Here is a 55,714-nt window from a genome sequence, read left to right as displayed (position 1 = left end):
ACGGTCGCCGCGCCGATCCCAGAACTGGCACCGGTCACTACTGCACGTCGCGCATCCATCGTTCCAAAGTAGTGTGAAAACGATGAGCTCTCCGTCACCCAGCACCGCGCACCGACGACGGGTGCCGTTCTGGGACAACGCCCGCTTCGCCGCGGTGACCCTCGTGGTGATCGGTCACGGCATCCAGCGACTCACCTACGAGTCCGACAACGCGCTGACCGCCTACCTGTTCATCTACGCGTTCCACATGCCGGCGTTCGCCATGATCAGCGGCTACTTCTCGAAGGCCACGCCTCCGGGGAGCCGGCAGATGAAGAAGGTGCTCACCGACATCCTGCTGCCCTACTTCGTGATGGAGGCGATCTGGACCCTCGTGCAGTTCCTCGTCGAAGGCAAGCGCGAGTTCAACCCGACCAACCCGAGCTGGACTCTGTGGTTCCTGCTCGCGCTTGGCATCTTCCGGCTGATCCTGCCGTACCTGGCGATCGTGCGGTGGCCGTTGCTCTTCGCGATCATCACCTCGGTGTCGGTCGGCTACTTCGACAACGTGGACTCGACGTTCTCGCTCTCTCGAGCTATCGGCATCCTGCCGTTCTTCGTGCTCGGCTGGAAGATGCGCACGTGGGGCCTGGTGGATCGGTGGCGCGCCGCCGAACGCGTCACGTGGTGGGTGCGCGGCCTCTCCATCGTCGTGCTCGGCGGCTGGCTGGCGGTCGTCGCCTCGAACATCCGCCTGTTTCGCGAGATCGACCTGCGCTTCTGGTTCTTCTACGACGACTCCTACCGCGGCCTCGGGGAGGACCAGTGGTGGGCGGGGCTCGTGCGCCTCGGACTCATCGCGTTGGCGGTGCTGCTGAGCGCGGCCTTCTTCGCGCTCATCCCGCGCTCGGCGACCTGGTACACGACCTTCGGCCAGGCGACCATGTACGTGTACCTGCTGCACAGCTTCGTGCTCTATCCGATCCGCGAGACGGGCGTGCTCGCCGACGAGCACTCCTCGGCGCTGTGGCTGGTGAGCATGATCCTCGCCGGCATCGCCATCTCGATCGCTCTGTCCAGCCCGCTCGTGCGGCGAGTGTTCCGGCCCCTGGTCGAGCCGAAACCGCGCTGGCTGTTCCGCGAGGTGGATGACGCGCCCGCAGCGCCCGGCGGACCTTCGCGCACCGACCCCACCGGTTCGCGCCGCGACCGGGACCAGCCGCGTCAGTGAGTGCGCACGCGCTTGGGCAGCACGAAGACCAACGCCGCCGCAACCAGGGCGAGGATCGCGCTCACCAGCATCGCGACCGTGGCCGCTGGGCCGAAGTGCTCGGCGAGCACCATGGCCGAGATCGCCTCACCCGCGGCCTCGGGGCTGGAGTAGAGGCCGTCCGCGAGTGCGGTACCGACCCTCGCCGAGATCTCGTCCGCGACTGCGGATAGGTTTGCGACGCCGAAGAGCACGCTCGAGACCACCGCGATGCCGATCGCGCTGCCGATGCGCTGCATCGTGCCGATGACCCCGCTCGCGGCCCCCGCCTCCGAGCCGTCGACGGTGGCGACGATGAACCGCGTGTTCGGAGCGATGAACAGGCCGTTGCCGAAACCGGCGACCGCCAGCGGTGCGATGAGCATCCAGCCCGTGAGCTCCGCTGCGGGAACCACCGAGAGGATGCCCCACACCGCCCCCAGACCGGCGGTGAGCAACGACGAGCCGAGCACGAGCACACCGCGACCGAGACGCTGCGTGAGCCGATCGCTCTGCGAGGCTCCCACGATGTTCGCGATCGCGAACGGAATCGTGACCAGGCCCGACTCCAACGCGGTGTGGCCGAGGCCCGCCTGCCACAGCAGCGAGATCGTGAAGAAGATGCTGGTGAATGCCGCGAAGTACACGAGCGCGAGCACCGTTCCGCCGGTGAACGCCGGCCGCGCGAACAGGTGCGGCGGCACCAGCGGTGACCCTCCGCGCGCGGCCACCCGGCGCTCCCAGAGTGCGAAGAGCACGAGCAGCACGCCGCCGCCCGCCAGTGACAGGGAGGTCCACAGCGGCCATCCCTCGCCCTGACCCTGGATCAACGGCACGAGGAGCGCGACGAGCGAGCCCGTGAGCAGGGCCAGTCCGACGAGGTCCGACGAGACCTTGTCGCCCGCCGCGAGCCTGGGCAGCACGAGCATGGCCGCCACGACCCCGATGAGCCCGATCGGCAGGTTGACGAAGAAGATCGTTCGCCAACCGTGCTCGTTGCCGAACACCTCGATCAACACCCCGCCGACGATCGGCCCGAGCGCCGAGGAGACGCCGAGCACCGCGCCGAGGATAGCGAAGGCCTTGCCGCGCTTGGCCGGAGCGAACAACAACTGGATGAACGCGGTCACCGGCGGGAAGAAGATGCCCCCGCCGAGTCCCTGCAGCACGCGGGCGACGATCAGGTGCGTCGCGTCCTGCGCGAGACCCGCATACAGGCTCGCCCCGGTGAACATGGCCAGGCCCGCGATGAACACCCACTTGTGGCCGAAACGATCGCCGAACCGCCCGGCGGGGATCAGCACGAGACCGAACGCGAGCGCGTAGCCGGAGATCATCCACGCGAGCGTCGCCTCGTCGGCATGGATGCTGTCGCGGATCGTCGGCAGCGCCACGTTGACGATCGTGGTGTCCAGCAGCGACATGAACAGGCCGACGAGCAGCACCGCGAGGCTGGCCCATGCCCGCCGCGGGGTCACGCCGGCCGGCGGCGTCCAGGCCGGAGTGGCCGTCGTCGGGGTCTGGTCGTCAGTCATCGGATGCAGCCTTTCGCGCCGTTTCGTCGGCGATGATCTCGGGCAGCGCCGCGAGCAGTTCTTCATGGAAGGCGACCTCGGCGCGGAGGCGGTGGATGCCGTGACGGATCACGCGCGCCTCGGTCAGGGTGAGGAAGTGCGCGATGCGCGTCTGACGCAACTCCTCGGTCTCGATCCGCGCGCGAAACTCGGCCAGGCGCGCCTCGACGATACCGATCAGGTCGTCGAGGTTCTCCGGCCCGAGTCTGGCCATCGCGAGGTCGAAGGGGTCGGGGCGGTGCACGATGGTCTCGAGCGCCTCGACCCGGATGGCGGACAGCGACAGCCGCCCGGCCTCGCTGATCGCGTACACCTGTCGCTCCGGGTAGTGCCCCTCGCGCTCGAGCCGCACCGCGTCGATCAGCCCTTCGGCGGCGAGACGCTTGATCGCACCGTAGATCGCGCCGGGAGAGACATCCGCCCAGTCGTCGATGTGCTCCTCGTCCGCCAGCAGGCGCAGCGCGTGGCCGTGCATGGGCCCGCGTTCGGCGAGCGAGCCGAGGATGAAGAGTCGAATGGATGACACGAAACTAGTCTTGCACGACTACTCGCGCGTTGTCGATGCGTTACGCCCCGTGTCGGGACTCGTTGACCGGTCTCCGACCCGAGCCTAGGCTCGCTCACCAGCGGGACCCGGCATCCCGACCGAGGCTTTGAACCACTCAGATATGAAGGAGCAGCACCCATGAGCGACTGGAAGTTCGAGACCAAGCAGGTGCACTCCGGTGCCCAGCCCGACCCGACCACGAATGCGCGTGCGACGCCGATCTACAAGACGACGTCCTACGTGTTCAACAGCACCCAGCACGCGCAGAACCTGTTCGCGCTGGCCGAGTTCGGCAACATCTACACCCGCCTGATGAACCCCACGACCGACGTCGTGGAGCAGCGGGTGGCCGCGCTCGAGGGCGGCACCGCGGCGCTGGCCGTGGCATCCGGATCGTCGGCCATCACCTACGCGGTGCTCAACATCGCGGGCGCCGGCGACCACATCGTCTCGAGCTCGTCGATCTACGGCGGCACCTACAACCTCTTCAAGTACACCCTCGCCAAGCTCGGCATCGAGGTGACCTTCGTCGAGAACCAGGACGACGAGGCAGAGTGGGCCGCCGCGGTGCGCCCGAACACGAAGCTGTTCTTCGCCGAGACGATCGGCAACCCGAAGATCAACATTCTCGACATCGAGAAGGTCGCCGAGGTCGCGCACAAGAACGACCTGCCGCTCATCGTGGACAACACGATCGCGACGCCGTACCTCATCCGCCCCTTCGAGTTCGGCGCCGACATCGTCGTGCACTCGGCCACCAAGTTCCTCGGTGGCCACGGCACGGTCATCGCCGGTGTCATCGTCGATGGCGGCAAGTTCGCCTGGTCGCAGCACGTCGACAAGTTCCCCGGACTCACCGAGCCCGACCCGAGCTACCACGGCGCGAGCTACACGGGCGTGCTGGGCGATGGCATCGCCTACGTCATCAAGGCTCGCGTCACGCTGCTGCGAGACACCGGAGCCGCCCTCTCCCCCGACAGCTCCTTCGCGCTCATCCAGGGCATCGAGACCCTCAGCCTGCGCATCGAGCGCCACGTGCAGAACGCCCAAGAGATCGCGGAGTGGCTCGAGAACCACGACGATGTCGCCTCGGTGAACTACGCGGGCCTGCCCTCGAGCCCGTGGTACGCGGCGGCCAACAAGTACGCCCCCAAGGGCGTCGGCGCGGTGCTGTCGTTCGAGCTCAAGGGTGGTGTGGATGCCGGCCGCGCCCTGGTCGAGAACGTCACGCTGTTCAGCCACCTGGCCAACATCGGCGACGTGCGCAGCCTCATCATCCACCCGGCGTCCACCACGCACTCCCAGCTCACGCCCGAGCAGCAGCTCACCACGGGCGTCACCCCGGGCCTCGTGCGCCTCTCGGTGGGCATCGAGAACATCGACGACCTCAAGGCCGACCTCCAAGCGGGCTTCGAGGCGGCGCGGAAGGCGGGCGCCGCTTCGGCGAGCGCGTAACCCGCACCACGGGGGCCCGGCGCACGTAACAGTCGCGCCGGGCCTTCGCCTTTCCGCGATACTTGAGCGACATGGACTGGCAGACACCCGAGGACACCGTGCCCTCGGCCTTCATCACGGAGGCCAACGCGCGCTCCGTCGCGGGCAAGCCCCCGGCGACGGGCGCCTGGCGCGAGGGCGACCCGGTCGGCGACCGCCAGTTCGCCTCCCTCGGGGCCATGACCCTGGAGCGCGGCGGCGAGCTGCCCGCGGTGCGCGTGGCCTACGAGACCGCCGGCACGCTGAATCCGGCTCGCGACAATGCCGTGCTGATCGTGCACGCACTCACCGGTGACAGTCACATCGTCGGAGAGCAGGGGCCGGGGCATCCCACGGCGGGCTGGTGGAACGACATCGTCGGCCCCGGCAAGGCGGTCGATACCGATCGCTGGTTCGTGGTCACGCCGAACATGCTCGGCGGTTGCCAGGGCACGACCGGACCCGCCTCCCACGCGCCGGACGGCGCCGAGTGGGGCCCGCGATTCCCCTTCGTCACGATCCGCGATCAGGTGGCCGTGCAGCTCGCGCTCACGGACCACCTCGGCATCGAGCGCTGGGCCGCCGTGATCGGCGGGTCGATGGGCGGCATGCAGTCCCTCGAGTGGGCGGTCAGCCATCCCGAACGCCTGGAGCGCGTCGCGGTGCTCGCGGCGCCCGCCTTCTGCAACGCGGACTCGATCGCGCTGAACTCCCTGCAGGCCGAGGCGGTGCGCATGGACCCCGCATTCGCGGACGGCGCCTACTACGATGCCGCCGAGGGCGAGGGGCCGCACCGCGGGCTCGCGCTCGCGCGACGCATGGCCCTGCACAGCTACCGGTCGCCGACCGAGCTCAACGACCGGTTCGAACGCAGCTGGCAGAGCGGGGTGAGTCCGCTCGGCGGCGGCGGACGCTACGCGGTCGAGAGCTACCTCGACTTCCACGGGAACAAGTTCACGCGGCGCTTCGACGCCAACAGCTACCTCACCCTCATCGGCGCGATGAGTTCGCACGACGTCGGCCGTGGACGCGGCGGCACCGCGCAGGCGCTCTCCCGGGCGACCGCTCGAGCACTCGTGCTCGGCATCGACAGCGACCGCCTCTACCCCGTCGAGGAGCAGCGCCGCATCGCCGCGCACCTGCCCGGCAACCTCGATGGCGACGAGCCCCACGTCATCTCCTCGCCCTTCGGTCACGACGGGTTCCTCATCGAGGACCGCGCCGTCGGCGAACAGCTCAGGCGGCTGCTGGAGAGCTGACGAAGAGGCGACACGAACTCGCCTCTTTGTCCCCCGGTGCGCCACCCCGCTTTCGGGGGTGCGTTGTGACAGCATGGCGACACCATGGACCTCATCGCCAAGGAGCGCGACCGCCTCCTCCAGCGCACGGCGCGGGTCTATGGGCTCAGTTTCACCATCGTGTCGCTGCTCTGCCTCAGCATCCCCGGCTCGGTGGATCTCGGAGTGCTCCTGGCCTGCCTGCCGCTCTACGCGCTCGTCGCTGTCGCCCAGGTGCGCCTGGGGTCCAGCCGGTCGCTCGCCTGGGTTGCCGTCGTGCTCGTCGCCGGGCTCGCGCTCGTGCTGATCGCGTCCCTGGCCGGATCGGGCCCCGGCTCGTCCGGGGTCTCCGCGATCGCCCAGATCGCCTCGGCGTCGATGGCCTCGGTGGCGATCGTGCTGACCACGACGGGACCGCGCCGCGCACTGCTCGCGGTCGCATTCGTGGTCACCGGGGTCGCAACCACGCTCGCCCTCGCACCTCACCAGCTGCCGATGCGCACGATCGCGCTGCTCGTGCTCGGCTGGGTGCTGTCGGCCATCATCGGATTCTGGCTCAGCGCGAGCGTGCCCCTCGCGGCACGGCGCATCGCGAGCATCGGCCGCGCCCACCGCGCCGAGCGGCAGGCCTCGGAGACGGAAGCACAGCGCCGGCAGGGCGCCCGGCTCCTGCATGACACCGTGCTGGCCACCCTGACCCTGCTCGCGCACTCGGGTGTGGGCGTCGCCCCCGAGGCGCTGCGACAGCAGGCGGCCGACGATGCGCGGCTGCTGCGGCAGCTGCGGCTCGGCGCGACGCCCACCCCGCAGTCGTCGGGCGACTACAACCTCGGCGGGGTCGAGGAGACCGTGCTCGGCACGACGCTCGAATCCGTCAAGCAGCGATTCGGCCGCATGGGTCTCGAGGTGAGCTGGCACGGCACCGGGCAGGTGCTGTTGCCGAGCGAGGTGCTCGACGCGTTTCTGCTGGCGCTGGCGGAGTGCCTGGAGAACGTGCGGCGGCACTCCGGCGTCACCGAGGCCCACGTGACCATCACCGACGACGACACCACGGTGCGCGCGATGATCACCGACTCCGGCGTGGGGTTCGCGCTCGACGACGTCGACTCCGCACGCCTCGGCTTCAAGGAGTCCGTCGTGGGGCGGCTCAAGGAGGTCGGCGGCAAGGCCCGCCTGTTCTCCTCCCCCGGATCCGGCACCACCGTCGTGCTGGAGGTGCCCCGATGAGCTACGCGCCCCCCGAGGAGAACACCCTCGGCGTCATCCTCGGCCGGGGCAAGCGGCGGGAGGCGGATGCGACGCGCCGCGTCATCCGTGCCGCGACGCCGCGCCGTGCGAGCCTCGGCACCTCGTTCATCGGGATCGGGGCCGCCGTCGTCGTGGCGCTGCGTTCGATCTACGGCTTCGTCTGGTTCGTGAGCCTGTGGGGCGACTACCCCGATCCGTTGCCGGCACTGGCGGCCTGGACCGTGCTCATCGTGGTGCTCGTCGCGACCTTCGTGACCTCCCGACTCGCCGGCGATCAGCTGCCCGACTGGATGTTCGCGGTCTTCATGGCCGGGCTGGCGGCCGCCGTCGCGCTCGACCTTGTCGCGATCTGGCCGCTCCACGACGTCGGCCGCTCTGCGACCGCCGCGGTGACCGCCGGAATGGCGCTACTGCTGATCGTGACGCTGCGGCGCGCGCGGGACATCCTGATCGCCGTCGCGGTGCTGGGGGTCGTGCTCGGCACCGCGATGGTGTTGAACTCGAGCCTCGCGCCCGAAGACCTCGGCCCGCAGATCACAACCCTCGCCTTCGCCGTGTTGCCCGGCGTGATCGGCGTCGTGGCCGTGCGCGGCTTCCGCAGGCTGGTGCAGGTGGAACTCGATCGCGTGCTCGTGCAGAGCACCGTCTCGGCGCCGCGGTTCGCGGTCGGCATGATGGCCTCCGAGGAGCTTGCTCGGCTCGACCTCGCCGCCGAAGAGCTTCTGGAGTCGGTGGCCACCGGCAAGACGGCGCTTCCGCTCGACCCGAAGACGGCATCCAAGGCCGCGTCGCTTGCGACCGAACTGCGGCTGCACCTCATCGAGGGACGCCGCGAGACCTGGCTGTACCACGCGATCACGGAATCGGACTTCCTCGGCAAATCGGTGACGCTCACCGACAAGTCGAGCCTGGCCGGGCTGCTCGATCCGCAGCAGCGCGACGGTCTGCTCTCCACCGCATGGCTGCTGGTGAGCGACCCCGCCAAGAGCAGCACGAACCGCAGCGTGCAGATCTCCATCGGCCCCGCCACCGACTCCGTGCAGACGACTGAGGGACACAAGGTGACCGTGCCGATCGTGTTGACGACCACCGGCGTGCCGCGCAACCGCGTCGACCCGGCCACGTGGGAGGCCATCCGACGGGTCGGGCAGTACTCTGACTCCACCCAGCACTCGAGTCTGCGGGTCGAGATCCAGTGCCTCGTCGACAATCCGGCGGACCAATGATCCGCCCCGAACAAGGGAATGACACCGTGAACGACAGCACCGACCGCATCCGCCTCGCCCTCGTCGACGATCATCGGATGTTGCTGGGCGCGCTCACCGAATGGATCCGCAACGCCGCGGGCGACATCAACATGGTCGCGGCGGTGCCGACCTGGCCCGAGCTCATCACGCATCCCGAGTTCCCCGTCGACGTCGTGCTGCTCGACCTCGACCTCAAGGACAACATCCCCGTCTCGCTGAAGATCAACACACTCAAGACCACGGGGGTGAAGGTCGTGCTCATGAGCACGTATTCCGAGCCCAACCTCGTGCGCGAGGCCCTGGCCGCCGGGGCGCTCGGCTACCTCGTCAAGAGCGAGGATGCCGGCATGATCGTCGAGGCGATCCGCGCGGCCGCGAAGGGCGAGTCCTTCGTCTCCGCCGAGCTGGACCTCGCGCTCAACGCCGAGGAGGTCGGCGGCGCCCCGAAGCTCAGCGCGCAGGAGCGCCGCGTGATGGCGCTCTACGGCGGCGGCGAGCCGGTGAAGGCCGTCGCGTTCCAGTTGTCGATCTCGGAGGAGACGGCGAAGAGCTACCTCAAGCGCATCCGCGAGAAGTACCGCGTCGCCGGGTTCGATGTCGGCACCAAGGTGGCGCTACGCAAGCGGGCGATCGAGGACGGCATCCTGATCGAGTCGGACCTGCCGCGCGGCCTGTGACCCGCGCCGTGACAGCGCGGCGCTGACCACCGCGAGCAGCACACCGGGCACGCACAGCGCGAGCCCGACCCAGGTGGGCGAGAGGTAGCCGAAGCCGGCCGCGATCACGACACCACCGAGGTAGGCACCGAGGCTGTTGCCGATGTTGAGCGAGGAATGGTTGATCGCCGCGGCGAGCGTCTGACTGTCGCCGGCGACATCCATCAGCCGGGTCTGGATCGCGGGCGAGAGCGCGGACGCCGAACCGCCGACGAGGAAGAGGAAGACGAACACCGCGACCGGATTGGATGCCGTGAGCCCGAGCCCCGCGAGCGAGACCGCGAACGCGGCGAAGCAGACGAAGAGTGTGCCCATGACGTGCCGATCGGCACCGCGCCCACCGACGAAGTTGCCGATGGTCATACCGAGCCCGAGCGCGAGCAGTCCGAGCGGCACGAACGACGCGCTGAGCCCGGTGACGTTCGTCACGAGGGGTGCGACGTAGGTGTACACCGCGAAGAAGCCGCCGAACCCGACCGCCCCGATGAGCAGTGCGAGCCAGACCTGCGGTCGCCCGAGCGCGGCCAGCTCCCGTCGCATGGTCGCGGCGGGATCCCCCGCCTGCAGCGGGACGACGAGCACGACCGCGAGGAAGGCCAACGCGAACACGCCCGCGACCGCGAGGTACGCGACGCGCCAGCCCGCCTGCTGACCGAGGAACGTGATCACCGGCACACCGACCACGTTCGCGATGGTGAGGCCGGACAGCACCAGCGCCACACCCTGGCCGCGCTTGCCCGGACCCATCAGCGTGGCGGCCACGAGCGCCGCGATGCCGAAGTAGGCGCCATGCGGCAGCGCCGCGACGAAGCGCGCGAGCAGCACCGTCTCGAAGGTCGGGGCGATCGCCGAGACGATCGTGCCGAGCGTGAACACGGTCAGGCACGCCAGCAGCAGCTGCTTACGCGGGAAGCGCGCAGCGAGCGCGGCGATGGTGGGCGCCCCAACCACCACACCGAGGGCATAGGCGGAGATCAGCCAGCCCGCCTGGGCGTTGGCCTGCTCATGCGACACCGACCAGGTGTCGGGCAGCAGGTCCGCGGCGAGGTTCGGCAGCAGACCCATCGCGACGAACTCGGTCAACCCGATTCCGAACCCGCCGAGTGCGAGCGCGAGCAGGGCGAGCCGGGTGCGAGACGGGGTGAGGGTGTTCATGGGTGCCGATCGTGCGAGGGTTCTCCGCTCACCGTCGAGCACGCATCATCCTACGTCGGCGTCGTCGCCCATCTCGCCGAGTGCGCGCTCCAGCCGTTCGACCTTGCCGGTCAGCTCGCCGCTGTGCCCGGGGCGGATGTCGGCCTTGAGCACGAGCGAGACGCGCGTGCCGTAGGCCCCCACCGCCTCGGTCGCGCGGCGGATCACGTCGAAGACCTCGTCCCACTCCCCCTCGATGGTGGTGAACATCGCGTCGGTGCGGTTCGGCAGACCGGACTCGCGCACGATGCGCACGGCCGCGGCGACGGCGTCGTGCACCGAGTCGGATCCGTCAGCACCGCCGGAGGGGGCGACCGAGAAGGCGACGAGCATGCTCAGAGCCTGTCACGGTCCCGGGCGAAGGGCCAGACCCCGGGCAGCCATTCGTCTTCGACCTCGGTGGCATAGCGCGGCGCGGTCACGATCGCGTAGACGGCCCAGCCCAGCAGCACGAACTCCAACAGGTTGCGCACCGTCAGCACCGCCACGAGCAGCGGCTGCAGTGACAGCAGCGCCGTGTAGAGATAGGGGTAGATCGTCTGCGTGAGCGCGGCGATGGCCAGTGAGATCATGGCTGGCGTGCGGAAGCTGCGACCGGTGCCCGCGGCGTGCGCGACGAGTCCGAGCAGCACCGGCGCCGCGATCCAGCCGATGAACTGGGGCGAGCCGACCTTGTTGAAGGCGATGAGGCTCACGGTGAGGGCGAGCGCCAGGGGTGGCAGCAGATCCGCGGCGGATGCTCCGGCCCGCAGTGCACGCACGCCGAGCGCCACGACGCCCAGCGTCGCGATCGCGAGCACCGGAGTCATCCACGCGATCGCCACGTCCGCCCCCGGACCGGTCACCGCGAAGGAGAGGATCGAACGGTCGTAGCTGACCGCCGCTCCGGGCACGCCGGCGAGCGCCATCCACATCCAGATCGTCGCGATCGGCGACTCCGGCTGCAGCCCGCGACCGGTCTGCTGCGTCACGAAGCTCAGCACGTTACCGCCCGCTCCGATGAGCAGTGCAATCAGCAGCACCGCGGCGGTGACGACGAGCACGGCGGCGAGCACGCGCAGCCGCTCCCGCAGGGCGACGACCGCCGCGGCGATGAGGGCGGCCGGCCACACCTTGATCCAGGTCGCGATCGCCAGCAGCACGCCGGCCACTCCGGGGCGGGTCGCCAGCAGCAGCACCGCCACGATGGCGACCGCGACGCTGATGGAATCGATCCGAGCGAGCGCGATCGGCCCGAGCAGCACGAGGAAGCCCACCCACCACCAGCCGGCCACGACGCGATCCCGGGAGCGCCCCCAGCCGGTGAGCACCCCGAACGCGATCGCGTTCAACAGCATCACCATCGTCAGCCAGGTGCTCGCATAGAGGTCGGGCCCGAACGCCGATGCGGCCAGCATCGGCACGAGCGCGACGATCGGATATACCCAGACGCTGTCGATGCCGACCCAGAAGTTGGCGACCAGCGCCTGGTCGATCCAGAACTTGTAGACCAGCGTGACGTCGCCCATCGGCAGGCCGGGTGCGTAGAAGTTCAGCAGCCCCAGCCACAGGTGCGCGGCGACGAATGCCGCCCACAGCAGGAAGGGATTGCGAGCCAGTGCCGCAGCCCGTTCCATGAAGACAGCGTAGCGGGGTAACACTTCGCCACGGTTTCGCGCCGCCGTGCCGGGCGCGGGATGATGGTGACACCACAGCGAACTCCGAAGGAGACACCCATGACCGGTTCCAGGTTCCGCCGCACCCTCGCCGCCGCCGCAGCAGCGGGGCTCGCGATCACCCTCGCCGCCTGCACCCCCACCGCCACCACTTCCGAGTACGTGACCGACGGCAAGCTCACGATCGGCACCGGCGAGCCGGCATACTACCCCTGGGTGATCGACGACGCGCCCGAGACGGGTGAGGGCTTCGAGGCCGCCATCGCGTACGCGGTCGCCGAGGAGCTCGGCTTCGCCGCCGAGGACGTCGTCTGGGTGCGCACCGGCTTCGAGGAGGCCATCGCGCCCGGGGCCAAGGACTTCGACTTCAACCTGCAGCAGTTCACGATCACCGACGACCGCGCCAAGGCGGTGGACTTCAGCTCGCCGTACTACGAGACCACGCAGGCGGTGATCACGACCGCGGGCTCGGCCGCAGCCGAGGCGACGTCGATCGCCGAACTCAAAGACCTGCTGATCGGTGCCGCCTCCGGCACGACCAGCCTGGTGGCGATCGAGGAGCAGATCGCGCCCACGGCCGGCGCGCAGGTCTTCAACACGAACGACGATGCCAAGCTGGCCCTCGAGAACGGCCAGGTCGACGCGATCGTCGTCGACCTGCCGACCGCCTTCTACCTCACCGGCGTGGAGCTCACCGACGGCATCATCGTCGGGCAGCTGCCCGAGCTCACCGCCGGCGGCGACGCCTTCGGGCTCGTGCTCGCCAAGGACAGCCCGCTCACGGCCCGTGTGACGGCCGCCGTGGACGCGCTGCGCGAGAGCGGCCGACTCCAGGAGATCGCCGACGAGTGGCTCGCCGAGGCGGCGAACGCGCCGGTACTCAAGTAACGTCTGAGCGTGACCAACCCGAAGGCCCGGCACCCGAGCGCGATCGAGCTCGAGCGCCGGGCCTTCCGGCGTCGGCAGGGGCTTCGCTCGGTGCTCATCAGCGTGGTGAGCACACTGGTGCTCGCGACGGCCGCCTGGCTCACCATCATCAACACGCCCGGCTGGGCCAGGGTGCAGCAGACGTTCTTCGATCCGGGCGTGTTCATCGCATCCCTGCCCCGGGTCTGGGACGGGTTCCTGCTGAACCTGCGCGTGCTCGCGGTCTCGGTCGTCGGGGTGCTCGTGGTGTCGCTCGTGCTCTCGGCGATCCGCACCCTGCGCGGCCCCGTGTTCTTCCCGCTGCGCGCGCTCGCGGCCGGCTACACCGACCTGTTCCGCGGGCTGCCGCTGATCATCGTGCTCTATCTCGTCGGGTTCGGGATACCCGGGCTGCTGGGCAACGCTGGCCCGCGCATCCCCGCGGAGGTGCTCGGCACCATCGCGCTCGTGCTCACCTATTCGGCGTACGTGTCCGAGGTGTTCCGCGCGGGCATCGAGGCGGTACATCCCTCGCAGCGGCTCGCGGCCCGCTCGCTCGGACTCGGCCACGGCACCACGATGCGGCTGATCGTGCTGCCGCAGGCGGTGCGCAAGGTCACACCCGCGCTCATGAACGACTTCGTCGCGATGCAGAAGGACGTTGGCCTCATCTCGGTGCTGGGCGCCGTCGATGCCGTGCGCGCGGCCCAGATCGAGACGGCGCAGGCGTTCAACTTCACCCCCTACGTCGTCGCCGGGGTGCTGTTCGTGCTGCTGGCGCTGCCGCTCATCCGGCTCACCGACTGGTATTCGGCGCGGTTGCGGGCGCGGGAACAGGTCGGGGCGATCGTATGAGCGAGGTGCTGCGCCTGGAGGGCGTGTTCAAGTCGTTCGGGGATCGCGAGGTGCTGCGCGGCATCGACCTGACGGTGCAGGCGCACGAGGTCGTCGCGCTGATCGGAGCGAGCGGTTCGGGCAAGTCGACGCTGCTGCGCACCATCAATCTGCTCGAGCCCATCGACGACGGTCGGGTCTGGCTCGTGGGCCGCGACATCAGCGACCCGCGCATCAGGCCGGATGCCGTGCGCGCCCGCATCGGCGTCGTGTTCCAGCACTACAACCTCTTCCCGCACCTCAGCGTGCTCGACAACGTCACGCTCGCCTCGCGCCACGTGCTGCGCATCGACCGGAGCACCGCCGAGGCCCGTGGTCGGGAGCTGCTGCAGCGCATCGGTCTCGCCGAGCACGCGCGCTCGCACCCCGACCGGCTCTCCGGCGGTCAGCAGCAGCGCGCAGCGATCGTGCGCGCGATCGCGACGAATCCGGAGCTGCTGCTGCTCGACGAGATCACGAGCGCGCTCGACCCCGAGCTCGTGGGCGACGTGCTCGCACTCGTGCGCGAGCTCAAGGGCGACGGCACCACGATCGTGATGGCGACGCACGAGATGGGCTTCGCCCGCGAGGTGGCCGATCGAGTGGTGTTCCTCGACGGGGGCGTGATCGTGGAGCAGGGCACGGCGGAACAGGTGCTCGAGCATCCGCGCGAGCCGCGCACCCGCGAGTTCCTCAGTCGCGTGCTCTGAGCAGTCCCGCGATCGTCTCGGGCACCGCGGCGCACAGGTCGAGCACGGTGAGCGGTCCGCCACCGCTGGCCCGCTGCGCGGCGAGGCCGTGGATGAGCGCCGCGCTCGCCGCGACCCGCGCCAACTGCGCAGGGTCGGCGGCGATCGCGTCGGCGTTCGTCGCCACGAGCGCACCGAGGATACCGCCGAGCGCATCCCCAGCCCCCGCCGTCGCCAGCCAGGTGGGCGCGGATCGCACCGAGTAGAGCACGCCCGGCCCCGCGACATATGTGGTGTTGCCCTTCAGCAGCACCGTGACCCCGAGGTCATCGGCGGCGATGCGCGCCCACTCGGCGGGCTCGGCGAGCACGTCGGCGACATCCGCCTTGAGCACCCGCGCCAGTTCGCGAGCATGCGGGGTGAGCACGACCGGGGCACGGGCGTGGTCGTAGAGGTCCAGACCGCCGCCGTCGAGCACGCTCGGCAGCCCCTCGGCGAGCGCCTCGAGCATCGCCGCCGGGTCGCGGTCCACCGGATCCATGCCCGAGCCGAGCAGCCAGGCCTGCACACGACCGCGGGTCGCCACCGCCTCCGGTCGGCGCTGCAGCACGAGATCCGTCGCGCGCTCCGGACCGAGGTAGCGCACCATGCCGACACCGGTGCGCAGGGCGGCCTCCACGCCGAGCACGGCGGCTCCGGGGTAGAGGTCGGATCCGGTGACGACGCCGAGCACGCCGCGGCGGTACTTGTCATCGTCGACGGCGGGGACGCGGATGACGGCGGCCGCGGCATCCGCGGTCCACTCGGTCGGGGTGGCCATGCTGCCCACGATAGTTTGGAGTGTGGCCATCAGCATCCCCGATCGTGTCGTCGTCTTCGATTACGGGGAGGTGATCTCGCGATCACCGAGCGAGGCGGACCGCGCGGCGCTGCTGGCGATCGCCGGCGCACCGAGCGAACCGTTCTGGGCCAGCTACTGGCGTCACCGCGACGGCCTGGACCGGGGCACCACGAGCGTCGTCGACTACTGGTCGCTCGTCGCCGGCGATCTCGGAGTGACCTGGCGGGCCGCGACGGTGCACGCGCTGTGGATCGCGGACTTCCGCAGCTGGTGGAGCCTGGAGCCCGGAACACTGGATCTCATCGAGGAGCTGCACGAGGGCGGCACCCGCATCGCCGTGCTCTCGAACGCGGGCTTCGACTTCGCCGGGCCGTTCCGCTTCTCGCCGATGGCGCGCTTCTTCGAGCGGTTCTTCGTCAGCGCCGAGATGGACGCGATCAAGCCGGACCCGGCGATCTACCGCGAGGTCGCGGACGAGCTCGGCATCGAGCCGACCCGGATGGTGTTCATCGACAATAAGTCCGTGAACACCGCCGCCGCGGCCGCGATCGGCATCACCACCCACCATTTCACGGGTGTGGAAGGTCTCGACGCCTTCCTGCGTTCGCTCTCGGTATGAGCAGACTCTTCGACCCACTCGTCATCCGATCCGTCGAGATCCGCAACCGCGTGTGGGCTGCGCCGATGTGCCAGTACTCGGTCGAGCGCGAGGACGGCGTGCCCGTCGACTGGCACCTGGTGAACCTCGGCGGGTTCGCCCGTGGCGGCGCGGGTCTGGTGCTCACGGAGGCGACCGCGGTGAGCCCGGAGGGCCGCATCTCGCCCCAGGACACCGGCATCTGGAACGACGAGCAGCGGGATGCCTGGGCCAGGATCGTCGCGTTCATCCGCTCGCAGGGCGCCGTACCCGCCATCCAGCTCGCGCACGCCGGACGCAAGGCATCCACCTTCCGCCCCTGGGCCGCGCAGCGGGGCACGGTGCCGCCGGAGCTCGGCGGATGGCAGCCCGTCGCACCCTCGGCGATCGCGTTCGAGGGCTACGCGCAACCCCGCGCGCTCGAGACCGCCGAGCTCGCCGGGGTGGTCGAGGCGTTCGTGGCCGCCGCCCTGCGCGCCATCGCAGGAGGCTTCGAGGTGCTCGAGATCCACGCCGCCCACGGGTACCTTCTGCACGAGTTCCTGTCGCCGCTGTCGAACCGACGTACCGACGCCTACGGCGGTTCGCTCGAGAACCGGGCGAGACTGCTGCTGGAGATCGTGCGCGCGGTACGCGCCGAGGTGGGTGAGGCCGTGCCGCTCTTCGTGCGGTTCTCTGCGACCGACTGGGCCGACGACGGCTGGGACGAGACGCAGACCGCGATCGTCGCCGGTTGGGCGGCCGAGGCCGGTGCCGACTTCTTCGACATCTCGGCCGGGGGTCTGGTCGCGCACCAGCGCATCACGGTCGGCCCCGGGTACCAGGTGCCGTTGACGGAGCACATCCGCGCGGCGGCGGAGGTGCAGGCGAGCGCGGTGGGGCTCATCACCGAGGCGAGGCAGGCGGCCGAGATCGTCGACAGCGGCCGAGCGGACGCCGTGCTGCTCGCCCGAGAGCTGCTGCGCGATCCGAACTTCGCCCTGCGGGCCGCCGGCGAGCTCGGCGTGGACGTGGACTACTGGCCGCCGCAGTACCTGCGAGCGCGACCCCGCTAACGACGTCGCGTCGCGTCCTGCACCTCGCCGACGAGCTCCTCGATGATGTCCTCGAGGAAGATCACGCCGCGCGTGGCTCCGACCTCGTCGAACGCCCGCGCCACGTGCACGCCGGAGCGGCGCATCGTCGCGAGGGCGTCTTCGAGGTCCGTGCCGCGGTAGATCGAGATCAGCTGCCGGATGCGCTTGGGGGGCACCGGTTCGGCGAACTCGTCCTGATCCAGGTCGATCACGTCCTTGAGGTGCAGGTACCCGGTCGGCTCCCCCGCCTCGTCGACGAGGATGTACCGGCTGAACCCGCGCTGGGCGACCGCGCGCTCCACGTCCGCCGGCGTCGCATCCTCGGGCAGCGTGACGAGCGACTCCATCGGCAGGGCGATGTCCTGCACCTTCTTCGAGGTGAACTCGAACGCCGCACTCAGGGTGCCGCCGACATCCGTCAGCACGCCCTCACGGGTGGACTGCGCGACGATGGTGGCGACCTCGTCGAGCGTGAAGACGCTGTTGGCCTCGCTCTTGGGCTCGACCCGGAACAGCCGCAGCACCGCGTTGGCGATGCCGTTGAGCACCACGATGATCGGACGGAACACCGTCGCGACAGCCACGAGCGGGGTCGCGAGCAGCAGCACGGCGCGATCGGGCAGCGAGAACGACAGGTTCTTCGGCACCATCTCGCCGAGCACGACGTGCAGGAACGACACGATCAGCAAGGCGATCACGAACGCGATCGTCGAGACGATCTCCTCGGACCACCCGGTGAGCTTGAGCGGCACCTCGAGCAGGTGGTGGATGGCGGGTTCGGAGACGTTCAGGATCAGCAGCGAGCACACCGTGATGCCGAGCTGACACGCGGCGAGCATGAGCGTGGCGTGCTCCATCGCCCAGAGGGCTGTGCGCGCGGCACGCGAACCGGCCTCGGCGCGCGGCTCGATCTGCGAACGCCGCGCGGAGATGACGGCGAACTCGGCGCCGACGAAGAAGGCGTTGATCGCCAGCAGCACGAACAACCAGACGATGCCCCACCAGTCCATCAGGCGTCACCGCCTTCCGCGGACGCCTCGGGGCGTGGGGTGTAGCGCACCCGGTCGATGCGACGACCGTCGAGACGCTCGATGCGGAACACGCCGTGCTCGGCGACCAGCTCGTCGCCGACGGCGGGCAGCCTGCCGAGCTCGCTCATGATCCAGCCGGCCACGGTCTCGTACGGCCCCTCCTCCGGAACGGCGACGCCGGTGCGCTCCAGCAGTTCGTCAGGACGCAGGATGCCGGGGAACGTGAACCAGTCCCTGGATCGCACGACGTCGGCCTTGCGGCGATCGTGCTCGTCGGAGACCTCGCCGACGAGCTCTTCGACGAGGTCTTCGAGGGTCGCGACCCCCGCGGTGCCGCCGTACTCGTCCACCACCACTGCCATCTGGTATCCGCGGCCGCGGAGCTCGGCGAGCAGGGTGTCGAGCTTCATGGTCTCAGGCACGCGCAGGGCATCCGACTGCAGGGCAGAGACCGGGACCTCGGCTCGCTTCTCGTGCGGCACGGCCACCGCCTGCTTGACGTGCACGAGACCCACCACGTCGTCGATGCCGTCGTCGATCACCGGGAAGCGCGAGAGGCCGGTGCGGCGGGCGAGGTCAATGACGTCCTGTGCAACATCGAGACGACCGACCGTCGCCAGGCTCGGACGCGGCGTCATGACGTCTTGCGCGGTGTGGTCGGAGAAGGCCAGGGTGCGCGCCAGCAGCGTCGCGGTGTCCGACTCGAGCGCGCCCTCGCTCGCCGAGCGCCGCACCAGCGAGGTGAGTTCCTCCGCTGTGCGCGCGCCCGAGAGCTCCTCCTTCGGTTCGATGCCGAACAGTCGCAGGATGCCGTTGGCCGAGTTGTTCAGGAGCGCGACCGCGGGCCGGAACACCGCCGTGAACGCCACCTGGAACGGAATCACCACCTTGCCGACCGCACGCGGGATCGACAGCGCGAGGTTCTTGGGCACGAGTTCGCCGACGATCATCGACAGCAGCGTGGCCAGCGTGACCGCGACGATCGTCGCGATCACCGAGGCGACGGCACCGGAGACGCCGATCGCGGTGAACAGGGGCGCGAGCCAGACGCTCAGGGCAGGCTCGAGCGTGTACCCGGTGAGCAGGGTGGTCAGCGTGATGCCGAGCTGGGCGCTGGAGAGGTGCGTCGACGTGCGCTTGAGCGCACCGATCACGACACCGAGATGCCGCTCGCCGCGCGCCTGCCTGGCCTCGAGCTCGGAGCGGTCGAGATTGACGAGCGCGAACTCGCTGGCGACGAAGAAGCCCGTGCCGATGGTCAGCACGACCCCGACCGCGAGCATGATCCACTCATACATCGCGGCCACCACGGGCAGGGCGTCTACTGGGAGGGTCGTCCATCGTTGGCCCGAGTCTAGTGGCAGAACCTCACCACGAGACCGGCAGCGCCTTGCCTTCCTCGTACCCCGCGGCCGATTGGATGCCGACCAGCGCCCGGTCGTGGAACTCGGCGAGGTCCGTGGCCCCCGCGTAGCTCAGCGAACTGCGCACGCCGGAGGTGATCATGTCGAGCAGGTCCTCCAGCGAGGGTCGCAGCGGGTCGAGATAGATCCGCGAGCTCGAGATGCCCTCCGCGAAGAGGGTCTTGCGCGCGAGCTCGTAGGCGTCGAGCCGGTCGAAGCGCTCCTTCACGGCCTTCGTCGAGGCCATGCCCCAGCTCTCCTTGTACGCGCGGCCCGTCTCGTCGAGCGCGAGCGTGCCCGGCGCCTCGATGGTTCCCGCGAACCACGACCCGATCATCACGGATGCCGCACCCGCCGCGAGGGCGAGCGCGACGTCTCTCGGATAGCGCACCCCGCCATCCGCCCAGACGTGGGCGCCGAGACCCCGCGCGGTCTCTGCGGTCTCGAGCACCGCCGAGAACTGCGGACGGCCGACCGCCGTCATCATGCGCGTCGTGCACATCGCACCGGGCCCGACCCCGACCTTCACGATCGTGGCGCCCGCGCCGACGAGGTCGCGGACGGCTTCGGCGGTCACCACGTTGCCCGCGACGATCGGCACGCCGAGGTCGAGAGCGGCGACGGCGGCGATCGCCCGCACCATGCCGTCCTGATGTCCGTGGGCGGTGTCGATCACGAGCACGTCGGCGCCGGCCTCCACGATCGCGCGCGCCTTGGTCGCGACATCGCCGTTGATGCCGATCGCGGCGGCCACGATCAGCCGGCCCTGCGCGTCGACGGCGGGCTGGTAGAGCGTCGAGCGCAGGGCGCTCGTGCGGCTCAGGGTGCCGATGACCTTGCCGTCGCGCAGCACGGGCGCGAACTGCAGATCGGCGGCCACCATGAGGTCGAATGCGGCACGGGGGCCGTCGACGTCGTCGGCCTCGATCGCGGCGAGCCGCCCGCCGAGCAGGTCGCCGAGCGGAGCATCCCGCAGCGCCGTGCCGAGGCGGTCGGCCTCGATCACGCCGAGCAGCGCGCCGTGCTCGTCGTTGACCACGATGCCGTGGCCGGCGATCGCCGGCAGCAGCGCGAGCGCGTCCCGCACGGTCGCGGACGGCGGGAGCTCGACGGCCGCGTCGAAGGCGACGGGTTGGGCCTTCACCCACCGGATCGCTGCATCCAGGTCTTGCGGGTGCATGTCCTGCGGCAGCACGCCGAGCCCGCCCCGGCGAGCGAGCGTCGCGGCCAGCCGGGGACCGGTCACCGAGTTCATGTTCGCCGACACGATCGGGATGCTCGCCCCGGTGCCGTCCTGCGGTGCGAGCGACACGTCCAACCGGCTGGTGACCGCGGATCGCGACGGCACGAGAAAGACGTCGGAGTAGGTCAGGTCGTGCGTGGGGGCGGTCTCATAGAATCGCATGAATTTAACGCTATCTTCCCGGCCGCAGACGAGCATCCAACTGGGATACCGATTAAGCTTGACGGCGGCGTAACTCCAGGCCCGGGCCGTATCGGACCGGCGTCGCAAACCAGAACTGAAAGTGGGCGGTCGGCTGTGTCGAGCCAAGTGACCGGAATCGCGCCCGAGGGCGATTCGTCGGGCGAGTTCGGAGCCAATGAGTGGCTCGTTGACGAGATGTACGAGCGGTACCTCCAGGACAAGAACTCGGTAGACGAGTCCTGGTGGCCGACGCTCGAGCACTATCAGCGCACCGAGGGAGCACTCCCCGCGGCGCCGGCGGGCGACGACGCCACCGGCGGCGGTGAGCCGCAGATTCCCGAGGTGATCGCCGCGGCTCCCGAGACGGTCGCGGAACCGGCCCCCGCGCCGAGCGGCAGCACCCCGATCGCCAAGACCACCTCTGTGCAGGCCAAGCCGCAGCCGATCCCCGCGGAGGCCCCGGCGACGACGCCGATCGCGGCCGCGGCGGATGCGCCGGTCGCCGAGCCCGAGAACGAGGTGGCGGTGCTCAAGGGCGCCGCCAAGTCCCTCGCCGCCAACATGGATGCCTCGCTCGCCGTGCCCACCGCGACGAGTGTGCGCACCGTGCCGGCGAAGCTCATGATCGACAACCGCATCGTGATCAACAACCACCTGAAGCGGGCGCGGGGTGGCAAGGTCTCGTTCACCCACCTCATCGCGTGGGCGATCGTGCAGACGCTCAAGGAGTTCCCGAGCCAGAACGTCTACTACGACGAGATCGACGGCAAGCCCTCCGTGGTCACGCCGGCGCACATCAATCTCGGCATCGCGATCGACATCCCCAAGCCGGACGGCACGCGCGCCCTCGTGGTGCCGGGCATCAAGCGCTGCGACACGATGGGCTTCGCGGAATTCCTCGTCGCCTACGAAGACGTGGTCGCCCGCGGTCGTGCGAACAAGCTCACCGCCGCCGACTACGCCGGCAACACCATCTCGCTGACCAACCCCGGCGGCATCGGCACCGTGCACTCCGTGCCGCGCCTCATGAAGGGCGCCGGCACCATCGTCGGCGCCGGCGCGCTCGAGTACCCCGCCGAGTTCCAGGGCGCGAGCCCGAAGACCCTCGCCGATCTCGCGATCGGCAAGACGATCACCCTCACGAGCACGTACGACCACCGCGTCATCCAGGGCGCGGGCTCGGGCGAGTTCCTCAAGAAGGTGCACGAGCTGCTCATCGGCGAGCGCCACTTCTACGAGGACATCTTCGCGGCTCTGCGCATCCCGTACGACCCGATCCACTGGGCCGCCGACATCAGCGTCGACCTCGCCGACAACATCGACAAGACCTCCCGGGTGCAGGAGCTGATCAACGCGTTCCGCGTGCGCGGTCACCTCATGGCCGACACCGACCCGCTCGAGTACCGGCAGCGTTCCCACCCCGACCTCGACATCTCCAGCCACGGCCTGACCTTCTGGGATCTGGACCGCGAGTTCGTCACCGGCGGTTTCGCCGGTCGCCGCACCGCACTGCTGCGCGACATCCTCGGGGTGCTGCGCGATTCCTACTGCCGCACCATCGGCATCGAGTACATGCACATCGCCGACCCGGAGCAGCGTCGCTGGATCCAGGAGCACGTCGAGCAGAAGTACTCCAAGCCCGAGAAGGACACGCAGCTGCGCATCCTCGGCAAGCTCAACGAGGCGGAGGCGTTCGAAACCTTCCTGCAGACCAAGTACGTCGGCCAGAAGCGCTTCAGTCTCGAGGGCGGCGAGTCCACGATCGCCCTGCTGGATGCCGTCATCCAGCGCGCCGCGGAGGAGAACCTCGAGGAGGTCGCGATCGGCATGGCCCACCGCGGTCGCCTGAGCGTGCTCACCAACATCGCCGGCAAGACCTACGGCCAGGTGTTCCGGGAGTTCGAGGGCACGCAGGACCCGAAGACGGTGCAGGGCTCCGGTGACGTCAAGTACCACCTGGGCACCGAGGGCACCTTCACGGCGCCCGGCGGCCAGCAGATCCCGGTCTACCTGGCGGCGAACCCCTCCCACCTCGAGGCCGTCGACGGCGTGCTCGAGGGCATCGTGCGGGCCAAGCAGGATCGGCGCCCCATCGGCTCGTTCACCGTGCTGCCGATCATGGTGCACGGCGACGCCGCGATGAGCGGCCAGGGCATCGTGGTCGAGATCCTGCAGATGTCGCAGCTGCGGGCCTACCGCACGGGCGGCACGGTGCACGTGAACATCAACAACCAGGTCGGCTTCACGACGCCGCCGGCCGAGGGCCACACCTCGACCTACTCCACGGATGTCGCCAAGACCATCCAGGCGCCGATCTTCCACGTCAACGGCGACGACCCCGAGGCCGTCGTGCGCGTCGCGGAACTCGCATTCGCGTATCGCCAGCAGTTCCACCGCGATGTCGTGATCGACCTCGTCTGCTACCGACGCCGTGGGCACAACGAGGGCGACGACCCCTCGATGACCCAGCCGCTGATGTACAACCTCATCGAGGCCAAGCGCTCCGTGCGCACCCTGTACACCGAGGCCCTCGTCGGTCGCGGCGACATCACGCAGGAGGAGTACGAGGCGAGCCACCGCGACTTCCAGGACAAGCTGGAGCGCGCGTTCGCCGAGACCCATGCCGCGCAGACCGGGTCGATGCCGATCATCACCGGCGAGAGCGTCGCCGACCTCGAGAAGCCGGAGTCCCAGCAGGGTGAGGGCGTCGGCGAGCCGGCGAGCACCGGGGTCGACGAGTCCGTCATCCGCCTCATCGGCGACGCGCACGACAACCCGCCCGCCGGCTTCACGGTGCACAACAAGCTGCAGGCCCTGCTGAAGAAGCGCCTCGACATGAGCCGCAACGGCGGCATCGACTGGGGCTTCGGCGAACTGCTGGCCTTCGGATCGCTGCTCGTCGAGGGCACGCCAGTGCGCATGGCCGGTCAGGACTCGCGGCGCGGCACCTTCGTGCAACGCCACGCCGTGCTGCACGACCGCGAGAACGGCCAGGAGTGGCTTCCGCTGGCGAACCTCTCCGAGTCCCAGGCGCGGTTCTGGATCTACGACTCCCTGCTGAGCGAGTACGCGGCGATGGGCTTCGAGTACGGCTACTCGGTGGAGCGCGCCGACGCCCTCGTGCTGTGGGAGGCGCAGTTCGGCGACTTCGCCAACGGCGCACAGAGCGTGATCGACGAGTTCATCTCCTCGGCCGAGCAGAAGTGGGGCCAGCGCTCGAGCGTCGTGCTGCTGCTGCCGCACGGCTACGAGGGCCAGGGCCCCGACCACTCCTCCGCCCGCATCGAGCGCTACCTGCAGCTGTGCGCCGAGGACAACATGACCGTTGCGCGGCCGTCAACCCCGGCGTCGTACTTCCACCTGCTGCGCCGCCAGGCCTACGCGCGTCCGCGGCGTCCGCTCATCGTCTTCACCCCGAAGGCGATGCTGCGTCTGCGCGGCGCCACGAGCGAGGTCGCGGACTTCACGAGCGGCCGCTTCGAACCGGTGATCGACGACAACCGGGTCACCGACAAGGCCGCCGTGCGCCGGGTGCTGCTGACTTCGGGCAAGATCTACTACGACATCGTCGGCGAGCTCGCCAAGCGCGAGATCACGGATGTCGCGGTCGTGCGCCTCGAGCAGTACTACCCGCTGCCCGTGCACGAGGTCAACGCCGCGCTCGCCCAGTACCCGAACGCGGACCTGGTGTGGACGCAGGACGAGCCGGAGAACCAGGGCGCGTGGCCGTTCATCTGCCTCGAGCTGGCCAAGTACCTCCAGGGCCGCACGGTGAAGGTCGCCTCGCGACCGGCATCCGCTTCGCCCGCGACCGGCTCGTCGAAGCGCAGCGCTCAGGAGCAGGCCGACCTGATCGAGCGCGCCCTCAGCCAGCCCTAGCGAACGCGCGGCATCACTTCTGGCGCTGCAACTGGCTCAGCAGGTCGGGTCCTCGTCGATCGAGGATCCGACCGCCGACCCGTACGCCGATGACGAGCACCGTGCCGCCGACCAGGAGTGCGACCACGATCGACAGGTAGCCGTAGAGCGCCTGTCCGGTCGCGAACCCGACGATGGCGAGCACGAGTTCTGGCAGCGCGAGCACGAGCAGTGCCGACCAGCAGGCGATCATCGACAGCATCAGGCTGAAACCGCCGCCGGGCTTGGACCTGAACGGGCTCTCGCCGGGCGCCGGCACCGCGAAGGTGAACCAGCCGGAGATGGCCGAGGAGATGCCGAAGCCCGTGAGCAGCACGCCCACCGTGATGCCGAGCAGGCCCGGCAGCAGCGGCCAGGTGCCCGTGACCGCGACGGAGGCCACGGTCAGCAGCAGCGAGACGGGCACGGCGAAGGTCGCGAGCGCGATGACGCGACCAGCGCGGTCAGCCCGCCCGCTCACGCCGGTCTGCAGGTGCAGGGCGAAGGCCGTGTTGTCGTAGGAGACATCGGTGTAGATCGAGAGCGCGAGCAGCGTCGCGACGACCGGACCGACCCAGGTGAGCGCGCCCAGGTTGCCGCCCAGTCCCCCGTAGAAGACGATGAGCAGCGGCACGAGAGGCACGCTGATCAGGGATTGGGCATAGCGCGGATCGCGGATCCAATAGGTGAGCGCCCGGGCGGCGACCGCACCGGTCGGCGTGCCGGGGAACACGTCGAAGAGGCCGGCCCCGCGTCCGCTCCGCGCCGTCGACCGCTCTCGCGCCGGGCGCTCGAGTGCCCTCGCGAGTCCCCAACGCCACAGCAGCACGAAGACGCCGAGCGTCGCGATGCCGATGAGGAACTCGATCCCGGCGCGTCCGAGGTCGCCGGATGCCACGTCGGCGGGCACCGCCCAGATGGCGCCGAACGGCGTGAGCGAGACGATTTCCGCCACCCGCGGCAGCACGTCCGCGACGCCGCGCAGCAGTTCCGTGACCCCCAGGATGATCGGCCCGAGCAGCACGAGCGGGATGATCACCAGCAGCGTCCTGGCCTCGCGGGCCCGGCGGCCGGCGCCGATGCGGCTTGCGAGCGCCACGAGCATCCGTGAGCCGACGACGGCGGTGAGCACGCCGATCGCCGAGCACACGATCGCGGCGAGCGCCGCAAGCGGGTGCAGTATCCAAGTGCCGACGGTGGCGAACGCGGCGAGCGTGGTGATGATGCCGGGGATGCCGAGCACCCCGCTGACCGCAAGGGCCAGCAGCAACGTGTTGATGGGGATCGGGAACGGCGCCAGACGCGCGGGGTCGACGGTCTGGTCGATGCCGGACGTGAGCGCCGGGATCACGGTCCAGCCGAAGATGACCGCGGCGCCGGCGACCACGACGACGGTGCGAGCGAGCTCGATCGGCGCCCAGGCGAGCGCGATCAGACCGGCGACGGCGAGCGCGAGCATCCCCAGGCCGTACAGCCCACCCAGAACGACCGCGACGAGCTGCCAGGGGCTCTTGCGCAGCTGATTGCCCAACAGGGCGAAGCGCAGCCTTACGAGAGTCGCAACCACTCCGGCCCCTCCCCCGTGCGGCGACCGCCGACGAGTTGCACGAAACGGTCTTCGAGCGTCGAGTCGCCGCGCACCTCGTCGGTGGTGCCGGATGCCAGCACCCTGCCCTGCGCGATCACCGCCACGTGGTCGCACATGCGCTGCACCAGGTCCATGACGTGACTTGAGACGATCACCGTGCCGCCGGATGCGACGAAGCCGTGCAGGATGTCGCGGATGTTCGCGGCGGACACCGGGTCCACCGACTCGAAGGGCTCGTCGAGCACGAGCAACTGCGGGGCGTGCACGAGCGCGCAGGCGAGCGCGATCTTCTTGGTCATGCCGGCCGAGTAGTCGACCACGAGCGTGCCTGCGGCGCCCTCGAGGTCGAGCAGCTGCAGCAGGTCGTCGGCGCGCTCGTCGACGACGGCCCGTGGCATCCCGCTCAGCAGACCCGCGTAGGTGATGAGCTGGCGGCCGGTCAGCCGGTCGAAGAGCCGCACCCCGTCGCTGAGGTTGCCGACGAGCCGCTTGGCCGCGACGAGATTGCTCCAGACGTCGAGCCCGTGGATGCTCACCGAGCCCTCATCGGGACGCAGCAGTCCCGTCGCGATCGACAGCGTCGTGGTCTTGCCTGCGCCGTTGGGCCCGACGAGGCCGAAGAACGATCCGCTCGGCACCGTCAGGTCGAGGTGATCCACCGCCACCGTCGCTCCGAATCGCTTGACGAGGCCGCGGATCTCAAGCGCCGGGGCGCCGGTTTCGGGCACGGTGATCTCCTTCGTGCGGTTGGGAGGGGACCCTTCCACACTAGGTGACCGCGAGAGCTAGGCGTTCTCCAGCCGAGTGCGGATCGCGATCAGCAGGTCGTCCGGTGCCTTCTCCTGGCAGGCCTGGCGCACCTTGATGGTGAGCTTGAGGCCGATGAGGTGCTCGTGCGAGCAGTCGTCGCAGCCGGCGAGGTGCTCGCTGATGTCCTCGAAATCCTGCTGGCTGAGCTCGCGGTGCAGATACTCCTCGAGTTCGGCCTTGGCCTTGTCGCAACCGCAGTCGGTCATGTCGTGCTCCCAGGGGTGGCGGCGGGCGCTGCGCCGATGCCGCGCTCGCGTGCGTAGTCGGAGAGGGATTCCCGCAGCAACCGGCGGCCGCGGTGCAGTCGGCTCATCACGGTGCCGACCGGGGTCTTCATGATGTCGGCGATCTCCTGGTAGGAGAACCCCTCCACATCGGCGAAATAGACGGCGAGCCGGAAATCCTCGGGCATCGCCTGCAGCGCGTCCTTCACGACGCTGTCCGGCATGTGGTCGATCGCCTCGGCCTCCGCCGAACGGGTCGACAGCGACTGGGTCACCGACTCGGCTCCGCCGAGCTGCCAGTCCTCGAGATCGTCGATCGTGCCCTGATAGGGGTTGCGCTGGTTCTTGCGGTAGTTGTTGATGAACGTGTTGGTCTGGATGCGGTACAACCAGGCCTTGAGGTTGGTGCCCTGCTGGAATTGACCGAAGGCCTGGAAGGCCTTGACGTAGGTCTCCTGCACCAGGTCCGCGGCATCCGACGGATTGCGCGTCATGCGCATCGCCGCCGCGTAGAGCTGGTCCATGTACGGAAGTGCTTGCTCCTCGAACAGCTCGCGCTTGGCGCGGGCGTCTTCGGAAGCATCATCGATAGCCATCAGCGACAAGTCTAGGTCGCCCGACAGCACAGGCGGCGGGTCGATGACCAGCGTTGCGGTCACGGCGTCCTCCTGTCGACTCGATCACATCCCAGTAGCCTGTAACCGATGGAGATTCGTCAGTATTCCGGGCCGGAGTTCAGCCCCTACCAGGACGACCGTGCCCCGCAGAGCGCCACGGACGGCCCCTGGCGCGCGCCCGTGGCATCCGGGCCGCTCTCGGCGAGGCTCGCGCTGCCCGGCTCCAAGAGCCTCACCAACCGCGAACTGGTGCTCGCGGCGCTCGCGGACGGGCCGTCCGTGCTCCACGCGCCGCTGCACTCGCGCGACACCGACCTCATGGTCGAGGCCCTGCGCGACCTCGGCGTCGACATCGCGGAGGTGCCGACGTCGAGCGACTTCGGCGGCGACCTCGCCGTCACCCCGGCGCCCCTCACCGGCAGCACCTCGATCGACTGCGGCCTCGCCGGCACGGTCATGCGCTTCGTGCCGCCGGTCGCCGCGCTCGCGCTCGGCCCGGTCGCCTTCGACGGGGATGCCGCGGCCCGCCGCCGCCCGATGCGCACCACCATCGACTCCCTGCGCGCCCTCGGGGTGGAGGTCTCCGACGACGGCAGGGGAACGCTGCCGTTCACCCTGTACGGTACGGGTTCGGTGCTCGGCGGCGAGGTCGAGATCGACGCCTCGGCATCGAGCCAGTTCGTCTCCGGCCTGCTGCTGGCCGCACCGCGCTTCACGAACGGCCTGCGACTGCGGCACACCGGCGAGCGACTGCCGAGCCTGCCGCACATCGAGATGACGATCGACTGCCTCGCGGCCCGCGGCGTCGTCGTCGAGACGCCCGAGCCCGGCGTGTGGGTGGTGCCGCCGGCACCGATCCGTGCGGTCGATGTGACCATCGAACCGGACCTCTCGAACGCTGCGCCCTTTCTCGTCGCCGCCCTCGTCGTCGGCGGCAGCGTAGCCATCACCGGCTGGCCGGATCGCACGACCCAGGTCGGCGCGCTGCTGGCGACGCTGCTGCCCCGCTTCGGCGCGAGCGTGGACCTCGACGACGGCGTGCTCACCGTGACGGGCTCCGGCACGATCACCGGGGTCGATCTCGACCTCTCGGCCGGCGGAGAGCTCGCCCCCGCGCTCGTCGCACTCGCGGCCCTCGCGGACTCCCCCAGCCGCATCACCGGCATCGGCCACCTGCGCGGCCATGAGACCGACCGTCTCGCCGCGCTCACCGCGGAACTGAACGCGCTCGGCGGCGACGTGAGGGAACTCGACGACGGCCTCGAGATCCGGCCCCGCCCGCTGCACGCCGGAGCGTGGCGCAGCTACGAGGACCACCGCATGGCCACTGCCGGCGCGATCATCGGCCTCGCCGTCGCGGGCGTCGAGATCGACGACATCGCGACGACGGCGAAGACGCTGCCGCAGTTCCCCGAGCTCTGGGCCGCGATGCTCGCCGGCACGCGACCGACCGTGGATTCGATCGGCATCCTGTGAGCCGACCGTCATGAGCTGGCTCACCGACGTCGAGGACGACGACGAGTGGGGCGAGTACGACGAGTCCGACGCGAAGGTGCGCCCGAATCCGAAGGCGAACAAGCCGCGCAGCAAGACCCGCCCCGAGCACGCGGATGCCGTGCCCGGTCGGGTGTTCAGCGTCGATCGCGGCCGGTACGGGGTGTGGGTGGCCGAGGGCACGCCGGAGGAACGACAGGTCGTCGCGTCCAAGGCGCGGGAGCTCGGCAAGGGCGCCGTCGTCACCGGCGACCGGGTCGACCTCGTCGGCGACGTGAGCGGCGCGGAGGGCTCCCTGGCGCGGATCGTGCGCATCCACCCGCGCGAGACGCTGCTGCGACGCAGTGCCGACGACACGGATGCCGTGGAACGCATCATCGTCGCGAACGCCGACCAGATGCTCATCGTCGTCGCCGCAGCGAACCCGGAGCCGAGGCCGCGGCTCGTCGACCGCTACCTCGTCGCCGCGTTCGACGCGGGCGTGCGGCCGATGATGGTCATCACCAAGACCGATCTGGCCGACCCGGCACCGTTCCTGGCGAACTTCGCCGGACTCGACCTGAGGGTGTTCCTGAGCGCGGCCGGCGAGTTCCCCGTCGCGGAGCTCACGGAGGCGCTCCAGGGCCACACGACGGTCGCCGTGGGCCATTCTGGAGTCGGCAAGTCCACGCTGGTCAACGCGCTCGTGCCCGAGGCCAATCGCGCGATCGGTCGGGTCAACGACGTCACCGGTCGCGGCCGGCACACCTCATCGTCGACGGTGTCGTACCGCATCGGCAGCGGATGGATCGTGGACACACCGGGTGTGCGCTCCTTCGGACTCGGGCATGTCGACCCCGCCAACATCCTGCGCGGCTTCCCCGACCTCGCCGCGCTCGCCGAGCGGTGTCCGCGGGGCTGCACCCACCTGCCGGAAGCCCCGGATTGCGCGATCGTCGAGGCGGTGCAGGCCGGCGAACTCGGCGAGGTCGGGGCGCTGCGCCTGGATTCGTTCCAGCGCCTGATCACCACGCTCGGCTCCGGCGACGAGGGCGGCCGCTGACCGCGCGCTGATCGGTCACCTGGGACCGGTAGCGTGATGGCGTGATCGAGTACACCCCGAGCGACGACCTCTCCCTGGCGCTGGCCCTCGCGGCCGACGCGGACCACATCTCCATCGACCGGTTCCGCGCCGTCGACCTGGAGGTCACGACGAAACCGGATCGCACCCCGGTGACGGATGCCGACCGCGCCGTCGAGCGCCTCATCCGCGACGGCATCGAATCGGCCCGCCCGCACGACGCGATCCTCGGCGAGGAGTACGGCACGCAGGGCGACTCAAACCGGCAGTGGATCATCGACCCGATCGACGGCACCGCGAACTTCCTGCGCGGCGTGCCCATCTGGGGCACCCTCATCGCGTTGGCCGTCGACGGCGAACCGATCGTCGGCGTCGTCAGCGCTCCCGCGCTCGGCAAGCGCTGGTGGGCGGCGACCGGGCACGGCGCGTGGGGGCAGGCAGACGGCGAGGAGGCGCGGCCGCTGAAGGTGAGCGGGGTCGAGCGGTTGGACGACGCATCCCTGAGCTACAACAGCATTCAGGGCTGGGATGGCGCCGGTCGCCTCGACGACCTCGTCGCGCTCTCGCGGGCCGTGTGGCGCGCTCGTGCGATCGGGGACATGTGGAGCTTCATGCTGCTCGCCGAGGGCGCGCTCGACGTGGTCGGCGAGTTCGATCTGCAGCCCTACGACATGGCGGCGCTCATTCCGATCGTCGAGGAGGCCGGAGGCCGGTTCACCTCGGTCGACGGCGAGCGCGGCCCCTGGCACGGCAATGCACTGGCGACCAACGGGGTGCTGCACGACAGTGTGCTCGCGACGCTTGCCGGGGGCGAAGCGTTGCCGAATTGATGCACGCTGTACCGCCGAAGGGGGACGGCTCATTCGCTAGGCTCTCAGGCGAGCAACGCTCCCCCTCACAGCGAGCACCGAAAGAAAGAGATCAGCGATGACCACAACGTTCAAGCGAGCCCTCGCTGCTCTGGCCGTCGGCGCTGCGGGCTTCGCCCTCGCCGGCTGCAGCCTGCTGCCCGGCGCCGGCACCAGCACCGACAACGGCGAGAACGGCGAGACCGTGGACGTGTTCACGATCGCCGTCGGCGACTGCCTCAACGATCAGGACATCGAGGGCGAGGTCAGCGATGTCGTGAAGGTCGACTGCGCTGAGCCTCACGCCTCCGAGGCCTACGCCTCGATCATCATGGAAGACGGCGACTTCCCCGGCGATGCCGTGGTCGAGGAACAGGCCGTCGCAGACTGCACGACCGAGTTCAACTCGTTCGTCGGCGTCGACTATCAGACCTCGGTGCTCGACTTCGCGTATTACTACCCGACGCAGTCGAGCTGGGAGAACGGGGATCGCGAGATCCTGTGCCTCATCGTCGACCCGGCCGGCCCGGTCACCGGCACGCTCAAGGGCGCCGGCCGCTAACCATCGCGCACCGTCCACGGGGGCGCGTCTCATCGGAGGCGCGCCCCCGTCGTCGTTCTCGGTGCGGCGACTCAACAACGCGATAGCGACCTGATGGTGGAGATGGGGGGAATCGAACCCCCGTCCACTGCTGTAATCCTGCGCCTTCTACGGGCGTAGCTCGTACAAGCGTTCTGCTCGGCCCCGACCTTTGCCACGAGCACCCAGGTCGACGGGCCCAGTCTCAGTGCAAGTCCCGCGCGGCCCTGAGACACGACCGCGCAGCAATCCCCCTTGATGACGCCAGTGGCCGGGTAGGGGGCGTTCCCGGACTGACGGACCTGTTGTGCTAGTTGCTGCTAGGCAGCAAGAGCAAGGTCACTGCGCTTGGAATCGGCAGTTATTGTTTTGCAGCCATCGTTTACGAGATAAGGCTGCATCCTCGACCCGCTTCTCGCAGTTTTGCAGGCAATGTCGAAACCGATCATCCCCATGCTTCGCAGCGCCGGACTGGCCAGTGGTGCGGGTCGCTATCGCGCTGTTGAGTTGTCAAACGCCTCCGGGGAGGCAGCCTTCCATTGTACGCCGGACTCGATGCAGACACCAGCACCCGTGCTGCTCTACCCTGGCAGCATGGCAGCACAGCAGGGCGACCGGGTTCCCATCGATCCGCAGAGCGTGGCCGCGCCGCTGACGAGGTCCGCAGTGTTCCTGATCGTGACGATCGGCCCGGGCGACGACGCAGCATCCAGGGTCAAGAACGTGATCGCCGACGTCGGCGGGCTCGTGCGCGCGGTGGGCTTCCGCGATCTCGAGGCGCAGCTCTCCTGCATCGTGGGGATCGGCAGTGCGGCGTGGGATCGGTTCGCGCAGCCGTCGAAACCGCGGCAGCTGCATCCCTTCGCTCCCGTCGTCGGCCGCGCCCACACCGCGGTGTCGACGCCCGGTGACCTGCTCTTCCACATCCGCGCGCAGCGCGAGGACCTGTGCTTCGAGCTCGAACGCCTGCTGCTCGACAAGCTCGGCACCGACGTCACGGTCGTCGACGAGGTGCAGGGCTTCCGATACTTCGATGCGCGGGATCTGCTCGGTTTCGTCGACGGCACCGAGAACCCCACCGGGCAGGCGATGAGCGACGTCACCCTGATCGACGACGACCCCGGATTCGAGGGCGGCAGCTACGTGGTGGTGCAGAAGTACCTGCACGACCTGGCGGCGTGGAACGCGCAGCCGACGAGCATCCAGGAGCACATCATCGGGCGCACCAAGGCCGACAACGTCGAGCTGGATGGCGCGCCCGGCTCGCACAAGGATCTCGCGACGATCACCGACCCCGACGGCACCGAGCACGACATCCTGCGCGACAACATGCCGTTCGGGCGCCCCGGTGCCGGAGAGTTCGGCACCTACTTCATCGGCTACGCCGCCGACCTGTCGGTGATCGAACGGATGCTCACCCGCATGTTCATCGGGGAGCCGCCAGGCGCCCACGATCGCATCCTCGACTTCTCGACCGCGGTCACCGGTTCGGCGTACTTCGTGCCGTCCATGGCTTTGCTCGAGTCGCTCGCCGAGGACTAGGAGACCTCATGGCCGACACCACCATCACCGTGCAGGGCGAGTACTCCGCCTGGTATCCGGCCGAACGCGCGACCGTGCACGTGAGCGTGAGCACCGACGGCCCCAAGCGCGATGCGGTCTTCGAGCGCGCCGTGGCCTCGGCTGCGGTCATCCGCGAGTCCGTGGAGGCGCTCTTCGATAAGAGCGCCGGCCCCGTCACCTGGTGGGCCTCGCAGAGCGTTCGGGTGTGGCCGGAGCGGCCCTGGAACAATGAGGGCAAGCAGCTGCCGATCGTGTTCCACGCCGCCGTGGACTTCACCGTGAAGTTCAAGGACTTCGAGGCGCTGGCCCGCTGGGTGGAGACGGTCTCCGGTATCGACGGCGCGGTCGTCGGCTCGGTCTCGTGGGAGCTCACCGAGGCCACACGCACGAGCGCGACCGCCGAGGTGCGCTCGCGCGCGGTGAAGGATGCCGTCGCGAAGGCGACCGTGTTCGCGAACGCGATCGGGCTGCGCGGTGTCACCGCGGTCGCGATCGCCGATCCCGGGATGCTCGGCGACGGTTCGAGCGGCGGTCCGATGCCCGCCCCGGCGATGGACCGCATGATGGCGGCGCGCGGGTTCGGCGGTGGGGCGGCGCCGCAGCTCGAGCTCAAGCCGGACGAGATCGCCGTGGCATCCGTCGTCGATGCCCGGTTCGTGGCGAGTTAGCCTCAGAAGAGCGTGATCGCGAGCCCGACGAGCAGTGCGAAGCCGGCTCCCCCGGCGAGCCACACAGCGAGCCTGCTACTGACGATCACCCCGGCAACACCGAGCAGGAAGAGCGAGATCGCGAACACGACCGCGGCGAGTGTGAACGTCGTCGCTCGGGCGCTGACCGTGTCGGCCAGGCGATCAGCCTCGTACGAGGCGTATTGCAGGGATTGCGGCACGGCAAACAACGCCGCCTGATAGTCGGGGGCGCTGATCGGCACGAGTTCTTCGGCGAATTCGGACTCCACCCAAGCGTGCCAGGCCACGACGAGTTCGGGACTCGCACTGCCGATCAAGAACTCCTGCTCAGCGGTGACCTCGGCCAGCCGTTCGGGGTAGAGGGTGGTTTCGGCACTGAGGGCGATCGCCTCCAGCAGCTTCGACGTGTCATCTCTCGAGATGAGCTGCGAGGTGAGCGCCTCGGTGAGGTTGCGGTCGCGCAACTGCTGCGAGACGGCGGAGAACTCGGCGGCCTGCTGCGTGAGCGCCGCCGCCTGATACGCCCCGAATGCGGTCGCGACAGAGACCAGGCCGAGGAGGATCGCGATGACGATCTCGAGCCGGTCGCGGGATGTCGTGGTCATGCGCGCTCCTAGAAGGCTGCCGAAGCGAGGGCGAGCCCACCGAGGAAGACGACCATGCCGAGGCCCAGCACGGCGATCCGCACGGGCTGCAGGCGGTTGACCCCCGCGATGCCGAACAGGAAGAGCGCAAGTGCCTGGATGAGTGATGCCTGCGCGAGCACCGAGGACTTCGAACGCATCTCGTCGGAGAACGCCGCCAGCTCGCCCGCCGTGTAGCCATAGGACTGGTAGCGCCCGTCGCGGGCCGCGAGATAGTCGGGATGCCGCAAGGGCTCGATCTGCGCGCTGAAGCCGGACTCCCGCCATGCACCCCACGGTGCGGCAAGGCCTGGGGTCGCACGATTGAGGGAGGCGTTGGCGAGCGTCTCGTTGAGCACGGCTTCGAGTGGATCACTCGTCGTGGACGCGAGCTCGGCATAGCGGCGCGCCTCCGCGCTGGCCTCAGTGTCCACTCGACGGGCGTACTCGGCCAGCACGGACTGGTTGACGCTCACGTCTCGGGCGTCGATCGAGTCCCGTTCGAACTCGTCGGCGACGCCGGTCCAGACCGCGGACTGCAAAGCGCCGAGGGCGGTCACGACCGAGATGAGACCGAGCATCACCGCCGTGACGATCTCCACCGAGTGCGGCGAACGATCGGTGGACATGCGAGCATTCAACCATTCCGCGGCGCGCGTGCTGGAACGGCTCGCGCATCCCGCTAACGTATCGCTGTGACCGCTTCCGAGCCGACCCAGACCGTCACTGCCGACGCCGAGCGCGGGCCACGCTGGGCACGCATCGGCCTCATCGCTGCGGCGGCCGTCGTGGTCGCCATCATCGCGACCGTTGGGTTCCGCGCAGTGCTGGCCAACCCGACGCCAGCGCTTGGGGCGACCGCCGCAGCCGATCTGAAACTCGGATCCTGCCTCGCCGAGGATGGCGTTGACCTCGCGACCTGGACCGTCGTGGACTGCCAGATCGAGCATCCTCAGCAGGTGGTCGCCTCGATGGACCTCTCGGTCGTCACCAACGTCTACAGCGCGTTCAGTGCGATGACCACTATGGCCGAAGAGATCTGCGATCGCTACCTGGAGTACGGCCTGTTCGTGGAGGACTCCGTCGATGCCAAAACCCACGACCTGGTCGGGATCGCCGTGCCGAGCCAGGAGCAATACGAGGCCGGCGACACCATCGCCCTCTGCGCCGTCGTCGCACTCGACGGCTCGGCGCTCACCGGCGACCTCTATCGGCCGATGCCCTAGCCCTAGTCGCCCAGGTTCTTGCGCGCCGAGATCGCGCGATCGGCTTCGCGCTTGTCCTGCCGCTCGCGCAGCGCCTGCCGCTTGTCGTACTCCTTCTTGCCCTTGGCGACCGCGATCTCGACCTTGGCGTTGCCGTCGTTGAAGTAGATCGACAGCGGCACGAGCGTGTAGCCGCCCTCTTTGATCTTGTTGTGGATCTTGAGGATCTGCTCCTTGTGCAGCAGCATCTTGCGCTTGCGACGCGGCGGGTGGTTGTTCCAGGAGCCCTGGTTGAACTCGGGGATGTGCACGGCGTCGAGCCATGCCTCCCCGCCGTCGATGAACCCGTAGCCGTCGACGAGGCTCGCGCGGCCCTGCCGAAGCGACTTGACCTCGGTGCCGGTGAGCACGAGACCCGCCTCGTAGGTGTCCTCGATGAGGTAGTCGTGCCGGGCCTTGCGGTTGCTGGCGACGACCTTCTGGCCGCGTTCCCTGGGCATGGTTGACTCCTCTCGGCGCGTCGGGTCGGGTTGGTGAGCCAATCAGTCTAGCCCGCGCCCGGCGAGCAGCACCACGGCGACGGCGAGCGCCCCGCCGACGACCGCCGCGGCCAGCACGGGTGCCAGCAGGCCCGGCAACTGCACCGCGATGCCCGCGGCGATCCCCAGCCCGACCAGCAGGCCCGGTACCGCCGTGACCGCGAGCTCGGTGCGCAGCATGCGGGCGAGATCGGCGCGGCTCCACCCCATGGCGGTGAGGGCGCGCAGCTGATCACGGGAACGTTCGAGGCTCGCCCGTCGCACGAGCACGGCGAGGGCGACGGCAGCGGCCAGGGCGAGCGCCGCGAGCACGCCCTGCGGCAGCCAGGCCCGCGTGGATGCCGCGACCCCGAGCACGCTCGGCCCCGCCAGCTCCCGCCCCTGCACGAACGCCGCGCACGCCAGGGCGACGCAGACCACGATGACCGTCAGCGCCACCCCGAGGATCGCGCCCGACCCCAGTGCCACGCGCGCCCGGCGCAAACCGAGCGTGCGCGGCGCGTGCACGCCGGTGGAGCGCGGTGCCGGGCGTCGTCCGGATGTGCCGGCCGACCGCATCCCGACGACGCGGGCGTGGGTGACGGCGCGCGAGCCCGCGACGGCCGCGATGAGCGCGGTGACGACGGCGAGCGCGATCGTGAAGCCCACCCCCGCCGCGGCCACGACGGGCACCGTCGCCAGCAGCACGCTCGCGGCGCCGATCACGACCAGCACCCCGAGGGCGATCGCATCCTCCGCGAGGTACCACCGCAGGATCCGGCCGCGACGCCAGCCGATGCAGCGCAGCACGCCCGCGGCATCGCGACGCTGTGGCACGCGGGAGAGCTGCACGACCGCGAGCAGCAGGCCGACGGCGACCACGCACGCGACCAGGAGTGCGACGCTCGTGGCGGAGACCGCGGCATCCGCCCCGACGACCGCACCGAGCCGGGACCAGGGCTGCTCGATGACGCCCAGATCGCCGAGCGGCTGGCGTCCGGCGGCATCGGTCTGCGCGAAGGCGTACCCTGCCACCGTGACGGGCACCGGTTCGGGCGAGGAACCCGCGACGATCGTCGCGGTGTAGCCGAACGACTGCAGTGCGGCGGCCGCCTGCAGCAGGCGCTGCTGCGCCTCCGGCGTGTAGGCGTCGATGCCGGCGACCCGGATGCGGATGGCGGTGATCGGGCGCTGCCCGTCGGTGTCGCCGAGCAGGTCGAAGGTTCCGATCGCGAGCGGGTTCGTGCCCGGCACCCCGAATCCGGTCAACGAGGTCGGGAGGGCGACCCCGTCGAGCGTGGGCGAGGCAAGTTCGTAGCCACCGAGTGGCGCGCGAGCGATCGCGTCGCCGAACACGTCCTCGGCTCGAAACCCGCCGACGATCTCGGTGCCGGCACCGATGCCGTCGATGAGCGCCGGATTCGCGCCGACCGCACCGAACAGCCGTGCGTAGTCGGTGACCGACCCGGTCGGCGCCGCAGTGATCGGCGCCTGCGAGTAGCCGCCGAACCACGCGTAGCCGCGCGGGAGCAGCACTCGGGTTGCCGCCTCGACGCGGTAGTCCCCGCCGAGCACCGAGCGCGGCACGGAGACGGACCGGCCACGCGGCCGCACCTCGACCGCGTCGCCGTCGAGTCCGCCGAGCAGTTGGACGGTCCCGGCGAACGGGTCGAGCAGCGGTGAGCCGTCGAACTCGTACTCAGCGATCGTGACGGCCGAGGGATCGTTCGGAATGCGCGGCGGGATCGCCCCGTTGCCCGACACGCCGGCGTCGGCGCCCAGCACCGGGATCGAGCCCGGTTCGATGCCCTGCAGCCGTTCGACCGTCACGGTCACCTGCAGCGGCGCCTGCGCTCGCTCCTGCACGAGCAGGGGCGAGCGCCCGTCGATGTCGGCGAGCAGGGGGTCGAGGAAGGCGCCGCGATCTCCCAGCAGCTCGCGCTCTGCCGCCGGGTCGACGAGCAGCACGCTCGCGGCCGGGCGGGGGGCGATGGCGAGCCCCATGGCGATCGTGCCCGTCGCCGGATCGTACGCACCGCTGTCCAGTCGCACGGTGCCGTCCGGCGCGAGGAGCGCCGGACCGTCGCCCTCCGGCACCGCGACGACGGCCGGGTCGCCGTCCGGCCCGGCATCGATGACGAGGCTCACCGGCTGGTAGGCGAGGGCGGTGATGCTCTGCTCGGCGAGGTGGCGCTCGCCCGTGGCATCCGTGGTCGTGCTCGCGATCGTGACCCGGAACGCCTCCGGGCGCTCGAGTGACGCCGCCGCGTCCACCGGGATCGGCACCCACGCCGCGGGCGAGCCGACGAGATCGGAGGGCGCCACCGCCACGAGCGCGATGGGCGCCGCGACCTCGACTCCGGGCAGGGAGCGGATGAATGCCAGGTCGTCGAAGCCGAGCCGGCCGGTGCTCGCGTCGACGGTCGCATCGGTGCGCAGCATCCCGTCGTCGACGGGGTTCTTGCCGCCCTGGGTGAGCAGGATGTCGTACGGGCCGCGCCAGCCCTCGTCGAGCGTGGCCCGCAGCACGAGGGCCGCGGTCGATTGCAGTCCGGATGCCGCCACCGCCGTCAACGCGAGCAGCCCGACGGCCAGCACCCGGGGCCGATCGCGCCACAGCCTGCGCCACGCACGCGGGACGGAGGCGCTCGGCATCGTTCAGACCAGGCTCGTGCGAGTGTGGGCCGCGGCGATGAGCCGCTCGTCGTGGGCGGCGACGAGCACGGCCACGCCGCTCGCGGCGAGACCGGCGAGCACCGCGATGACCTCGTCCGCCGATCGACGGTCGAGGCTCGCCGTCGGCTCGTCGACCAGCAGCACCGCCGGCTCGAGCACGAGGGCCCGAGCCAGAGCGACGCGGTGCCGCTCCCCCACGCTGAGCTGGGCCGGTCGGTGGCCGGCGCGCTCGGCGACGCCCAGTCGTTGCAACAGCAGGTCCGCGCGCTCGGCGAGGGCACGGCTGCGCCCGGACGGCACCGCGGGCAACAGCACGTTCTCGAGTGCACTGAGGCCGTCGAGCAGCACGCCGCCCTGATCGAGGTAGCCGATGTGTTCGGCACGACGGGCGGTGACGGCGTCGTCGCCGAGCGCCGAGAGCGACTCCCCGTGCCAGAGCACCTCGCCCTCAGCCGGCCGGTCGAGCCCGGCGGCCACCCGCAGGATGCTGGTCTTGCCGGAGCCGCTGCGACCGGCGAGGCAGTGCAGCTGGCCGGGCTCCAACGCGAGCCGGTACCCCTCGACCACCACGAGGGGCGGTGCGCCCGCGCGGTCGTGGCGGATGGTGACATCCCTGAGCTCGATGACGGGCGCGGCCATGATCCCGTCAGCGTAGCCCGATCCGGGCCGAGTCGGTCAGCTCTGGTTGATGCGCACGTGGTTGCCCGCCGGATCGCGGAATGCGGCGTCGCGGATCCCGTACGGCTGATCAGTGGGCTCCTGGATCACCTCCGCGCCGGCGGCAGCGAGCTGCTCGAAGACGCCGTCGAGCTCGGCGCTGGCGAGCACGATCGTCGCGAACGTGCCCTTGGCCATCATCTCGTCGATGGTGACGCGCTCGTCCTCTGTGATGCCGGGATCCGCGGCGGGCGGGTAGAGCACGATCGAGGTGTCGGGCTGGCCCACCGGGCCGACCGTGATCCAGCGCATGCCGCCGTAGCCGACGTCGTTGCGCACCTCGAAACCGAGCAGGTCGCGATAGAAGGCGATCGCGGCCTCCGGGTCGGTCTGCGGCAGGAAGCTGGAGTGAATCGTGATGTCCATGGCTTCAGGCTAGATCGACGCCGACCGACGGCGCTTCTCGATTCCTGACCGGTCTCGTCACCTGTTTCACCACGCACGATGGCATCTCCACGGGGGCGACGACCTCGCGGTAGACGCTCGGCGGCACCCCGACGAGCTCGGTGAAGCGGCTGCTGAAGCTGCCCAGCGAAGTGCACCCGACGGCCATGCACACTTCGGTGACGGTGAGGTCGCCGCGGCGCAGCAGGGCCATCGCCCGCTCGATGCGCCGCGTCATCAGGTAGCTGTACGGGGGTTCGCCGTAGGCGAGCCGGAACTCACGGCTGAGATGACCGGCCGACATGTTCACGCCGCGCGCGAGCGCCTCGACGTCGAGTGGCTGCGCGTACTCGCGATCGATGCGGTCGCGCACCCGGCGCAGACGCGCAAGGTCGCGCAGGCGCTGATCGCGGGCCGTGGTGCTCACGTGCGCGATGGTGCCACGTCGCGCCGTCGGTGTCCAGCTAGACCTTGAGGTAGCGCGCGATCGCGACGCCCGCCGACGCCGCGGCGAGCGCGGCGCCCACGACCAGCAGGATCGGCACGACCACGAGCGCATCGCTCAGACTCACGAGCGTCGTGTTCGGCCCGAGCGTCGGCGCGAGGTAGCCGCGCACGAAGAACTGCACGATCGCCACGATCGCGCCGCCGGCCAGCAGCGAGCCGATCACCGCCGCGAACACGCCCTCGAGAATGAACGGGGTCTGGATGAAGCGGTTCGATGCCCCGACCAGCCGCATGATCCCGAGCTCACGCCGCCGACTGAACGCACTGAGTCGAATGGTGGTGGCGATCAGCAGCACCGCGGCCACGAGCATGAGCGCCGCCACGCCGATCGCGGTGTACGAGGCGGCGTTCAGCACGGCGAAGATCTGGTCGAGGTATCCGCGCTGATCCTGCACGTCTTCCACGCCGGCCTCACCGGAGAGGCTCTCGATCAGGATGTCGGCGTCCGAGGGGTCGATCAGGTTCACCCGGAAGCTCTCGTTCAGGGTCTCCGGGGTGACGAATCCGGCCAGCGGGCTGTCGCCGAGCTGGTTCTGGAAGTTCTCGTACGCCTGCTCGTGTGACTCGAACTCGTACTTCTCGATGTAGGGGGCGAGCGTCTCGGACTGCAACCGTTGCTCGATGTTGTCGATCTGCGCCTGGGTGGCCTCCGCCTGGGTGCAGTTGCCGGTGGTGTCGAGGTCGGTGCACAGGTAGACCGCGACCTGCGCACGGTCGTACCAGTAGCCCTTCATCTGCGTGATCTGCATCTGCAGCAGAATCGCCGCGCCGACGAAGGTCAGGGAGATGAAGGTGACCAGGATCACCGAGACCACCATGGATACGTTGCGGCGCAGGCCGCTCGCGACCTCGCCCATGATCAGACCGAATCTCACAGCGCGCTCCCGACCGGGAAGTCCTGCACCGGGATCGCCGAGGTCTGATAGCCGCCCTGCCGCTCGTCACGCACGATCTGGCCGGTCACGAGCTCGATCACCCGGCGCTGCATCTGGTTGACGATGCCCGCGTCGTGGGTGGCCATGAGCACGGTCGTGCCCCCGAGGTTGATGCGCTCGAGCAGCGTCATGATGCCGGCCGAGGTGGCCGGGTCGAGGTTTCCGGTCGGCTCGTCGGCGAGCAGGATGGCGGGCTTGTTGACGACGGCGCGCGCGATCGCGACACGCTGCTGCTCGCCACCGGAGAGCTCGTGCGGGTAGCGACTCGACTTGCCGGCGAGTCCCACCATCTTGAGGGCGTCGGGCACGGCCTCCTGGATGAAGCCGCGGCTCTTGCCGATCACCTGCAGCGTGAAGGCCACGTTGTCGAACACGGTCTTGTTCGGCAGCAGCCGGAAGTCCTGGAACACCACGCCGAGGTTGCGCCGGAAGTAGGGCACCTTGCGGTTGGCGAGCGTGTTCAGCTGCTGGCCGAGCACGTGGATCTCGCCCTTGGTCGGCGTCTCCTCCCGCAGGATGAGTCGCAGGAAACTGGACTTGCCGGAGCCGGAGGCGCCGACGAGGAACACGAACTCGCCCTTGAGGATCTCCAGGGTCACCGAGTTCAGGGCCGGACGCGTGGTGCCCGGGTAGGCCTTCGTGACGGAGTCGAAGCGGATCATCGGTGCGAGCCTAGGCAGGAAGCGAGGCGAACTTCGCAGCGACGCGCTGAACGCGCCGACTCCCAGCTTTGCGGGGCGCCCGCCGTCAGGATTCGCGTGCCGCCCGGCCGCGGGCGACCGCCCCCGCCAGCAGTCGCACCCCGGCGGCGAGCAGCACCAGATCGACGAGCATCTGCACCATGACGGCGATGCGGGCGGCATCCGTGACGGCGACGATGTCGCCGAACCCGACGGTGGAGAGCACCGTCGTCGTGAAGTAGAGCGCGCCGATCTTGTCGAGCGGCTGCGAGAACGCACCGGGATGCTGATCCGCGATCATCAGGTAGGTGATCGCGAACGCGACGTTGATCAGGGTGACCAGCACGCCGACCGCCTCGATCGCCCGCAGGGTCGGCCGGTCGGCGATCGTGATCGCCCGAAGCTGGCCGATGAGCGCGAGCGCGAACAGCGCCGCCCCGGCCGCGAATACCAGGAACGGCCAGAGATCGAAGATGCCGATCGGCACGAAGGCATACGCGACATACAGGCCGGCCACCGCGGCCGTCGTGCGCAGGAGGGTCGTGAGGATCGGTCGGCCGCGCGACGACCCGGATACCGTCGGCTCGCTGGGCTGCGTCATCGGTTCCCTCCTCCTCGCCGGAATACTAGCCTCGGAGCATGGCGCAGAAGGTGTGGTTCATCACGGGCGCGTCCCGTGGCTTCGGGCGTGAATGGGCCACGGCCGCCCTCGAGCGCGGTGATCGGGTCGCCGCCACCGCGCGCGACACCGCGATGCTCGACGAGTTGGTCGAGTGGTTCGGGGATGCGATCCTGCCGATCCAACTCGACGTCACCGACCGGGAGGCCGACTTCGCCGCGGTGCAGCAGGCGCACGAGCGGTTCGGGCGTCTCGACGTGGTGATCAACAACGCCGGCTACGGGCAGTTCGGCTTCATCGAGGAGCTCACCGAGCAGGAGGCGCGGGAGCAGATGGAGACCAACGTCTTCGGCGCCCTCTGGATCACGCAGGCGGCGCTGCCGTTGCTGCGCGAGCAGGGGTCGGGGCACATCATCCAGGTGTCGTCGATCGGCGGCATCACGGCGTTCCCGAACATCGGCATCTACAACGCCTCCAAGTGGGCGCTCGAGGGATTCAGCCAGGCGCTCGCCGCCGAGGTCGCCGAGTTCGGCATCCACGTGACGCTCGTCGAGCCGGGCGCGTTCTCGACCGACTGGGGCGGTGCGTCGGCACGGCACTCCGAGCCGCTCCCGGCGTACGCCGAAGTGCACGCGAAGGCGCAGGCGGCCCGCCAGGCGCGCGCGGGCCGCGGCACGGGAGACCCGCACGCGACGGCCGCGGCGATGCTGCGGATCGTGGATGCCGCCGAGCCGCCGCTGCGCGTCTTCTTCGGCACGAGCCCGCTGCCGCTGGCGAAGGCCGACTACGAACGACGACTGAAGACCTGGGAGGACTGGAACGACGTGTCGGTGCTCGCCCAGGGGTAGGGCCGTCGCGGATCGCTCGCGCGCTACTGCTCGACGGCGCGCTTGCGCCACTTGATGCCGGCGGCGATAAAGCCGTCGATGTCACCGTCGAAGACCTTCGAGGGGTTGCCCTCCTCGTACTCGGTGCGCAGGTCTTTGACCATCTGGTACGGCGCGAGCACGTAGCTGCGCATCTGGTCGCCCCAGCTCGCGGTGATCACGCCGGCGAGATCCTTCTTGACGGCCGCCTCCTGCTCCTTCTGCAGGATGAGCAGCCGGGACTGCAGCACGCGCATCGCGGCGGCGCGGTTCTGGATCTGGCTCTTCTCGTTCTGCATCGAGACGACCGTGCCGGTCGGCAAGTGGGTGATCCGCACCGCCGAGTCGGTGGTGTTGACCGACTGACCGCCCGGCCCGCTCGAGCGGAACACGTCGACGCGGATGTCGTTCTCCGGGATTTCGATGGCCTCGGTCTCCTCCATGAGCGGGATGACCTCGACCGCCGCGAAGCTCGTTTGACGCTTGCCCGCCGCACCGAACGGGCTCATGCGCACGAGGCGGTGCGTGCCCGCCTCGACGCTCAGGGTGCCGAAGGCGTAGGGCGCATCCACCTCGAAGGTCGCGGACTTGATGCCCGCCTCCTCCGCGTAGCTCGTGTCCATCACCGTGACGGGGTACTTGTGCCGCTCGGCCCAGCGCAGGTACATGCGCATGAGCATCTCGGCGAAGTCCGCGGCATCCACCCCGCCGGCGCCGGCGCGGATCGTGATGACCGCCGGGCGCTGGTCGTACTCGCCGTCGAGCAGGGTCTGCACCTCGAGGTCGCCGAGGGTCTTCTGGATCGCGGCGAGTTCGTCGCGGGCGTCGGCGGCGGCCGAGGCATCCTGCTCCTCGTTCGCGAGCTGCACCATGATCTCGAGGTCGTCGAGTCGGGATGCGATGGACTCGATGCGGGCGAGCTCGGACTGCCGGTGGCTGAGCGCGCTCGTGACCTTCTGCGCCTTCTCCGGGTCGTCCCAGAGGTCGGGCACGCCGGCCTCCTCGCTCAGCGAGGCGATCTCCGCCTGCAGCCGGTCGACGCCGACGACGGAGCGGATGTCGGCGAAAGTGGACCGAAGGGCCGCGATCTCGCCGGAGAAGTCGAGTTCATCCATGTCGGCGTCCAGCCTACCGGGCGCACCGCATCCGAGCCCCGGGCATAGGCTCGGAGACGATGTCGACCGCCGAACCGCCGTTCAGTTGGCGCGCGATCGCGCTGCCCGCGCTGCTGCCCACGCTGTTGTTCTCGATCGGCGAGGGCGCGATCATCCCGATCATCCCGCTCGTCGCGAGCAACCTCGGGGCCTCGCTCGCGATCGCGGGCCTCGTCGCGGCGCTGCTGCTGATCGGGGAGCTGATCGGCAACATCCCGAGCGGCTGGCTCGTCGCGCGCATCGGGGAACGGCCGGCGATGATCGGCGCCGCCGCGCTGTCGGTGGTGGGGCTCGTGATCTGCCTGATCGCGCCGCATCCGGTCGCGCTCGCGTTCGGCGTGCTGCTCGTCGGGCTCTCGGCGGCCGTGTTCGCCCTGGCCCGCCATGCGTTCCTGACCAGTTTCGTGCCGCTGGCGTATCGGGCCCGGGCGCTCTCCACCCTCGGTGGCGTGTTCCGGCTCGGCTTCTTCGTCGGCCCGTTCATCACGGCCGCGGTGATCCAGCTGACGGGCGTCGTGGCGTTCGCGTTCTGGATCCATGTCATCGCGTGCCTCGCCACGGCGCTCGTGCTCGTGACCCTTCCCGACCCGACGACGACCTTCGGTTCGGTGCGCACCGTGCGGCTCGCCGGCCGGGAGCTCCGCGAGGGCGAGGCGCTCGTCGAGCAGGAGTCGTCCGGGCTGTTCCGCACGCTCGTGGCACGCCGCGACGTGCTCGCCCGGCTCGGGCTCGGTGCGGCGCTGGTCGGGGCGCTGCGTGCGAGTCGGCAGGTGATCCTGCCGCTCTGGGCGGTGAGCATCGGCGTCGGCGATGCGGATGCCGCGCTCGTCATCGGCATCGCCGGCGGGGTCGACTTCGCCCTGTTCTACCTCAGCGGCTCGATCATGGATCGGTTCGGACGGTTGTGGACCGCCGTGCCATCGATGGTCGGTCTCGGCATCGGTCACCTCGCGCTCGCGCTGACTCATGACCTCTCCACGAACGTGCAGTGGTTCATCGCCGCGGCGATGATCCTCGCGCTGGCCAACGGGCTCGGCAGCGGCATCCTGATGACACTCGGCGCCGACCTCGCAGACCCGGCGAACCCAGCGCCCTTCCTCGGCGCGTGGCGGTTCACCGGCGGGCTCGGCGGGGCGGCCGCGCCACTGCTGCTGTCGGCGATCACCGCGGCCGCTTCGCTCGCGGTCGGGGCCGGCGTGCTCGGCGTGCTCGGCTTCGTGGGCGCGGGTGTGCTTGCCCGATACGTGCCACGCTACCTGCCGCGTCAACGCTAGGGTATGGCTGACACGACGAAGGGATCGAACATGCTCGACATCATCTCCATGGCCGAGGGCGACGGTCGTGGCGAGGCGATCGGCATCGTGATCATCCTCGGTTGGATCATCCTCGGCATCGCGCAGATCATCCTGTTCATCGCTGCCCTGGTGTCGATCCTGAGCTCCCAGCGCTACACCGGCGGCGGCAAGTTCCTCTGGGTGGTCGTGGTGTTCTTCGCGCCGCTGTTCGGCGCGCTCGGCTGGTTCATCGCCGGCCGGCGGGCGCAGATCCGCACGAACGTTCCCTGAGCGCGCTCCTGCTCTAACATCGGTTCATGGTGCCCACCGCGAACCTCCTCGCGTTCTGTCTCGTCGCGATCCCGCTCATCCTCGTGCCCGGCCCGAGCGTGCTTTTCGTCATCGGCAGATCGCTCTCCCTCGGCCGCCTGGGCGGACTGCTCAGCGTGATCGGCAATGCGATCGGCGCACTCGTCGTGGTGATCGCCGTGGCGTTCGGCGTCGGCATCGTGGTCGCGCAGTCGGTGGTGATCTTCACCATCGTCAAGATCGTCGGTGCGGCCTACCTGATCTACCTCGGCGTGCAGGCCATCCGGCATCGCCGGGAGCGATCGGATGCCGCGACCAGCGGTCCGGCATCCCGCTCGACCTGGCGCCTGCTGCTGCAGGGCTTCTTCGTCGGAGTCTCGAACCCGAAGACGATCGTGTTCTTCATCGCCGTGCTGCCGCAGTTCGTCGACTACTCGGCGGGGGCGATCCCGCTTCAGCTGCTCGAGTTGGGCGCGCTCTTCGTGGCGATCGCGTTGGTGACCGACAGCGTCTGGGCGCTCGCCGCCGGTTTGGCGCGTGACTGGTTCGGCCGTTCCCCTCGTCGCCTCGCGACGCTCGGGGCGACCGGCGGCGTGTTCATGATCGGGCTCGGGGCAGCCTCGCTGTTCATCGGCAACAGCAAGGACTGAGCGTCGGGGTCGGTCGACCCGGCCTCGATCGGCGCATCCGTCTGCTTCTCGGAGCGCACGAAGGCGATGCCCACGAGGATGAGCACCCCGCCGAGCAGTTGCAGTGGGCTGAGCGCCTCACCCAGCAGTACCCACGCGAACAACGAGGCGAACACCACCTCGAGCAGACCGACGAACGACATCAGTCGGGAACCGAGCATCTCCGACGCGGCGATCGAGGCGACGTAGGCGACGGCGGTGCTCACCACGGCGACGATCGCGATCGGCACCCACCAGGGTGCGCTCGCACCCAGCAGCGGCACCTCCCCGAAGGTCGCCGTGAACGGCACGATGCCGATCGCGCCGACGATGCCGAGTGCGATCGCGCCGAAGACCAGTCCGGCAGCAGCGAAAGCGACGGGCGGAAGGCCGTCGGAGGGCCGCGCGGCGATCACGTAGTAGATGGCGCAACCGACCGCCGCGAGCCCGGCGAAGACGAGACCGAGACCGTCGGCGGCGACGAGGCTGCCCGGTCCGATCACCAGCACGAGGCCGCCGATCGCGACGACCGAGCCGATGAGCACGACGGGGCGCGGCATCCGTCTCGAGGTCGCCCAGACGAAGGCGACGAGCAGCAGCGGTGCGAGGTACTCGATGAGCAGCGCGGTGGAGACCGGAACGCGCTGGATCGCGGCGAAGTACACCAACTGGGTGCCGGCCACACCGATGAGCGCCATGCCCAGGATGCGCCAGCGGGCCCGCCACAGGGCATCCCACCGACCGCGCAGCGACACGAGCGCCACCGGCAGCAGCACAAGTCCGGCCACTCCGGCACGCATGGTGACCGCGGCCGCCGGACTCCAGCCGCTCTCGAGAAGGGGCTTGATGAACGCCCCCGAGGTGCCGAACGTGAGCGAGGCGAGGAGGCCGATGAGGAGGCCTCGAGAGGTCGTGGAGCGGATCATGCGCGGTGCCCGTCATGAGTGAAGTGGATTACACTCCTGACACTAGACCTCGATCGAATAAGGACTCAAATTGCATTTCGCCCCTGACACGGAGGACACGCTCGAGTTCCTCACGGCACTCGCGAATACGCATCCGACCGCCTCCCGCAGCGGCGAGGACGAGCTGGCCACGCAGGCTCAGCTCATCGCCCTGCTCGACGAGCACGGCTATACCGGCCGCTTCGATCGCGACGACGCCGAGCTGCGCGAGGTGCATGAGACCCGCGACCGGGTGCGCGCGGTCTGGAGCATGACGCGCGACGACGCCGTGGAGGAGGTCAACGCCTGGCTGCGGGATGCGAACGCTCTGCCGTTCCTCATCCGTCACGACCGTTTCGACTGGCACTTGCACGCCACCGAGGCCGACGCCCCGCTCGCCGAACGCATCCGGGTGGAGGGCGCGCTCGCCTTCGCCGACGTCATCCGCACCGACGAGATGGGCCGGATGCGGGTGTGCGACGCCGAGGACTGCACCGGTGTGCTGCTCGACCTCTCCCGCAACGGATCGCGACGCTTCTGCAGCGTCCGCTGCGGAAACCGGGTCAACCAGCAGGGCTACCGCGAGCGCGTCGCGGGGCGGTGACGGGACAGCCGCGCCACGTGGCGCTCAGCCCAGGCTCGGCGCCTTCGCGAGCAATGGTCCGCCCCAGCGCTCCTCGAGGAGGCGCTCGAGGGTCGCCCCGAGGCGGTAGAGCCGGGCGTCTTCGCGGGCGGGAGCCATGATCTGGAAGCCGACGGGCAGGCCGTCCTCGGCCAGGCCCATCGGCAGGCCCATGCCGGGCACGCCTGCCAGGTTGGCGGGGATCGTGGTGACGTCGTTGAGATACATCGCCAGCGGGTCGTTGACCTTCTCGCCGAGCTTGAACGCCGTGGTCGGCGCGGCGGGCGAGACGAGCACGTCCGCCTGGTCGAAGGCGGCGGCGAAGTCGCGCTGAATGAGCGTGCGCACCTTCTGCGCGCTGCCGTAGTAGGCGTCGTAGTAGCCCGCGCTCAGCGCGTACGTGCCGAGGATCACGCGCCGCTTGACCTCGGCGCCGAACCCGAGCTCGCGCGTGGCCGCCATGACCTCCTCGACCGTGCCGCTCACCGCGGCGCGCAGACCGAAGCGCACCGAGTCGAACTTCGCCAGGTTGCTGGATGCCTCGGCCGGCAAGATCACGTAGTACGCCGCCACCGCGTACTCGAAGTGGGGCGCCGAGACCTCGACGATCTCCGCCCCCGCCGAGGTGAGCAGCTCGAGCGCCTCGTGGAAGCGGTCGGAGACGCCCTGCTGGAAGCCGGGCTGGTCGAGCTCCTTGACGACGCCGACGCGCAGGCCTTTGAGCGACTCGGCGGCGGCGCCCTCGCGCGCCGCGGCCGCGAACGACGGCCAGACGTCCTTGAGCGAGGTGGAATCGCGCGGGTCGTGACCGCCGATGACGTCGTGCAGCAGTGCGGCGTCGAGCACGCTGCGCGTGACCGGGCCGACCTGATCGAGCGATGATGCGAGCGCGATCGCGCCGTAGCGCGAGACGCCGCCATAGGTCGGCTTCACCCCCACCGAGCCGGTGACGGCGGCGGGCTGCCGGATCGAGCCGCCGGTGTCCGAGCCGAGCGCGAGCGGGGCTTCGAAGGCCGCGACCGCCGCGGCGGAACCGCCGCCCGATCCGCCCGGGATGCGCTCGAGATCCCACGGGTTCTTCGTCGGCCCGAACGCGGAGTGCTCGGTGGACGATCCCATCGCGAACTCGTCCATGTTGGTCTTGCCGAGCGGCACGAGTCCCGCGGCCTTGAGCTTGGCGACCGGGGTGGCGTCGTAGGGTGGGATCCAGCCCTCGAGGATGCGCGAACCGGCGGTCGATGGCATCCCGACCGTGCACAGCACGTCCTTGATCGCGATCGGCACACCGGCGAGCTCGCCGAGCGGCTCGCCCGCGGCGCGCTGCGCGTCGATGAGTGCGGCGGTGTCGATCGCGTCCGCGTTGATGTGCAGGAAGGCGTGCACGTCACCGTCCACCGCCGCGATGCGGTCGAGGTGGGCCTGCGTGACCTCGACCGAGGAGACCTCGCGTGAGGCGAGCTTGGCCGCGAGCTCGGCGGCCGACATCTCGACGAGGCTCACTGCTCCTCCCCCAGGATCGCCGAGACCTTGAACCGCGAACCGTCGTGCTCCGGCGCGCCCGAGAGCGCCTGCTCGGTCGTGAGCGTGACACCGGGAACGTCGTCCCGGTAGACGTTCACGAGCGGGATCGGGTGGCTCGTCGCCGGAACGTCCGGGGTGGCGACCTCGCTCACCTTGGCGACCGAGTCGACGATCGCGCCGAGCTCGCCCGTGAGACTGCGGATCTCGTCCTCGGTCAACGCGATACGCGCGAGGGTGGCCAGGTGGCTGACGACTTCAGGGGTGATCTCGGACACCGGACAATCCTATGCGGCGCTCCAGCATGCACTCACCGGGCCGGACTGCACTCGCCCTCGCCCTGCAGCGACATCGCGTGCTCGCTCACGCGGAACACGAGGAGCTCCCCGCCGAAGCGCCCCTGCACCTCGATGACCGGGTCGATGGTCGCGCGGGTGACCTCGTAGCCCCAGGACTCCCACGCGGCATCCACCAGCTCGGCGGCAGTCTGCGGGTCGGCCGGCGGCGTGCCGATGCGCAGCACCGACGCGCGCGAACCCGCCGTCCAGGGCGGGATGACGCAGCCCCTCGGCACCGCATCGTCCAACGGCGTCCAACTGCCGCCCGCGAGCTCCTGGGTCTGGTCGACGGCGCGCACCAGATGGGTGCGTGCGTCGTCGGCGGTCACACCCCAGGCCGCCGGAACGGCGCAGCCCGCCAACGGCAGCACGAGCAGGAGTGCGAACGCGCGCGATGTCCTGGCCATGGTCCCCCGATCCGTCCGTCACGGTAGCACCGGTGGTCGTGGACCCGCGCGGCCCCGTCCGGGGGTGACGCGATCAGTGAGCGAGGATGCCGCTCGGCGCCGGCCGTCCGTCGGTGACGAGCGCACCCTCGCCGATGCCGATGAGCGCGAGGTTGCGCAACGACTCGGTACCGGGACTGAAGTACTCGATGTGCCCGAAGGATGCGGCGAGCGCCTTGTGTGTGAGCGGATCCGTCGTGCCGACCGCGCCGAAGACATGCGCACCGTAGCCGGCCGATCCGGGGTCGCTGCCGAAGAACGCGCTGTCGGGCACCGGGTCCCAGGGAGCCTCTCCGACGTACACGTTGCCGTTGCGCACGTGCAGCTCGTTCACGGACTTGGCGGGGCTGCCCGGCGAGCCGACGACGGCGAGCGCGTCGATCTCGAAGTCGTACTCGGTGAGCGCCATGAGCGCGGCGGTCGACCCGTAGGAGTGGCCGATCACGGTGATGTACGGCTGCTCGGCACCGCGCAGCGACTGCAGTCCCTGGATGGCGCCAGCGAGCAGGTCGCGGCCCTCGAGCGCGTTGTCGATCGAGCCGACGTTGGTGAGGTTCGGCGTCTGGTAGCCGATCCAGGCGACGGTGGCGACGCTCGCGTCGGGGTCGTCGCCGAGCAGGGCGAGCCAGGCGCGCTGCTCGTCGGCGAGGCGGGCCGCGGCATCCGTCCAGTAACCCATCTGCCCCTCGATGGTGAAGAACATGCCGGGGACCATGAAGGTGACGTAGTCGGCGGTGCGCAGATCGCCGAGCACGATCGCCGCCTTGCCCTGACCGCGCACGTCGAGGCTCATGAGCGTGCGCCTCGAGTCGGCGTACCTGCCCCCCAGCGCCTCGGAGATCGAGGTGAGCATGCGCAGCTGCATCTTGGCGTTCTCGACGACCGTTCGGCCGTTCTCGTTCGCGATGACGCGCTCGAGGTCGTCGATGGTCGAGGTCAGCATCGAGCGGTTGGCGATATCGCGGTAGACGAACGGGATGCCGTCGAGGTTTCCGACCAACTGCGGCGTCGCGGAGCGCAGCGCCACGCGCCGTTGACCGTCGAGGGAGTTCCACCAGATCGAGACCTCGGCGGCCAGAGGCGGATCGGTGAGCAGCGAGTCGATCGCCGCGGGGTTGGCGGCCACGAAGGTGCCGATGTCGGAGATCGAGATCTGCGAGAGCTGACGGAGCACGCCGTCGGCCTGACCGAAGCGGGATCCGCCGTCGGTCACCGGCTGCGCATCGGGGATCGGCTGCACGACCGGCGCGAGATCGAGCACGAGCACCACGGCCGTGTCGTATGCCGTGATTTCGTGCACGCCAAAGGCCTCGGCGACGGGTCCCAGTGCCACCGAGGCGGATAGAACAGCTGCGACGTCAAACAGCAATTCGGGTCTCTTCCTCAGATTGTGCGCGACATCGCCCCGCCTCCCACCGGGGCTCGATCGTGCGTCACCAGCTTAGGGGACAGAACGCCCCGTTCGGGGGACGAGTTTCGAGGATTTTCCAGGGTGCCTCCGGGCGTTCACTCGAGCGCGTCGGGGCCGTCTTTCAGGAGCCTCGCAAACTGCTGCGCGTCGATGATCCGCACGCCCAACTGCTCGGCCTTGCCGAGCTTCGAACCGGCACCGGGGCCGGCCGCGACGAAGTCCGTCTTCTTGGACACGCTCGACGCGGCCTTGCCTCCCGCGGCGATGATCGCCTCGATCGCGCCCTCCCGCGTGAATCCCTCCAGGCTGCCCGTCGCGACCACGGTGAGACCGGCGAGCGGACCCTCCGTGGATGCCGCGGCCCCGGGCCCGGGGTGACCGGGCGTCGCGAGCTGCACCCCGGCATCCGCCCAACGCGTGAGGATCTCGTCGTGCCAGTCGACGGCGAACCAGTCGATCAGCGCGTCGGCGATGATCGGACCGACGCCCTCGACGGCCGCGAGCTCGTCGCGGGTCGCCGTGCGCATCGCCGCGATCGAACCGAAGTAGCCGGCGAGGGCCCGCGCGGCGACGGGGCCGACGTGGCGGATGCTGAGGGACACGAGCACGCGCCACAGCTCCTTCGTCTTGGCCTTCTCGAGCTCCTCGAGCAGCTTCGTCGCGGCGCTGGAGGGCACCGAGTCCGCATCCCCCGGCTGCCCCGGCTCCCACGGCCCGTCGGCCTTCTTGCGCTGCCGACGGAAGGGGGTCTCGCTGCGTCCCGTGCGCAGGCCGGTGAGCGGATCGCGCACGCCGACCTCGATCGGCACGAGGTCGGCGAGCGTGAGTTCGAAGAGCCCGGCCTCGGTGATCAGGGGCGGGGTCGCCGGCACATCCGGCTGCGTGAGCGCCGCGGCGCCGACCTCGCCGAGTCCCTCGATGTCGAGCGCGCCACGGCTGCCGATGTGCTCCACCCGCCCGCGAACCTGCGCCGGGCAGCTGCGGGCGTTCGGGCAGCGCAGATCGATGTCGCCCTCCTTGGCGGGAGCCAGGGCGGTGCCGCATTCCGGGCAGTGCGTCGGCATCACGAACTCGCGCTCGGTGCCGTCGCGCAGCTCGACCACGGGGCCGAGCACCTCGGGGATCACGTCGCCGGCCTTGCGCAGCACCACGATGTCGCCGATGAGCACGCCCTTGGCCTTCACGACGTCCTGGTTGTGCAGGGTCGCCTGCCGCACGACGGAGCCGGCGACGCGGGCGGGCTCCATGACCGCGAACGGGGTGACGCGGCCGGTGCGACCGACCGAGACGACGATGTCGAGCAGCTTCGTGTTCACCTGCTCGGGCGGGTACTTGTAGGCGATCGCCCAGCGCGGCGCGCGACTGGTGGCCCCGAGCTCCTCGTGCAGGGCGAGCTCGTCGACCTTCACCACCACGCCGTCGATCTCGTGTTCGACGCTGTCGCGGTGCTCGCCGTAGTAGGCAATGAACTCCTCGGCGCCGGCCGCCGAATCCGTCACCCGGAAGTGCGTGCTGGTCGGCAGGCCCCACGCGGCGAGCAGACCGTAGACCTCGCTCTGGCTGGCCACGGGCGGGTTCGGCCAGGCGCCGATGCCGTGCACGAGCATCCTCAACCGCGACAGGCGGCGGCGCATGAGGTCGAGCCCGGCCGCGCTCTTGCCCTCGGACTTCTGCCGCAGCGACCCGGATGCGGCGTTGCGCGGGTTCGCGAACACGCGCTCCCCCGCCTCGGCCTGCTCCGAGTTGAGCGCCCGGAAGGCCTCGACCGGGAAGAAGATCTCGCCGCGCACCTCGACGATCGGCGGATGCCCCGTGCCGGCCAGTCGCGTCGGGATCGACTCGATCGCCCGCACGTTCTCGGTGACGTCTTCGCCGACCACGCCGTCGCCCCGGGTCGCGGCGCTCGTGAGCCGACCGTTCTCGTAGCGCAGGCTGATCGCCAGTCCGTCGATCTTCAGCTCGCAGAGGTAGTCGACGGCGCGACCGGAGTCCCGCTCCACCTTGGCGGCCCAGGCCGCGAACTCCTCGAGCGAGAACACGTTGTCGAGGCTCAGCATGCGCTCGGCGTGGCGCACCGGGTCGAACAGCGTGGCGGCGCGCCCGCCCACCGTCTGGGTCGGGCTGTCCTGCCCCTGCAGCTCGGGGTAGAGACGCTCGAGTTCTTCGAGACGGCGCATCATCGCGTCGTACTCCGAGTCGGGCACGAGCTCGGCGTCGCGCTCGTAGTAGGCGTCGCGCAGTTCGAGGATGCGGGTGGTCAGCGCCTCGACCTCGCGGTGCGCCGCGTCGAGCGAGAGTTCCAGGTCGTCGTCCGCCACCTCTCCAGACTAGGCCCGGCCACCGACGCGCCGGGAGGGCTAGACGGGCACCGGCGCGGCCGACACGGTGCGATCGATGGTGCATTGGCCGATCACGCGCGTGCCGTCGTAGATCACCGCGGTCTGCCCCGGGGCGACGCCCTCGATCGGCTGCGCGGGCCGGATCACGAGCTCGGGGGCTCCGGTCGTCGCGTGCGGCGCGAGCCGCGCGATCGCGGGCACGGGGTCGGCGTGGGCGCGAACCTGCACCTCGACGTCGAAGGGGGTGGTCGCGGCATCCGGCGCCCGACCGGCCCAGCTGAAGGTGGAGCCAGCGAGCTCGCCCACCGCGAGCGCCTCGCGCGGACCCACGACGACGGCGTTCTGCTTCGGCCGCACCTCGAGCACGAAGCGCGGCCTGCCGTCATCGGCCGGGTAGCCGATGTTCAGGCCCTTGCGCTGGCCGACGGTGAAGGCCAGCGCGCCCTCGTGGCTGCCGATCACGGCGCCCGAGCGGTCGAGGATCTCCCCCGGCTCGGCGCCGACCTTGTCGGCGAGCCAGCCGCGGGTGTCGCCGTCCGGGATGAAGCAG

The 55,714-nt window shown here is 69.9% G+C and carries 55 protein-coding genes, 1 other RNA gene and 1 pseudogene (2 of these 57 running past the window's edge); 24 read left to right on the top strand and 33 right to left on the bottom strand.

All coding sequences use genetic code 11. The features are described 5' to 3' along the window. Positions 1 to 59 carry the beginning of an SDR family oxidoreductase gene (locus tag PYV02_RS11355; RefSeq protein WP_275759136.1) on the bottom strand. It extends 721 nt beyond the left edge of the window, so the window shows 59 of its 780 coding nt (coding positions 1–59); its start codon is at positions 57 to 59; its stop codon lies off the left edge, out of view. A 23-nt stretch (positions 60 to 82) separates the two neighbouring features. Between PYV02_RS11355 and PYV02_RS11350 the strand changes: the two genes are divergently transcribed. Beyond that, complete coding sequence (locus tag PYV02_RS11350) at positions 83 to 1,210, top strand: acyltransferase family protein (RefSeq protein ID WP_275759135.1); 1,128 nt, start codon at positions 83 to 85, stop codon at positions 1,208 to 1,210. Here the strand turns inward: PYV02_RS11350 and PYV02_RS11345 are convergent. Together PYV02_RS11345 and PYV02_RS11340 are read right to left on the bottom strand one after the other, a co-directional pair. After that, the gene (locus PYV02_RS11345; protein WP_275759134.1) at positions 1,204 to 2,763 is read right to left on the bottom strand and encodes an MFS transporter; all 1,560 of its coding nucleotides are present in this window, start codon (positions 2,761 to 2,763) and stop codon (positions 1,204 to 1,206) included. The genes PYV02_RS11350 and PYV02_RS11345 overlap by 7 nt on opposite strands. Beyond that, positions 2,756 to 3,328: a PadR family transcriptional regulator gene (locus PYV02_RS11340; protein ID WP_275759133.1), complete on the bottom strand. Its 573-nt coding sequence runs from the start codon at positions 3,326 to 3,328 to the stop codon at positions 2,756 to 2,758. The genes PYV02_RS11345 and PYV02_RS11340 overlap by 8 nt, the downstream gene beginning before the upstream one ends. A gap of 159 nt (positions 3,329 to 3,487) precedes the next feature. On the opposite strand from PYV02_RS11340, the gene PYV02_RS11335 reads away from it, so the two are divergent. The 5 genes from PYV02_RS11335 to PYV02_RS11315 all read left to right on the top strand — a co-directional run bounded on the left by PYV02_RS11335 (position 3,488) and on the right by PYV02_RS11315 (position 9,271). Then, a complete protein-coding gene (locus PYV02_RS11335; protein ID WP_275759132.1) occupies positions 3,488 to 4,804 on the top strand; it encodes a bifunctional o-acetylhomoserine/o-acetylserine sulfhydrylase in 1,317 nt (438 codons plus the stop codon). Between the two features lie 71 nt (positions 4,805 to 4,875). Continuing rightward, positions 4,876 to 6,081 (top strand): homoserine O-acetyltransferase MetX, encoded by a 1,206-nt coding sequence (gene metX / locus PYV02_RS11330; RefSeq protein WP_275759131.1) that lies wholly within the window; start codon positions 4,876 to 4,878, stop codon positions 6,079 to 6,081. 84 nt (positions 6,082 to 6,165) lie between these two features. Next, complete coding sequence (locus tag PYV02_RS11325) at positions 6,166 to 7,326, top strand: sensor histidine kinase (RefSeq protein ID WP_275759130.1); 1,161 nt, start codon at positions 6,166 to 6,168, stop codon at positions 7,324 to 7,326. Beyond that, positions 7,323 to 8,573 (top strand): hypothetical protein, encoded by a 1,251-nt coding sequence (locus PYV02_RS11320; protein ID WP_275759129.1) that lies wholly within the window; start codon positions 7,323 to 7,325, stop codon positions 8,571 to 8,573. Before PYV02_RS11325 ends, PYV02_RS11320 begins: the two co-directional genes overlap by 4 nt. A gap of 26 nt (positions 8,574 to 8,599) precedes the next feature. Beyond that, positions 8,600 to 9,271: a response regulator transcription factor gene (locus PYV02_RS11315; RefSeq protein WP_275759128.1), complete on the top strand. Its 672-nt coding sequence runs from the start codon at positions 8,600 to 8,602 to the stop codon at positions 9,269 to 9,271. Here the strand turns inward: PYV02_RS11315 and PYV02_RS11310 are convergent. The 3 genes from PYV02_RS11310 to PYV02_RS11300 are packed head-to-tail and all read right to left on the bottom strand — an operon-like array spanning position 9,209 to position 12,120. Beyond that, a complete protein-coding gene (locus PYV02_RS11310; protein ID WP_275759127.1) occupies positions 9,209 to 10,465 on the bottom strand; it encodes an MFS transporter in 1,257 nt (418 codons plus the stop codon). The two genes, PYV02_RS11315 and PYV02_RS11310, sit on opposite strands and share 63 nt — an antisense overlap. A 45-nt stretch (positions 10,466 to 10,510) precedes the next feature. Beyond that, entirely contained in the window at positions 10,511 to 10,837 is a 327-nt protein-coding gene (locus PYV02_RS11305) for a thiamine-binding protein (RefSeq protein WP_275759126.1), read from the bottom strand. Between the two features lie 2 nt (positions 10,838 to 10,839). Further along, positions 10,840 to 12,120, bottom strand: a complete 1,281-nt coding sequence (locus tag PYV02_RS11300; protein ID WP_275759125.1) for a glycosyltransferase 87 family protein — start codon at positions 12,118 to 12,120, stop codon at positions 10,840 to 10,842. 99 nt (positions 12,121 to 12,219) lie between these two features. On the opposite strand from PYV02_RS11300, the gene PYV02_RS11295 reads away from it, so the two are divergent. From PYV02_RS11295 to PYV02_RS11285, 3 genes are read left to right on the top strand one after another with little or no spacing between them, the layout of a single operon-like run. Next, positions 12,220 to 13,047, top strand: coding sequence for an ABC transporter substrate-binding protein (locus PYV02_RS11295; RefSeq protein ID WP_275759124.1), 828 nt, complete (start codon positions 12,220 to 12,222; stop codon positions 13,045 to 13,047). 3 nt (positions 13,048 to 13,050) lie between these two features. After that, the gene (locus tag PYV02_RS11290) at positions 13,051 to 13,920 is read left to right on the top strand and encodes an amino acid ABC transporter permease (RefSeq protein WP_275759178.1); all 870 of its coding nucleotides are present in this window, start codon (positions 13,051 to 13,053) and stop codon (positions 13,918 to 13,920) included. Next, positions 13,917 to 14,648 (top strand): amino acid ABC transporter ATP-binding protein, encoded by a 732-nt coding sequence (locus tag PYV02_RS11285; protein ID WP_275759123.1) that lies wholly within the window; start codon positions 13,917 to 13,919, stop codon positions 14,646 to 14,648. Before PYV02_RS11290 ends, PYV02_RS11285 begins: the two co-directional genes overlap by 4 nt. Here PYV02_RS11285 and PYV02_RS11280 read toward each other — a convergent pair. Continuing rightward, positions 14,632 to 15,447: an ADP-dependent NAD(P)H-hydrate dehydratase gene (locus tag PYV02_RS11280; RefSeq protein WP_275759122.1), complete on the bottom strand. Its 816-nt coding sequence runs from the start codon at positions 15,445 to 15,447 to the stop codon at positions 14,632 to 14,634. The genes PYV02_RS11285 and PYV02_RS11280 overlap by 17 nt on opposite strands. Before the next feature lie 22 nt (positions 15,448 to 15,469). On the opposite strand from PYV02_RS11280, the gene PYV02_RS11275 reads away from it, so the two are divergent. Next, on the top strand, positions 15,470 to 16,087 hold the full coding sequence (locus tag PYV02_RS11275; protein ID WP_275759121.1) for an HAD-IA family hydrolase: 618 nt from the start codon (positions 15,470 to 15,472) through the stop codon (positions 16,085 to 16,087). After that, positions 16,084 to 17,160: an NADH:flavin oxidoreductase/NADH oxidase gene (locus tag PYV02_RS11270; RefSeq protein WP_275759120.1), complete on the top strand. Its 1,077-nt coding sequence runs from the start codon at positions 16,084 to 16,086 to the stop codon at positions 17,158 to 17,160. The genes PYV02_RS11275 and PYV02_RS11270 overlap by 4 nt, the downstream gene beginning before the upstream one ends. Here the strand turns inward: PYV02_RS11270 and PYV02_RS11265 are convergent. The 3 genes from PYV02_RS11265 to guaB1 form a co-directional block, all read right to left on the bottom strand. Further along, complete coding sequence (locus tag PYV02_RS11265; protein ID WP_275759119.1) at positions 17,157 to 18,191, bottom strand: hemolysin family protein; 1,035 nt, start codon at positions 18,189 to 18,191, stop codon at positions 17,157 to 17,159. The two genes, PYV02_RS11270 and PYV02_RS11265, sit on opposite strands and share 4 nt — an antisense overlap. After that, positions 18,191 to 19,510 (bottom strand): hemolysin family protein, encoded by a 1,320-nt coding sequence (locus PYV02_RS11260; protein WP_275759118.1) that lies wholly within the window; start codon positions 19,508 to 19,510, stop codon positions 18,191 to 18,193. The genes PYV02_RS11265 and PYV02_RS11260 overlap by 1 nt, the downstream gene beginning before the upstream one ends. Positions 19,511 to 19,580: 70 nt before the next feature. After that, positions 19,581 to 21,020: a GMP reductase gene (guaB1, locus tag PYV02_RS11255; RefSeq protein WP_275759117.1), complete on the bottom strand. Its 1,440-nt coding sequence runs from the start codon at positions 21,018 to 21,020 to the stop codon at positions 19,581 to 19,583. A 135-nt stretch (positions 21,021 to 21,155) separates the two neighbouring features. Between guaB1 and PYV02_RS11250 the strand changes: the two genes are divergently transcribed. Continuing rightward, on the top strand, positions 21,156 to 24,920 hold the full coding sequence (locus PYV02_RS11250) for a multifunctional oxoglutarate decarboxylase/oxoglutarate dehydrogenase thiamine pyrophosphate-binding subunit/dihydrolipoyllysine-residue succinyltransferase subunit (protein WP_275759116.1): 3,765 nt from the start codon (positions 21,156 to 21,158) through the stop codon (positions 24,918 to 24,920). A gap of 13 nt (positions 24,921 to 24,933) precedes the next feature. Here the strand turns inward: PYV02_RS11250 and PYV02_RS11245 are convergent, their stop codons facing one another. The 4 genes from PYV02_RS11245 to PYV02_RS11230 are packed head-to-tail and all read right to left on the bottom strand — an operon-like array spanning position 24,934 to position 28,156. Further along, positions 24,934 to 26,505, bottom strand: a complete 1,572-nt coding sequence (locus PYV02_RS11245; RefSeq protein WP_275759115.1) for a transporter — start codon at positions 26,503 to 26,505, stop codon at positions 24,934 to 24,936. Then, positions 26,487 to 27,254 carry an ABC transporter ATP-binding protein gene (locus tag PYV02_RS11240; RefSeq protein ID WP_275759114.1) on the bottom strand — a complete coding sequence of 256 codons (768 nt, stop codon included), beginning with the start codon at positions 27,252 to 27,254 and terminating at the stop codon, positions 26,487 to 26,489. The genes PYV02_RS11245 and PYV02_RS11240 overlap by 19 nt, the downstream gene beginning before the upstream one ends. A 57-nt stretch (positions 27,255 to 27,311) precedes the next feature. Then, complete coding sequence (locus PYV02_RS11235) at positions 27,312 to 27,542, bottom strand: anti-sigma factor family protein (RefSeq protein WP_275759113.1); 231 nt, start codon at positions 27,540 to 27,542, stop codon at positions 27,312 to 27,314. Then, complete coding sequence (locus PYV02_RS11230) at positions 27,539 to 28,156, bottom strand: sigma-70 family RNA polymerase sigma factor (protein WP_275759112.1); 618 nt, start codon at positions 28,154 to 28,156, stop codon at positions 27,539 to 27,541. Before PYV02_RS11230 ends, PYV02_RS11235 begins: the two co-directional genes overlap by 4 nt. A gap of 108 nt (positions 28,157 to 28,264) precedes the next feature. Here PYV02_RS11230 and aroA point away from each other — a divergent pair, with 108 nt between their 5' ends. The 4 genes from aroA to PYV02_RS11210 all read left to right on the top strand — a co-directional run bounded on the left by aroA (position 28,265) and on the right by PYV02_RS11210 (position 32,141). Further along, on the top strand, positions 28,265 to 29,653 hold the full coding sequence (gene aroA / locus PYV02_RS11225; protein ID WP_275759111.1) for a 3-phosphoshikimate 1-carboxyvinyltransferase: 1,389 nt from the start codon (positions 28,265 to 28,267) through the stop codon (positions 29,651 to 29,653). A 10-nt stretch (positions 29,654 to 29,663) separates the two neighbouring features. After that, positions 29,664 to 30,713, top strand: a complete 1,050-nt coding sequence (gene rsgA, locus PYV02_RS11220; RefSeq protein WP_275759110.1) for a ribosome small subunit-dependent GTPase A — start codon at positions 29,664 to 29,666, stop codon at positions 30,711 to 30,713. Positions 30,714 to 30,754: 41 nt separating this feature from the next. After that, positions 30,755 to 31,561 (top strand): histidinol-phosphatase, encoded by an 807-nt coding sequence (gene hisN / locus PYV02_RS11215; protein WP_275759109.1) that lies wholly within the window; start codon positions 30,755 to 30,757, stop codon positions 31,559 to 31,561. 97 nt (positions 31,562 to 31,658) lie between these two features. Beyond that, positions 31,659 to 32,141: a septum formation family protein gene (locus PYV02_RS11210; RefSeq protein ID WP_275759108.1), complete on the top strand. Its 483-nt coding sequence runs from the start codon at positions 31,659 to 31,661 to the stop codon at positions 32,139 to 32,141. Between the two features lie 94 nt (positions 32,142 to 32,235). Here the strand turns inward: PYV02_RS11210 and ssrA are convergent. Then, positions 32,236 to 32,612: a transfer-messenger RNA gene (ssrA, locus tag PYV02_RS11205) on the bottom strand. A 141-nt stretch (positions 32,613 to 32,753) separates the two neighbouring features. Here ssrA and PYV02_RS11200 point away from each other — a divergent pair. Beyond that, on the top strand, positions 32,754 to 33,701 hold the full coding sequence (locus PYV02_RS11200) for a Dyp-type peroxidase (RefSeq protein WP_275759107.1): 948 nt from the start codon (positions 32,754 to 32,756) through the stop codon (positions 33,699 to 33,701). An 8-nt stretch (positions 33,702 to 33,709) separates the two neighbouring features. Continuing rightward, complete coding sequence (locus PYV02_RS11195) at positions 33,710 to 34,390, top strand: SIMPL domain-containing protein (RefSeq protein WP_275759106.1); 681 nt, start codon at positions 33,710 to 33,712, stop codon at positions 34,388 to 34,390. Positions 34,391 to 34,392: 2 nt separating this feature from the next. Here the strand turns inward: PYV02_RS11195 and PYV02_RS11190 are convergent, their stop codons facing one another. Further along, positions 34,393 to 35,016 carry a hypothetical protein gene (locus PYV02_RS11190; RefSeq protein ID WP_275759105.1) on the bottom strand — a complete coding sequence of 208 codons (624 nt, stop codon included), beginning with the start codon at positions 35,014 to 35,016 and terminating at the stop codon, positions 34,393 to 34,395. A gap of 8 nt (positions 35,017 to 35,024) precedes the next feature. After that, positions 35,025 to 35,663: a hypothetical protein gene (locus PYV02_RS11185; RefSeq protein ID WP_275759104.1), complete on the bottom strand. Its 639-nt coding sequence runs from the start codon at positions 35,661 to 35,663 to the stop codon at positions 35,025 to 35,027. A 66-nt stretch (positions 35,664 to 35,729) separates the two neighbouring features. Between PYV02_RS11185 and PYV02_RS11180 the strand changes: the two genes are divergently transcribed. After that, positions 35,730 to 36,260 (top strand): septum formation family protein, encoded by a 531-nt coding sequence (locus tag PYV02_RS11180; RefSeq protein ID WP_275759103.1) that lies wholly within the window; start codon positions 35,730 to 35,732, stop codon positions 36,258 to 36,260. Positions 36,261 to 36,262: 2 nt separating this feature from the next. On the opposite strand, the gene smpB is transcribed toward PYV02_RS11180, so the two are convergent. The 8 genes from smpB to PYV02_RS11140 all read right to left on the bottom strand — a co-directional run bounded on the left by smpB (position 36,263) and on the right by PYV02_RS11140 (position 43,257). Beyond that, positions 36,263 to 36,739, bottom strand: a complete 477-nt coding sequence (gene smpB, locus PYV02_RS11175) for an SsrA-binding protein SmpB (RefSeq protein ID WP_275759102.1) — start codon at positions 36,737 to 36,739, stop codon at positions 36,263 to 36,265. Between the two features lie 42 nt (positions 36,740 to 36,781). Further along, entirely contained in the window at positions 36,782 to 39,412 is a 2,631-nt protein-coding gene (locus tag PYV02_RS11170) for an ABC transporter permease (protein WP_275759101.1), read from the bottom strand. Positions 39,413 to 39,415: 3 nt separating this feature from the next. After that, entirely contained in the window at positions 39,416 to 40,072 is a 657-nt protein-coding gene (locus PYV02_RS11165; protein WP_275759100.1) for an ABC transporter ATP-binding protein, read from the bottom strand. A 36-nt stretch (positions 40,073 to 40,108) separates the two neighbouring features. Beyond that, a complete protein-coding gene (locus tag PYV02_RS11160; RefSeq protein ID WP_275759099.1) occupies positions 40,109 to 40,516 on the bottom strand; it encodes a VOC family protein in 408 nt (135 codons plus the stop codon). A gap of 4 nt (positions 40,517 to 40,520) precedes the next feature. Then, entirely contained in the window at positions 40,521 to 40,961 is a 441-nt protein-coding gene (locus tag PYV02_RS11155; RefSeq protein WP_275759098.1) for a helix-turn-helix transcriptional regulator, read from the bottom strand. Between the two features lie 37 nt (positions 40,962 to 40,998). Further along, positions 40,999 to 41,916, bottom strand: a complete 918-nt coding sequence (gene ftsX, locus PYV02_RS11150) for a permease-like cell division protein FtsX (protein ID WP_275759097.1) — start codon at positions 41,914 to 41,916, stop codon at positions 40,999 to 41,001. Beyond that, positions 41,913 to 42,638, bottom strand: coding sequence for a cell division ATP-binding protein FtsE (ftsE, locus tag PYV02_RS11145; protein ID WP_275759095.1), 726 nt, complete (start codon positions 42,636 to 42,638; stop codon positions 41,913 to 41,915). Before ftsE ends, ftsX begins: the two co-directional genes overlap by 4 nt. An 85-nt stretch (positions 42,639 to 42,723) precedes the next feature. Continuing rightward, entirely contained in the window at positions 42,724 to 43,257 is a 534-nt protein-coding gene (locus PYV02_RS11140; protein ID WP_275759094.1) for a potassium channel family protein, read from the bottom strand. A gap of 38 nt (positions 43,258 to 43,295) precedes the next feature. Here PYV02_RS11140 and PYV02_RS11135 point away from each other — a divergent pair, with 38 nt between their 5' ends. Beyond that, a complete protein-coding gene (locus PYV02_RS11135) occupies positions 43,296 to 44,123 on the top strand; it encodes an SDR family oxidoreductase (RefSeq protein WP_275759093.1) in 828 nt (275 codons plus the stop codon). Between the two features lie 23 nt (positions 44,124 to 44,146). On the opposite strand, the gene prfB is transcribed toward PYV02_RS11135, so the two are convergent. Next, complete coding sequence (gene prfB, locus PYV02_RS11130) at positions 44,147 to 45,256, bottom strand: peptide chain release factor 2 (RefSeq protein WP_275759092.1); 1,110 nt, start codon at positions 45,254 to 45,256, stop codon at positions 44,147 to 44,149. A gap of 59 nt (positions 45,257 to 45,315) precedes the next feature. Here prfB and PYV02_RS11125 point away from each other — a divergent pair, with 59 nt between their 5' ends. Genes PYV02_RS11125 through PYV02_RS11115 form a run of 3 tightly spaced genes read left to right on the top strand, consistent with a single transcriptional unit; the run spans position 45,316 to position 47,528 of the window. Further along, a complete protein-coding gene (locus tag PYV02_RS11125) occupies positions 45,316 to 46,569 on the top strand; it encodes an MFS transporter (RefSeq protein WP_275759091.1) in 1,254 nt (417 codons plus the stop codon). Positions 46,570 to 46,572: 3 nt separating this feature from the next. Next, positions 46,573 to 46,860, top strand: a complete 288-nt coding sequence (locus tag PYV02_RS11120) for a PLD nuclease N-terminal domain-containing protein (protein WP_275759090.1) — start codon at positions 46,573 to 46,575, stop codon at positions 46,858 to 46,860. 26 nt (positions 46,861 to 46,886) lie between these two features. Beyond that, a complete protein-coding gene (locus PYV02_RS11115) occupies positions 46,887 to 47,528 on the top strand; it encodes a LysE family translocator (RefSeq protein ID WP_275759089.1) in 642 nt (213 codons plus the stop codon). Positions 47,529 to 47,596: 68 nt separating this feature from the next. Here PYV02_RS11115 and PYV02_RS11110 read toward each other — a convergent pair. Continuing rightward, positions 47,597 to 48,472 (bottom strand): annotated as a pseudogene (locus PYV02_RS11110) (EamA family transporter); the annotation flags it as partial. A 70-nt stretch (positions 48,473 to 48,542) separates the two neighbouring features. Between PYV02_RS11110 and PYV02_RS11105 the strand changes: the two are divergent. Next, positions 48,543 to 49,094, top strand: coding sequence for a CGNR zinc finger domain-containing protein (locus tag PYV02_RS11105; protein ID WP_275759088.1), 552 nt, complete (start codon positions 48,543 to 48,545; stop codon positions 49,092 to 49,094). A gap of 24 nt (positions 49,095 to 49,118) precedes the next feature. Here the strand turns inward: PYV02_RS11105 and gatA are convergent, their stop codons facing one another. From gatA to mnmA, 6 genes are all read right to left on the bottom strand, one after another. Continuing rightward, a complete protein-coding gene (gene gatA / locus PYV02_RS11100) occupies positions 49,119 to 50,597 on the bottom strand; it encodes an Asp-tRNA(Asn)/Glu-tRNA(Gln) amidotransferase subunit GatA (protein WP_275759177.1) in 1,479 nt (492 codons plus the stop codon). Between the two features lie 11 nt (positions 50,598 to 50,608). Then, the gene (gatC, locus tag PYV02_RS11095) at positions 50,609 to 50,908 is read right to left on the bottom strand and encodes an Asp-tRNA(Asn)/Glu-tRNA(Gln) amidotransferase subunit GatC (protein WP_275759087.1); all 300 of its coding nucleotides are present in this window, start codon (positions 50,906 to 50,908) and stop codon (positions 50,609 to 50,611) included. A gap of 32 nt (positions 50,909 to 50,940) precedes the next feature. After that, on the bottom strand, positions 50,941 to 51,375 hold the full coding sequence (locus PYV02_RS11090) for a hypothetical protein (RefSeq protein ID WP_275759086.1): 435 nt from the start codon (positions 51,373 to 51,375) through the stop codon (positions 50,941 to 50,943). A 73-nt stretch (positions 51,376 to 51,448) separates the two neighbouring features. Continuing rightward, positions 51,449 to 52,714: an alpha/beta hydrolase gene (locus tag PYV02_RS11085; RefSeq protein ID WP_275759085.1), complete on the bottom strand. Its 1,266-nt coding sequence runs from the start codon at positions 52,712 to 52,714 to the stop codon at positions 51,449 to 51,451. Between the two features lie 206 nt (positions 52,715 to 52,920). Continuing rightward, entirely contained in the window at positions 52,921 to 55,143 is a 2,223-nt protein-coding gene (gene ligA / locus PYV02_RS11080) for an NAD-dependent DNA ligase LigA (protein ID WP_275759084.1), read from the bottom strand. Between the two features lie 39 nt (positions 55,144 to 55,182). Continuing rightward, positions 55,183 to 55,714: the final stretch of a tRNA 2-thiouridine(34) synthase MnmA gene (mnmA, locus tag PYV02_RS11075; RefSeq protein WP_275759083.1), read on the bottom strand. 593 nt of this gene lie beyond the right edge of the window; only the last 532 of its 1,125 coding nucleotides appear in the window; the start codon falls outside the window, past its right edge; it ends in the stop codon at positions 55,183 to 55,185.

The organism is Antiquaquibacter metalliresistens, assembly GCF_029211225.1.
Classification (GTDB): Bacteria; Actinomycetota; Actinomycetes; order Actinomycetales; family Microbacteriaceae; genus Rhodoglobus; species Rhodoglobus metalliresistens.
This window is presented reverse-complemented; position numbering and strand designations above follow the sequence as displayed.

Bases quoted from the DNA above. Each gene is read 5' to 3' on its own strand.
- aroA (WP_275759111.1), top strand. From the start codon at position 28,265: ATGGAGATTCGTCAGTATTCCGGGCCGGAGTTCAGCCCCTACCAGGAC.
- PYV02_RS11170 (WP_275759101.1), bottom strand. From the start codon at position 39,412: ATGCCGAGCGCCTCCGTCCCGCGTGCGTGGCGCAGGCTGTGGCGCGAT.
- PYV02_RS11310 (WP_275759127.1), bottom strand. From the start codon at position 10,465: ATGAACACCCTCACCCCGTCTCGCACCCGGCTCGCCCTGCTCGCGCTC.
- PYV02_RS11140 (WP_275759094.1), bottom strand. From the start codon at position 43,257: ATGACGCAGCCCAGCGAGCCGACGGTATCCGGGTCGTCGCGCGGCCGA.
- PYV02_RS11305 (WP_275759126.1), bottom strand. From the start codon at position 10,837: ATGCTCGTCGCCTTCTCGGTCGCCCCCTCCGGCGGTGCTGACGGATCC.
- PYV02_RS11190 (WP_275759105.1), bottom strand. From the start codon at position 35,016: ATGACCACGACATCCCGCGACCGGCTCGAGATCGTCATCGCGATCCTC.
- PYV02_RS11165 (WP_275759100.1), bottom strand. From the start codon at position 40,072: ATGGCCGCGCCCGTCATCGAGCTCAGGGATGTCACCATCCGCCACGAC.
- PYV02_RS11090 (WP_275759086.1), bottom strand. From the start codon at position 51,375: ATGGCCAGGACATCGCGCGCGTTCGCACTCCTGCTCGTGCTGCCGTTG.
- PYV02_RS11265 (WP_275759119.1), bottom strand. From the start codon at position 18,191: ATGGACTGGTGGGGCATCGTCTGGTTGTTCGTGCTGCTGGCGATCAAC.
- PYV02_RS11280 (WP_275759122.1), bottom strand. From the start codon at position 15,447: ATGGCCACCCCGACCGAGTGGACCGCGGATGCCGCGGCCGCCGTCATC.
- PYV02_RS11115 (WP_275759089.1), top strand. From the start codon at position 46,887: ATGGTGCCCACCGCGAACCTCCTCGCGTTCTGTCTCGTCGCGATCCCG.
- PYV02_RS11200 (WP_275759107.1), top strand. From the start codon at position 32,754: ATGGCAGCACAGCAGGGCGACCGGGTTCCCATCGATCCGCAGAGCGTG.
- PYV02_RS11235 (WP_275759113.1), bottom strand. From the start codon at position 27,542: ATGACCGACTGCGGTTGCGACAAGGCCAAGGCCGAACTCGAGGAGTAT.
- PYV02_RS11335 (WP_275759132.1), top strand. From the start codon at position 3,488: ATGAGCGACTGGAAGTTCGAGACCAAGCAGGTGCACTCCGGTGCCCAG.
- PYV02_RS11195 (WP_275759106.1), top strand. From the start codon at position 33,710: ATGGCCGACACCACCATCACCGTGCAGGGCGAGTACTCCGCCTGGTAT.
- prfB (WP_275759092.1), bottom strand. From the start codon at position 45,256: ATGGATGAACTCGACTTCTCCGGCGAGATCGCGGCCCTTCGGTCCACT.
- PYV02_RS11120 (WP_275759090.1), top strand. From the start codon at position 46,573: ATGGCTGACACGACGAAGGGATCGAACATGCTCGACATCATCTCCATG.
- PYV02_RS11285 (WP_275759123.1), top strand. From the start codon at position 13,917: ATGAGCGAGGTGCTGCGCCTGGAGGGCGTGTTCAAGTCGTTCGGGGAT.
- PYV02_RS11135 (WP_275759093.1), top strand. From the start codon at position 43,296: ATGGCGCAGAAGGTGTGGTTCATCACGGGCGCGTCCCGTGGCTTCGGG.
- PYV02_RS11345 (WP_275759134.1), bottom strand. From the start codon at position 2,763: ATGACTGACGACCAGACCCCGACGACGGCCACTCCGGCCTGGACGCCG.
- PYV02_RS11125 (WP_275759091.1), top strand. From the start codon at position 45,316: ATGTCGACCGCCGAACCGCCGTTCAGTTGGCGCGCGATCGCGCTGCCC.
- PYV02_RS11270 (WP_275759120.1), top strand. From the start codon at position 16,084: ATGAGCAGACTCTTCGACCCACTCGTCATCCGATCCGTCGAGATCCGC.
- PYV02_RS11260 (WP_275759118.1), bottom strand. From the start codon at position 19,510: ATGTATGAGTGGATCATGCTCGCGGTCGGGGTCGTGCTGACCATCGGC.
- PYV02_RS11300 (WP_275759125.1), bottom strand. From the start codon at position 12,120: ATGGAACGGGCTGCGGCACTGGCTCGCAATCCCTTCCTGCTGTGGGCG.
- PYV02_RS11325 (WP_275759130.1), top strand. From the start codon at position 6,166: ATGGACCTCATCGCCAAGGAGCGCGACCGCCTCCTCCAGCGCACGGCG.
- smpB (WP_275759102.1), bottom strand. From the start codon at position 36,739: ATGCCCAGGGAACGCGGCCAGAAGGTCGTCGCCAGCAACCGCAAGGCC.
- PYV02_RS11160 (WP_275759099.1), bottom strand. From the start codon at position 40,516: ATGGACATCACGATTCACTCCAGCTTCCTGCCGCAGACCGACCCGGAG.
- guaB1 (WP_275759117.1), bottom strand. From the start codon at position 21,020: ATGCGATTCTATGAGACCGCCCCCACGCACGACCTGACCTACTCCGAC.
- ftsE (WP_275759095.1), bottom strand. From the start codon at position 42,638: ATGATCCGCTTCGACTCCGTCACGAAGGCCTACCCGGGCACCACGCGT.
- rsgA (WP_275759110.1), top strand. From the start codon at position 29,664: ATGAGCTGGCTCACCGACGTCGAGGACGACGACGAGTGGGGCGAGTAC.
- PYV02_RS11295 (WP_275759124.1), top strand. From the start codon at position 12,220: ATGACCGGTTCCAGGTTCCGCCGCACCCTCGCCGCCGCCGCAGCAGCG.
- gatA (WP_275759177.1), bottom strand. From the start codon at position 50,597: ATGTCGGCCGCCGAGCTCGCGGCCAAGCTCGCCTCACGCGAGGTCTCC.
- PYV02_RS11350 (WP_275759135.1), top strand. From the start codon at position 83: ATGAGCTCTCCGTCACCCAGCACCGCGCACCGACGACGGGTGCCGTTC.
- PYV02_RS11185 (WP_275759104.1), bottom strand. From the start codon at position 35,663: ATGTCCACCGATCGTTCGCCGCACTCGGTGGAGATCGTCACGGCGGTG.
- PYV02_RS11210 (WP_275759108.1), top strand. From the start codon at position 31,659: ATGACCACAACGTTCAAGCGAGCCCTCGCTGCTCTGGCCGTCGGCGCT.
- PYV02_RS11320 (WP_275759129.1), top strand. From the start codon at position 7,323: ATGAGCTACGCGCCCCCCGAGGAGAACACCCTCGGCGTCATCCTCGGC.
- metX (WP_275759131.1), top strand. From the start codon at position 4,876: ATGGACTGGCAGACACCCGAGGACACCGTGCCCTCGGCCTTCATCACG.
- PYV02_RS11230 (WP_275759112.1), bottom strand. From the start codon at position 28,156: ATGGCTATCGATGATGCTTCCGAAGACGCCCGCGCCAAGCGCGAGCTG.